This window comes from Blastococcus sp. SYSU D00868, assembly GCF_054050575.1.
The window spans coordinates 55,703-111,920 of sequence record NZ_JBJGZO010000002.1 but is presented as its reverse complement, the minus strand read 5'-3'; the positions used below and the strand labels follow the sequence as shown (position 1 = coordinate 111,920).

Here is a 56,218-nt window from a genome sequence, read left to right as displayed (position 1 = left end):
ATCTTGCGCCGGCCGGGGAGGGCGAAGCCGGGCGCGCGGAGGCCGCGGGCGGCGGCCAGCCCGTCGGACACCGCCTCGGCGCTGACGATGGCCGAGCGCGGGACGACCTGGTCGCGGAGCAGCCCGGCGATCCGGCTCAGCCGGGGCAGCCGGACGGTGAGGGTGTCGTCGGAGACGAGGATCGAGGTCATGGGGGCTCCGTGGGTTCGCACCGGGGCCGGGTGCCCCGCTCGTTCCCGACGCTAGGAGCGCGGCTCCGTCCGGTCGTCCTCCCGGCGGTCCGTTCCGAGCTCCTCCCGGAGGAGGAGCGACGGGAGGGGAACTCCTGCTCAGGAGCCGGCCGGGCTGACCAGACCGCGCTCGTAGGCGAGGACGACGGCCTGCACGCGGTCGCGCAGGCCGAGCTTCATCAGGACGTTGCTGACGTGCGTCTTGACCGTCGTCTCGCTCAGGACCAGTTCGGCGGCGATCTCGGCGTTGGACAGCCCGCGCGCGACGAGCAGGAGCACCTGGTGCTCGCGCCCGGTCAGCTGGGGGAGGGGGGCCGGTGCGGTCGTCGTGGCGGCCGGGAGGTGCCGGGCGAACCGGTCGAGCAGGCGCCGGGTGACCTGGGGGGCGACGACGGCGTCCCCGCGGTGCACCACGTGGACGGCTTCGACCAGGTCGTCGGCGGGGACGTCCTTGAGCAGGAACCCGGAGGCGCCGGCCCGCAGGGACTCCACGACGTACTCGTCCAGGTCGAAGGTGGTCAGCACGAGGACCTGGGGCGGGGAGTCGAGTTCACGCAGGCGGCGGGTGGCCTCGACGCCGTCCATCCTCGGCATGCGGATGTCCATGAGCACCACGTCGGGCTGCAGCGCCCGGACCTGCGCGAGCGCCACCTCGCCGTCGGCGGCCTCGCCGACGACCTCGATGCCGGGCTCGCCCTGCAGGATGAGGCGGAACCCGGTGCGCAGCAGCGGCTGGTCGTCCACCAGGAGGACGCGGATGGTCATGACGGGCTCCTGGTGGTCGGGAGGCTGGCCGTGAGGGTGAAACCGCCGCCGGTGCGCGGGGCTGCGGTGAGCTCGCCGCCGTACACCCGCACCCGCTCGCGCAGCGAGTGCAGTCCGTGTCCGCCGGGCGCGGGGTCGGCGGACCAGTCGGGGGCGCCGCGGCCGTCGTCGACCACGGCGAGCAGCAGACGTCCCGGGCTCCACTCGAGGCAGATCCGGGCAGCGGCGCGCCCCGCGTGCTGCCGGACGTTGCGCAGCGCCTCCTGCACGACGCGGTAGGCGGTCAACGCGACGCCCACCTCGACCTCCACGGGGGTGCCGGTGCAGGCCAGCTCGACGTCCATGCCCTCGGCCCGCGCCTCGTCCACCAACGCACCGAGGTCGGCGAGCCCCGGTTGCGGCCGGAGTTCCGCCGGGTCGTCGGCGGGCCGCAGGAGCCCCAGGATCCGGCGCATGTCCGCGATGGACTCGTGGCCGGCCCGCTCGGCCTCGACGAGCAGGCGCTCGGCCGTGTCCGGATCGCTGCGCAGCACCCGGCGAGCGGCCGCGGCGTGGACGGTCAGCGCCGTGATGCCGTGGGTGACCAGGTCCTGCATCTCCCGGGCGATGGCGGCTCGTTCGTCCACCTCCGTCGCGCGTGCGCGGGCCTGGGCCGCCTCGAAGAGGGCGCGGTTGCGCTCCTCTCGGCCGGCGTGCTCGCTGCGACGGCTGCGCACGGACCAGCCGACAGCCCAGACCGCGATCACCATGAACGTGTTGCTCACCCAGTCGGCGACGGTCGGTTCGATCGGGCCCGCGGCCAGCAGCAGCCCCACCAGCAGGTAGACGCCCATCGCAGCCGGCCCGCTCACCGACCAGGGACGGCGGACGGCCACGGTGTAGAGGACGAGCAGCGGGGTGAACGTCGCGATGGTCTGCGGATGGCCCAGCGCGAGCGGGGTCAGCGCGGCCGCGGATGCCAGGACGAGGGCGGGAACGGGCCAGCGCCCCCGGACGGCGACCGAGGCGCCGGCCACGAGCGTCAGGGCCACGGCGAGCGCGTCGGGGTCGCGGTGGTCGAACGGAACGGCGGTGGGCGTGGACCACAGCGACAGGACGCCGAAGACGGCCACGACGACGCCGAGCAGCACGTCCAGCCGCGACGCGTGCCGCCGGAGGGCGGCCGAGGTGCCGGTGGCCAGTCGCTGCACGGCCTCACGGTAGGACGGCCGGCGCGGGGGGTTCCTCCTCCTCGTGGACCGGTCCGCGACCGCTCCTCCTCCTCGCGGAGGAGCGCCGGCACGGCGATCCGGCGGTCGGCCGGGGCGCGGCCGGTAGCCTCTGCAGCCGTGACGAGCCCGGGGAGCACGGTTCCGGGACGGGACGCACAGCCGCCCGATCCCGGCGAGCCCCGGACTCCGGCCGACGAGGTCGGCCTGCCGCGGCCGCGGGGTGCCGGCGACGACCGGCCGCCGTCCGACAGCGCCGCCGTCCTGCGCGGTCTGGGCCTGGACGCCCTGGTGGAGATGCTGGAGACGTCGGGATACGGCGTCTGCGTGACCGGTGACGACCACAGCTGGGTGTACCTGAACCCCACCGGCTGCGCGCTGATCGGCCGGCCCTTCACCGACCTGCAGGGCGAGGACTACCTGCTGTCGTTCGCCGAGCACGAGCGCGCCTACCTGCTCGCGCTGGAGCAGGACCAGCGCGAGGGGGACACCGGCTTCTACGCGAACACCATCGTGCGCCCCGACGGCAGCGAGGTCGGGATCACCTGGTCGGGCTCGGTGCTGCACGCCGACGGCGAGGAGCTGGCGCCGGCGATCTTCCACCCCACCTTCGGGCTGGCGCACACCGATCAGCAGGCCGCGGTGCTCGGCGCTGCGGCCGCCCGGATCGCCGAAGGCGGGTCCGTCGGGGAGGTCCTCGGCAGCCTGGCCGAGGAGGCCGTGGCGCGGTCGCGCGCGGTGGCCTGCCTGGTGCTGGTCGAGTGCCGGGACGGGCGACTGGAGCTGCTCGCCGGTGCGGGGGTGCCCGAGGAACTCCCCGGGGTGGTGACCGACGCCGGGCTGCGGCTCGCGGACCTGCCCGGTGGTGCCCTGCTGACGGCCGGGCGGCTCATGTCGCTGTCCGACGGGCGGACCCGGCAGGCCGCCTCGGCGCCGACCGCGGGCCTCGCGCAGCTGACCGACGGACTGGCGTGGGAGGGGTCGGTCCAGGTCCCGCTGCACCGGGGCGGGGCGGTCGTCGGCTGTCTCGTGCTCCTGCTGCCGCGCACGGTGACGGCCGCGACGAAGGGCGAGCTCATCACCTGGTCCGGCCTGGGGGCGCACGCGTCGGTCGCGCTGGCCGAGGAGCGGCTGCGCGAGCAGGCCGCCGCCCACGCCGCCGAGCTCGAGCGGCACCGGCTCGGGCGGGACCTGCACGACTCGGTGAGCGCCGCACTGTTCTCGGTGCACGCGCGGGCGCAGGTGATCCAGCGGGGGTTGCGCTCCGGGACGCCGGAGGCCGTCGAGGAGGCCGCGCGGGACCTCGAGGCGTTGTCGCGGCAGGCCATCTCCCAGCTGCGCGCGATGGTCACCGGCATGCGCGTGGAGGGCTCGGACGATGACCTGCTCGACGCGCTGCGGGACCTCGCACGGGTCAGCACGACGCGGGACGGCCTGCCCGTGGACCTGCGGGCGCCCGGAGCCGTGCCCCGGGTCCCGGCACGCACGGTCGAGCACCTGGTGCGCATCGCGGGGGAGGCGCTCCACAACTGCGTGAAGCACGCCGGAGCGACGGCCGCGGCCGTGTCCCTGGACGGGGAGGGGGGCGAGCTCGTCCTCGAGGTCGCGGACGACGGCTGCGGCTTCGACCCCGCGGCGATCGAGGCGGGTGGGCACGGGCAGCGGACCATGCGGGAGCGGGCGCTCCTCTGCGGGGGCACGCTCCAGGTGGACAGCGCGCCGGGGCGGGGGACCCGCGTCGTCGTCCGCGTCCCCGTGTCCGGCCGAGCCACGACCGGAGGGGCGCCTCGGTGAGGCGCCCCTCCGTCCGCAGCCGTCAGGCCGTGGCGATGGCGTCGAGCACCTTCATCCGTGCCGCCCGCCGGGCCGGCCAGACGGCGGCGAGGACGCCGATGAGCGCGCCGACGGCGAGGAAGAGGACCAGCCGCCCGCCCGGGACCACCAGCTCGGAGATGCCCTGGTCGGACAGCGCCCGGGTGAGGCTGATCCCGAGCAGCCCGCCCAGCAGCAGCCCCAGCACCGAGCCGTACACCGAGATGAGCACCGACTCCAGCCGCACCGTCCGACGCAGCTGCCCGCGGGTCATGCCGACCGCCCGCAGCAGCCCGATCTCGCGGGTCCGCTCGAGCACCGACATCGCCAGGGTGTTGACGATCCCGAGGACGGCGATGAGCACCGAGAGCACCAGCAGGGCGTTGATGAGCATCAGGATCTGGTCGACCTGTCCCTTCTGCTCGCCGGCGAACTCGTCGCGGTCCTTCAGGGTGACCACCGGGTAGGGGTCGATGGCCGCCTCGATCGCCGACCGGACGGCCGCGGTGTCCGCGCCGCCGGCGACGTCCAGGAACAGGTACCGGTCGAGCTCGGCGCCGCCGGTGGCGACGAAGGTCTCCAGCGACACGACGGCCGGGCCCACCGCCTGGTTGGCGCTGAAGATGCCGCCGACGGTCAGCTGGGCGGTCTGGCCGGTGGGCGAGAGCATCTCCACGGCGTCACCGACGGACCAGCCGTGGCTGTCCGCGGTGGGCTCGTCGACCAGCAGGCCGGAGCCGGTCAGGTCCGCGCTGCTGCCGGCGGAGTAGTCCAACTCGAGCGTCCGGTCCAGGGTCGCGGCGTCGACCGCGGCGACCAGCGTCTCGTCCCCGCCGAGGAGGGCCTGGCCGAAGCGCATCTGGGTGACGGCGTCGACCCCCTCCACCGAACGCAGTTCCTCCGCGACCTGCGGGGTGAAGGGCTGCCCCACAGCAGTGGAGACGACGAAGTCCGCACGCAACGCCGTGCCGATCAGCTTGTCGACCGAGGCGTTCGCGGAGGCCCCGAGGATGCTGAACGCGGTGACCAGCGCCAGGCCGACCATCAACGCGGACGCGGTGGCCGCGGTCCGGCGGGGATTGCGCTGGGCATTCTCCCGGGCGAGGTGCCCGGCCGTGCCCCACAGGCGGGGGAGGACCGCGCCCACGGACCGGGCGAACGGCCGGGCCAGGACGGGGCTCAGAGCGATGGCCGCCAGGACCAGGCACAGCCCGCCGATGCCGACGAGTTGGGCGGCGGTCCCGCCCTCGGCCAGGATGCTCCCGGCCAGACCGGCGACACCGGCCAGGGTCGCTGCGACGCCCGCGATCGTGCGCTTGCGCAGGGAGCGCTCCACCGCGACCTGGTCCTCGCGCATCGCCGCGACAGGCGGGGTGGCGGCGGCTCGGCGGGCCGGCAGGTAGGCCGCGACCAGAGTGACGAGGACCCCGACCGCGTAGCTCCAGGCGACCGTGCCGGGCGACAGCACGAGGCTGCCGTCCAGGGTCAGGCCGAAGGTGGAGAACAGCGCGCGGAGCGCCGAGGCGATGCCGAAGCCGCCGAGCAGGCCCAGCGTGGACCCGACGACGCCCAGGACCAGCGCCTCTGCGAGCACCGATCGTGTGACCTGACCGCGGGCGGCCCCCAGGGCCCGCAGCAGCGCGAGCTCCCGCGTGCGCTGCGCGACCAGCATCGAGAACGTGTTCAGGATGATGAAGGAGCCCACGAACAGGGCGATGCCGGCGAACGCCGTCAGCAGGACGGTGATGAAGGACAGCCCGTCCTCCAGCGCGGCGGCCTGCTCGTCGGCCTGCTCCTGCGCGGTCGTCACGTCGTAGTCGTCGCCGACGGCGGCCGCGATCCGGTCGCGCACCTGCTCGTCGGACGCGCCGTCCGCGACGAGCACGTCGATGCCGGTGAAGTCGTCCCCGAGGCCGAGCAGGCCCTGGGCGGTGGCGAGGTCGAAGGCGGTCAGCGAGGCACCGGCCAGGCCGCCGTCCTCCCCGAAGGTGAAGACGCCGACGACCTCGGCCTCGACGCGGGGCCCGGGGGTGAGCAGGGTGACCCGGTCCCCGACTGTGTAGCCAAGCTCTTCGGCGGAGGCGCGGTCCAGGGCCACCTCGCCGCTCCGTGCGGGTGCCCGTCCGTCGACGAGCTCGCTGGGCGAGAGCTCGCGCTCGGCGAACCAGCTCACACCGACGCCGGGTGCGCCGCCGGTGTCGAGCACCTGACCGTCGCGGTCGAGGACGTAGACGCCCTCGGTCTGGACGTGGCCTTCGGCGGCGGCGACACCGTCGACGGCGCGGATCTGTTCGACCAGACCGGCGGGCAGCTGCTGGACGCCTCCGCCGGGTCCGGTGACACCGGCGTCGAAGGCGGCTGCGGGCTGCACGCTGACGTCGGCCGCCGTGCTCTCGAACAGTGCGGTGAAGGTGCGGTTGAGCGTGTCGGTGAAGATCATGGTGCCGCTGACGAAGGCGACACCCAGGACGATGGCGAGCCCGGAGAAGGCGAGCCGGAGCTTGTGGGCGAGCAGGCTGCGCCAGGTGGTGCGCCACATGTCAGTGGCCCTTCGCGGCGTCGCGGCCGGCGGCGTCGAAGGCCTTCATGCGCTCGAGGACCCGGTCGGCCGTCGGCCCGGCCATCTCGTCGACGATGCGGCCGTCGGCCAGGAACAGCACCCGGTCCGCGTAGGACGCTGCGGACGGGTCGTGGGTGACCATCACGATGGTCTGGCCCATCTCGCGCACCGAGGTGCGCAGGAAGGTGAGCACCGACGCCCCGCTGCGGGAGTCGAGGTTCCCGGTCGGCTCGTCGGCGAAGATGACGTCCGGCCGGCTCGCCAGCGCGCGGGCGCACGCGACTCGCTGTTGCTGGCCGCCGGAGAGCTCGGTCGGCCGGTGCCCGAGCCGCTCCCGGAGCCCGACGGCGTCGATCACGCCGTCCAGCCACGCCCGTTCGGGGCTGCGGCCGGCGATGTCCATCGGCAGCGTGATGTTCTCCAGCGCGGTCAGGGTGGGGAGCAGGTTGAAGGCCTGGAAGACGAAGCCGACCTTGTCGCGCCGGAGCCGGGTGAGGCCCTTGTCGTCCAGGTCGCTGATCTGCGTCTCGCCGATCCACGCCTGGCCCGACGTGAGGCTGTCCAGTCCGGCCATGCAGTGCATGAGAGTCGACTTGCCCGAGCCGGACGGTCCCATGATCGCGGTGAACTCGCCGCGGCGGAACGCGACGTCGACGGCGTCCAGGGCCACGACCCGGGTGTCGCCGTGCCCGTAGACCTTGGTCAGCGCCGTGCCTCGAGCGGCGTACGTGTGGGCGGTCGCGAGTGCGTCTGCGGCGGCGGTCGTGGCCTGTTGGACCGTTGTCACGATCCCTCCTCGGAAGTCCTGGGGTGTGCCGCCTCCACTGCGGCGCCATGGACTCTCGGGCCGCGACCGAACCCGGCCATCGGCCGCAGGGACGGACCTGCGGATAGGCCCTGGGGACGAGGAGGGACCTCGTCTCCTCCGTGAGGAGGAGAGCCGGTGGGTCCCCGTGCAGGAGTCGCCGCCCGGCGGGCATGCGGAGCATCGGCCCCATGACGACGAGCCGGTCGACGGTGCTGTCAGGAGCGGTACCGGCGCCCTGGTGGGCGCCACCGCTGGCCCTGCTCGCCGCCGCGCGCGTGGGACTCAGCGTGCACCACCCCCACGACGTCGTCGACGGACTGGTCCTGGGGGCACTCGTCGCCTCCGCGCTCGTCGTGCCGCTGCGGCGGGTGGCCACCCGCTGGGTCACCGCCGCGGCGGGTGTACCGGTGCTCCACGCACTGTTCGATGCGGCCCGGTGGCCCACGGAGTCCGAGGCGGCGCCGTCCCCCAGCCGCTCGCCCGGGGGACGCCCGCTCATCGCCGGCACCCTGACTGTCATCCGGATTCCCACCGCCCGGTCCGACATGTGAACGGATCTCCAGCCAGAGGCCGCCTCCGTCGCACCGGCGGAGGGGCGCCGGGTCCGCGGGCGCGCCGCCGGTCCTGAGAGGGAAGGGAGAGTCGCCGGCGACCTGCGGTGGGATCGGCGTCAGCTGAAGCGGGCGCCGGTGATGGAGGCGCGGAAGAACTCGCCTTCGTCCTGCCGGTCGGTGCCCCACCACCAGCCCGCACGGAGGCGGGAGCCGATGGTGACGCCGTCGAAGGTGTCCTCGGCCTCGATCGTCACCCCGAACGGGTAGCGACCGAAGGGCTCGCCGCCAGGGTTGCCCCAGCGCTGCATGAGCACCCCGAGCAGCCGCCCGTCCGCACCGACGTGGAACTGGGCGCTCTCCTCGTGTTCGTCGATCCTCCAGGTGACGACGGCGTGGTCCTGGTCGGCGCCCGGAGTCCAGGTGGCGGACCGGAAGGTGGTCGGGGCCAGGGCCATCTCGCCTGCGAGGCGACCGGCCGCGCTGCGGGTGACGTCAGGACCGGTCGCGGTCATGACAGGGACCAGCCCGGCGAGCCGCCAGTTCATCTGTCCGGTTCCGGAGCTGTACCGGTCGAAGCCGGTGACGGGAACGCCGAGCAGGCGGGCCGTCGCGGCCCAGACGAAGCCGTGGGGAGGTGCGAGCACCTGCTGGGCGGTGAAGGGACGCCAGGCTCCGAGCCGGATCTGCCCGTGCATGGTGAGGACCACCGACGGCCACAGCGGCGTCCCTGGGGCGATGGCGTGCCGCAGCCATCGGCGGGCGGCCTCGGGGAGGTCTGCCACGCTCGCGGGATCGAAGGCCGCGACAGGCCCACCTCGGCCGGCGAGCCGATTCCACTCGGCCCGGACTCCGCGGGCGGACCTCGGTGCCGGGGGAGGGGTCATCGGCCGCTCCTGGCTGCGGGCCGCGGCTGCCGATGGGCGGATGCGACGGCGAGGGCGATGGCGACGGCGAGGGCGACGGCGAGGGCGATGGCGAGGGCGATGGCGAGGGCGATGGCGACGAGCACCGCCGCGTCGACGGTCAGGCCCGCCCGGGCGATCGACGCCGATGGCGGGAGCACGACGATCGACACCGGCGATACCAGCAAGCCGACCGGACGCCAGGTCGGCCGTCGGGTGGCCGGGAGTCCGGCGGTGAGCGGGACGAGCACGGCGGCGACCAGCCGGGTCCCGCCGACAGCCATCCCGGCAGCGGAGCCGGCCTTCGGATGCACGTCTGCGTACCGCAGCTCGCCGGGCTCGCCCACCTCGCGGACGCTAGCGTCGATCCTGATGAACGCGCTGGCTGCCGGCGTGCCGCAGATCGTCGTCCCGGGCGCGGGAGACCGTACGAAGCGCGCACGACTCGTGGCGACGAGGGGTGCGAGCCTGGCCGTACGGCTCGACGAGCTGACGGCAGCCGAGCTGGAGCGGCTCACGACGGACCCGGAGCTGCGGGCGACGGCCGGGGAGGTGGCCGCCGAGATCGCCACCATGCCCGACCCGCCCGAGGTCGTGGGCCATCCGGTGGCGCTGGTCGGGCGATGGCGCACAGGTCTGCTCGCGGACACTGCGTCAGACGATCCCCTCGCCCTCGACCGTGGTGCGCTCACCGGGCGAGGAAGTGCACGCCCAGCCACAGCCAGGACGCCAGGACCGCGAGCCGGCCGGCCGGACGCCGCATCAGCGCGGCCACGGCAGCGGGAGGGCGCGTCACCAGCCATGCGCCGGCAGCACACCACAGCAGCGTGGCAGCGGCGCGGACCGAGGAGACGGCGAGAGCCGGGTCCGCGATGTCGCTGAGCGTGGGGACGTCCTCGCGGAGGAGAGCAACTGCCTCGAAGACCGCGAGCGCTGCCCCGAGGAGGAGCCAGGTCCTCGGCAGCCTCCCCTCCGCCGGGGAGCCGGCGCCCGTCCGCCGGAGCAGGCCGATGCCGGTGACGAGGGTCCCCACGGTGGTCACGGCCACGAGCGAGCCGGGGTGGAGTTCACCGCAGGCGGCCACCGTCGCCGCGCAGCCCGACGCGAGGACGCCGCATCCGGCGAGGGCGACTGGGGTGGGCCCGGTGACCGCGAGATCGCGCCGGGACGATGCCATGGGTGCATGGTGGCCTCTCCGAGCGCGGCTGCGCGCGGGGTTCGCCGGCGCGGAGCCGGCGCTCGCCGGCTGCCCGGCCGCCGCCCGCGCGTGCGGGTTCTCTGGGCGGGAGCAGGCCGACTCGGACGAGCACCTCGCCCGTGGCGAGCGGCCCGTGATCCCTGACGCGGTACAGCGAGCAGGCGAGCGCCGCTGCCGGAGCCGGTCAGGTGGCGTGGGCAGGTCCCCGGCTGTGGGGGGCCGGCGCCGCGGCGTCCCGCAGCCGCATGGCCCGGGCACGGGCGAGTTGCCAGGCTCCGGGGACGGCCCAGAAGGTCCAGGCGATGTAGACGAACTGGAAGGGCAGGCGGAGCCACGGGTGCGAGGCGCCGGGGAGGCCCTCGATCCGGATCCCGGTCGCGGCGACGTAGACGTTGGCCGGGAAGACCGCGACCAGGTACGCCGCGAGGGCGAGAGCCACTTCCCGGCGCCAGCGGCTGGGCGCCGCCAGGCCGATCCCGAACAGGATCTCCAGCAGCCCGGTCCCGAAGATGACCCGCTCCCGTGCGGGCACGAACTCGGGCAGGTGCTGCACGAAGGGGTCCGGCTTCGTCAGATGACTGACCCCCGTGAACGTCATCGCGGTGGCCATGGCCACCCGAGCCGCGTCCGGCGATGGACGTCGCTCATGCCGCCGTGACGGGAACAGCCGGGCCACCACGTACGTACCGACGAGGACGACCAGCACCATCATGGCGGCACCTCCGGGCTGCTGCTCAGCCGATCGGCGACGGCGGCGGCGTGGAGCCGGCGGGTCGCAGCAGCCGCTCGATCGCGTCGTCCCACGCAACCGGCAGCTCATCGCCTCGGCACGTCCAGGTCACGAACCGCGTCGGTCCCATGTGGGGGCGCAGCTTCTCGGTGACGGCGTGGTGGGGCTGGTCCCGGTTGAACCGGGCCAGCGCCGCGCCATCCGTCCACGCGGACAGCGTCCAGAAGGTCTTGGCGAACGGCTGGGCGCGCAGGCTGTAGCCCACGACTCCCTGCGTCCTCTCGAGTTGCCGCACGACGGAGAGGGTCATCCCCAGGAACCGGGGGACCTGCGCCCGCGACCGCAGGGGGAGCCGGCTGGCCATCACCAGGTACTCGCGGTCGGGTTCCGGGGCGAGCCGGGAACGCCAGGGAACGGTGGGCATCTCACACCTCCGATCGGGGGGCAGGGGCGTGCAGGGGCTGGCTCAGGCGCTCGTATCTCGGACGCAGCGCCAGCCGGTACAGCAGCCGGAGCAGCAGCGGCTGAGCGGCCAGCATCTCCGCGCGCTCCGCCGGAGTGGCGTGGTCGAGCACCCACGGGCCGGCGAACACGACAGCGCGCGCGCCGACGACCTTCCAGGCGGCCTTGCCCAGGGCCGTGAACTCCTCGGCCGTGAACTCCCGTCGATACCGCGGGAAGGCGACAGCCTCCTCGTGCGGGAGGTGCAGGGCGAGGATGTCCTGGAGTGCCCCGACAGAACGGACGGCCTCCTCCCGGTCGCGCTCCCATCTGCCGCCCCCGGCGGCCGCAGGGAGGCCCTGCAGGCTCTGCCCGGTGGAGGTCAGGCGATCGACGAGGACCCGGTGTTCCCCCCGGAGTTCGCCGTCGGCGTCGGCGAAGGTCGGATCCCGCTCCACGAGGGCGGGGTAGATGACCGCCTCCTCGGCGGTGTGGTGGTCGTGGATGGCGCCCTCGTACCGGGCGTACCACGAGGCCAGCCCCGTCAGGCGGTCCGCGTCGGCCGGGTCGGCCGAGACCACGAGGGCGTGGAGCCGCTCGGCGTCCGTCCGCATGGCGCGGTGCTCCAGGAAGCTGGGACGCAGATCCGGGCGGGTGTCGACGGTCATGGCAGTCCCCACTCCTCCCCTTCTGACGAGATGTGGCACGTCGGGGAGTGCCGCGCGGCCACCCTGGCAGCGACGCCGCACTCCAGGAACCGACTTAGGACTCTGATCAGGCTCGGGCCGGCTGCACTCCCATCGGCCGGCAACCCGGGCCGCCGGCGCCGCTGGCACGCCGGCGGACGACGCTGGACGACGAGCACGGCCGGTCACGGCGCACTCACGAGGCGGGCGTGTGTCCAGAGGCGAGCGGGGAGCGGGCACCACACCCGGTGGAGACCAGCCGCCTGGTGCGCGTGAGCCGATGGAACGTCCTCGAGGCGGCTCGGGCGCGCCGACGCCACGACCACACTGACCGTCCGCCCAGCAAATGACGCCGCCCCGGGGCTCTGACCTGCAAAGACACGGGGCGGTGCGGTGTCCGAGGGGCGACACGGTACTTCCGCACACGCTTGCGCTGGGGTGATCGGGCCTGTCGGCCTGATCGGCTGTCAGGACCGGCCGACCGGCCAGGAGGCGGTGACACGGCCGGGCGCGGTCACGGCTCGGCGGAACGCACTGGCAGCAGGGGATGAGCTGTCCACGCGCCAGTCGGCCTCCTTGTCGTACTGGAACCAGACGACCACCCGTACGCCCTCGTCGACCACCAGCTGGAACAGCGCCTCGATCCAGGCGGCCTTGTCACCGCCTTCCTCCGCCGAGCCGGTCTCGGTGATGGCGAGCGGCCGGTCCGACAGGCGCCGCAGGTCGGCCAGCGAGCTCCCGAAGACCTCTCCGGGGTCGCGCCAGCCACCCCAGGGGAGGGCGTCGCCCCCGTTGTAGCCGTCCACGGCCACCCAGTCGACGGCGTCGTCACCCGGGAAGAGCGGTCCGTACGGCGCCGTGCCCGGCGCGTGGACGTTGACCGACCACACCCAGAGGACGTCGTCGGCTCCCTCCTCCTCGAACAGCCGCCGGACGTGCTGCCAGGCAGCCACCGCCTCGGCCGGTTCGTTCCCGTTGACGCCGACCGACCAGGGGTAGTGGGGGGCGTTCACCTCGTGCAGGAAACGGAGGCCGAGCCGGCCGCCCCAGTCCCGGACCTGGCGGGCGAACGTCCGGACGTAGTCGTCGTGTGCTCCGCCCACGATGCTCGCCAACGAGTAGTCGGGCTGGTCGACCCCGCCCCCCGGGGACCACGCCTCCCATGTCAGCAGTGGCAGCGCCCCGCGCGCGGCGACCGCGTCGGCACGGGCGGTGTCGAGCGGTGGTCGCCCCGCCCATGCCTGGTACCACTGGTACACCCCGACCGGCGCCCCGGCGACGTCCGAAAAGGTGTCCAACGCGGTCACGTCGTCGGCGGCGACACCGAGCGTGACGGGCCCGGCCGGACCGCGGCCAGCCGGGACGAGGACCGGGAGGAGGGCCAGTACCCCGAGGGCCGTCCACAGCAGAGCCCTGCGCACGGGTCGTTGGTACCACCGGTCCGGGGGACGGGTGGACGAGCCGATCCGCCGACTCCACCGCACAATCGATGGGCGTGTCGCCGACACCCGGCGTGTCGGGGCCGGCCAACGGGGGAGCGGGGGTGGACGGGTTGAGTGTGGGTCCGGCAGCGGTACGTCCCGAGCCGACCTCCGAGGACGCCCGTGTCCGGGCACTGGAGGACCTCGGTGTCCTGCACACGGGTCCGGAGGAACGGTTCGACCGCATCACCCGGCTGGCTCGGCGCGTCTTCGGGGTCAGCTCCGCCGCGGTGACGTTGGTCGACCGGCACGTGCAGCACGTGAAGTCGCTGGAGGGTCGGCACCTCGGCGAGGTGCCGCGTCGGGACTCCTTCTGCAACCACGCCCTGGGGACGGGCCGGACGCTGGTGGTGGAGGACGCCACGGTGGACGAGCGCTTCGCCGACAACCCCTTGGTCGCCGGCGACCCCAACATCCGCTTCTACGCCGGCCACCCGCTCGAGGCGCCGGGCGGCCACCCGGTGGGTGCCCTGTGCCTGATCGACGACCGCCCCCGCCGGTTCACCGACGACGAGCGACTCCTGCTGGAGGAGCTCGCCGACTGGGTCCAGGAGGAGATGACCCGGTCGAGGGAGCTGGAGCACGCCGCCGAGGTCCAGCGGGCCCTCCTGCCGTCGCGCTGGCCGGACCTCCCCGGCTACGACGTGGCCGGGACGTGCCTGCCGGCGCGCAGCGTCGGCGGCGACTTCATCGACTGGTACCGCACGCCGGACGGGGACCTCGCCTCCACGTTGGGGGACGTGATGGGCAAAGGCCTCCCGGCGGCGATCGTCATGGCCACCGTCCGCGGCGCGATGCGGCTGGCCGGCCGGAACGCGGAGCCGGGCCAGGCCGTCCAGGCGGCGGCGGCGACGCTCTACGAGGACCTCGACGAGACGACCAGCCTGGTCACCCTGTGCCATTCGCGGCTGTCGCCCGGTACGGGGGTCCTCCGCTTCGCCGATGCCGGCCACGGCCTGATGCTGCTGGTGCGGGCGGGCGGCTCCGTGGTCCGGCCTCCACGGGGCGGCCTGCCGCTGGGGGTCCTGCCCGGCCAGGCCTGGCGGGAGGACCAGATCGAGCTGGCCGAGGGGGATACGGTCGTGGCCTTCAGCGACGGGCTCCTGGACCTCTGCGGCGGCACGCCCGACGCCGCGCTGGACCAGGTGACCCGGAGCGTCGTCGAGTCGGCGTCGTCCGGGGACGTCGTCCGGCGGTTCACGGCCCTGGCGCGGATGCGCCCGGTTCTCGACGACGACGTGGCGCTCCTCGTCGTCCGGAGGACCGCGTGAGCCGGCACCGGCCCCCCGACAGCCTCCGCGCCAGGAGCCGGCGGGGGCTCATCCGGGTACTCGTGGTCCTCACGCTCGTGACCGGCGTCAACTACGTGGCCTGGCGCTGGCTGTTCTCGGTGAACTGGGACAACTGGTGGATCGCGGTCCCGCTCGTGCTGGCCGAGACCTACAGCCTCGTCGACGCCTTCCTCTTCGGCGCCACCATGTGGCGCATCCGCGAGCGCGGGGAACCGCTGTCCCCACCCGACGTCACCGTGGACGTCTTCATCACCACGTACAACGAGCCGGTGGACATGGTCATGGCCACCGCGCGCGCGGCCGCCGCCATCCGGTACCCGCACTCGACCTGGGTCCTCGACGACGGGGACCGCGCCGAGATGCGCAGCGCGGCATCCGCGGCCGGCATCGGGTACATCACGCGCAGCGCCGACTGGGCGGACCGGCCGCGCCACGCCAAGGCGGGCAACCTCAACAACGCCCTCTTCGCCACCGAGGGGGAGTTCCTGCTCATCCTCGACGCCGATCAGGTCCCCGACCCGGCGATCCTCGACCGCACGCTGGGCTACTTCCGGGACCCCAGGGTCGCCCTCGTCCAGACCCCGCAGTGGTTCGTCAACGTGGACGACTCGGACCCGCTGGGCAGCCAGGCCCCGCTGTTCTACGGACCGATCCAGCAGGGCAAGGACGGCTGGAACGCGGCCTTCTTCTGCGGCTCCAACGCGGTGCTCCGGCGAGAGGCCCTGATGCAGCTCGGGGTCGTGGGCTACGTGCGCGAGGTGGAGACCGCGGTCCGTGAGGCCCTCGGTGCCGCGGTCGCCGTGATCGCCAGGGCCCGTCAGGAGGCCCGGCACCACCCAGCGGCCGTCGCGGCGCTGGACCAGGTGTCGGCGGCTGTCCGCGACGCGCGGTCGGAGCTGCGGGCCGGGCAGCCCGTCGCCGAGGTCACCTACCGGTTCCAGCAGCGTGTCGACTCCGCCAGTCAGGACGTCGTCGCCGCCGACCTCGGGGCCCTGCAGGCGGATCTCGCCGCGATCGAGAGCCTGCCGATAGAGACGGACGAGCAGCTCCGCGCAGTGGTCGTCGACGAGGCGGCGCTCCGGCAGCTCGCGGTGCGGGAGTGGTCGCCACTGGGTGCCCTGGAGTCGGTACGGGCGCTGGTCCGGGCGGTGGACGTGGACCTCGTCGACGAGGCCCAGCCGGTGATGCCGATGGCGACCATCTCGGTGACCGAGGACATGGCCACGGCCATGCGGTTGCACGCGTTGGGCTGGCGGACCGTGTACCACCACGAGGTGCTCGCCCGGGGGCTGGCGCCGGAGGACCTCGGCACCATGCTGCACCAGCGGCTGCGCTGGTCGCAGGGGACGCTGCAGGTGATGCTCAAGGAGAACCCGCTCGTGCAGCGGGGGCTCACGCTCGGCCAGCGGCTCATGTACTTCGCCACGATGTGGAGCTACCTCTCCGGCTTCGCCGCCGTGGTCTACATCGCGGCGCCGGTGCTCTACCTGTTCTTCGGCATCCGGCCGGTACAGAGCTTCGGTGGTGACTTCGCCGTCCGGCTCGTCCCCTACCTGCTGACGACCCAACTGCTGTTCCTCGTCGTCGGCTACGGCATCCGGACGTGGCGCGGGCAGCAGTACAGCCTCGCGCTCTTCCCCCTCTGGATCCGGGCGTGCACGACGGCGGTGGGCAACGTCTTCTTCGGCCGCAGCCTCGGCTTCGTCGTCACGCCGAAGACCCGTCAGGACAGCGGGGGGTTCCCGTGGCGGCTCATCCGGGCACAGCTCGTGGCGATCGTGCTCCTGGTGGCCGCCCTGGTCGTCGGGCTGGTGCGGCTGGCGCTGGGGCTGGCCCCGACGGCACAGGGCACCTGGATCAACGTGGTGTGGGTCCTCTACGACCTGGTCGTCCTGAGCGTGATCATCCAGGCGGGGCGCTACCGGGGCCCGGTGCGACAGGAGGAGGCAGCGTGATCGAGGTGGACGTGCAGGGGGACGGGAAGTCGGCCGTGCTCAGACCCCGAGGTCGTCTGACGCTGGTCACGGCGCCCCACCTGCGCGCCGCGGTCACCGAGGCGGTCGAGGGTGGTCAGGTGCGGCTCGTCGTCGACCTGAGCGCCTGCGAGTTCATCGACTCCTCCGGCCTGGGGGCGATCATCGGCGGCCTCAAGCAGGCGCGTCAGGCCGGCGGCGACCTCCGGATCGCCTCTGCGGGGGACCAGGTGACCACCGTCCTGCAGCTGACCAACCTCGACCGGGTCCTCCGCCCGCACGACACCGTGGCGGAGGCCCTGGGTGACGGGTGAGGGAGGCATCTCCCTGGTCGCGTCGACCGAGCCGGGCTCCGTCGAGCACGTGCACGCACTGCTCGAGCGCCTGTGGGTCGAGCACGGCGACGTCCTGCCCGAGGACCGCATGCGCTTCGAGATCGCGGTCACCGAGGTCGCGGGCAACATCATCCGGCACGCCACGGACGGCGCACCCATCGACTTCGAGCTCCAGGTCAGCGTTCGACCCGGCAGTCTCCAGGCCGAGTTCCGCGACAGCGGGAAGGTGGCCGACGTGGACCTGGACGCAGCACAGCTACCCCCGAACCTGGCCGAGTCCGGACGCGGACTGGCACTCGCGCTGGCGGCGGTGCACGAGCTCGCCTACCGGCGCGAGGGATCGACCAACCACTGGCGGATCGTGCGGCGACGCGGGGAGACGTGACCCTGCGGATCGACAGACCTGGCCGTCCGGTTCGCACGGATGTGGTGGGGCGGAACTCCAGAAGCGGAGACGGTCGCCGCGTGGAGCTCCGAACGAGACCGGAACAGCGAAACACCCGCCGGTCCGAGGACCAGCAGGTGTTCAACCTCGGTGTCCGAGGGGGGACTTGAACCCCCACGCCCGATAAAGGGCACTAGCACCTCAAGCTAGCGCGTCTGCCATTCCGCCACCCGGACGAGTGCGTGACCAGAGTACAAGACGCCCCGGGCCGTTCCACGCACCCCCGAGCCTCCCGTACCCCATGGTGTCGGCCCTGGCCTCCGCTGCGGTCCTGCCCGGGCCGGAGGTGGTCGGAACGACGTCGCCGCCGGCGCGGCGGCGATCACGATCCTGTTCCGCATCATCGGTGACGCCGCCCGCGCGCCCGGGCACCCTGCCCTGGTGGGGCCTCGACCTGCTCGCCGCGGTCGCCGGCGTGCTGGGCGGGAACGCGCTGGTCCCCCAGGTCACCACCTGACCCGCGCCCGGACCGCGGCACGCCCGGGCGCCTACGCTCGCCGCGTGGACGCCGAGCCCAACGCCCCCGCGCCCCTGACCCGCGCCCAGAACGAGGTCGCCGAGCTGCTCAGCGACCTCATCCGGATCGACACCACGAACACCGGCGACACCGCCACGGGCAAGGGCGAGCGGGCCGCGGCCGAGTGGGTCGCCGGCAAGCTGGACGAGGTCGGCATCGGCTCGCAGGTCTTCGAGTCCGAGCGCGGCCGCGCCAGCCTGGTCACCCGCATCCCCGGCACCGACCCCAGCCGCCCGCCGCTGCTGGTGCACGGCCACCTCGACGTCGTCCCCGCCGACCCGGCCGAGTGGAGCGTGCACCCCTTCTCCGGGGAGGAGCGCGACGGCTACGTCTGGGGCCGCGGCGCCGTCGACATGAAGGACATGGACGCCATGGTGCTGGCGCTGGTCCGCGACTGGGCCCGCACCGGCGTCCGCCCGCCCCGCGACATCGTGCTGGCCTACCTGGCCGACGAGGAGGCCGGTGGCACGCTCGGCGCCCGCTGGATCGTCGACGAGCACCCCGAGCTGTTCGCCGACTGCACCGAGGCGATCAGCGAGGTCGGCGGCTTCAGCATCACCGTCCGCGACGACCTGCGCCTCTACCTGGTGCAGACCGCCGAGAAGGGCCTGGCCTGGATGCGGCTGACCGCCTCCGGCCGCCCCGGGCACGGCTCCTTCGTGCACGACGACAACGCCGTCACCCGGCTCTGCCAGGCCGTCGCCCGGCTCGGCGCCACCCGGCTGCCCACGGTGCTCACCCCGCCGATGCGCGCGTTCCTCGACGCGGTCAGCGACGCCTACGGGATCGAGATCGACCCGGACGAGCCCGAGGAGGCCCTCGCCCGGCTCGGCAGCATCAGCCGGATGATCGGCGCGGCGCTGCGCAACACCGCCAACCCGACGATGCTCGACGCCGGCTACAAGACCAACGTCATCCCCGGCACCGCGCAGGCGACCGTGGACGGCCGGTTCCTGCACGGGCAGGAGGAGGAGTTCGAGCGCCAGCTGGCGAGCCTGATCGGCGAGGGGATCCAGCGCGAGTGGATCGTCCACGACCAGGCCGTGGAGACGACGTTCGACGGGCCGCTGGTGGACGCCATGGTCGCCGCCCTGCGGAGCGAGGACGACGGCGCCCGCCCCGTGCCGTTCACGATGAGCGGCGGCACCGACGCCAAGAGCTTCGAGCGCCTGGGCATCCGCTGCTTCGGCTTCTCCCCGCTGCGGCTGCCGCCGGACCTCGACTTCGCCGCGCTGTTCCACGGCATCGACGAGCGCGTGCCGGTGGAGTCCCTGCGGTTCGGCATCCGGGTGCTGGACCGGTTCCTCCGCGCGGCGTGATGGGATGCCGGGCGTGACCCACAGCACCCCCGCGCCCGGATCCGTCGCACTGATCACCGGGGGGACCGGCGGCTTCGGCCGGGCCCTCGCCACCAAGCTGCGCGAGCGGGAGGTGACCGCCGTCCTCGCCGACCTCGACAGCGAGCGCAACCGGTCCGTCGCCGCCGACCTCGGCTGCCCGTTCGTCGCCCTCGACGTCACCGACCGGGCGGCGAACGAGGCGGTCGTCGCGCAGGTGGAGGCCGAGCACGGGCGCCTGGACGCCGCCTACCTCAACGCCGGCATCTCCGCCGCCAAGAGCGACGACGCGCTCGACCTCGACGAGTTCCTGCGCGTGGTCGAGATCGACCTGTTCGGCGTCGTCTACGGCGTGCAGGCCGCGCGGCCGGCGATCGCCCGGGCCGGCGGGGGAGCGATCGTGGTGACGGCGTCGCTGGCCGGGCTGTCGCCGATGGCCACCGACCCCGGCTACAGCGTCGCCAAGGGCGGGGCGATCGCGTTCGTCCGCTCGATGGCGCCGCGGCTGGCCCGCGAGGGGACGACGATCACCGCGATCTGCCCGGGCTTCGCCGACACCGCGATCATCGACCGCATCCGGCACGAGTTCACCGCGGCGAACTTCCCGGTGCTCACGGCCGGGGAGGTCGCCGACGCCATGATCGCGGCCTGGACCGACGGGGAGCCGGGCGCGGCCTACGTCGTCCAGCCGGGGGTGGGCGTCGTGAACTACCGGTTCAAGGGCGTGCCCGCCGCCCGGACGGAGGCCGGCGAGCCCGCCGTCGTCCCGGAGGCGCTGCGGCCGCGGGACATGCGCTAGCCGGCGGGCTCGTCCTCGCGCGGCTCGCGGCAGGCGAACAGCACCGCCGGCGGCACGTTCCACGGGGAGATCCGCAGGTTCACGCGGGCGAACCGGCGGCGCAGCTCGCCGAGGATGAGCGGCGAGTACTGGATGACCAGCACCGCGCCGTCGGGCGCGACGAGGTCGGGCAGCACGTCCAGGATCCGCCGCCGCAGCCCCGGCGAGAACGAGGTGTAGGGCAGCGCGGAGACGACGACGTCGGCGCGGCGGCCGTCCAGGTGCTCGGCCAGGTTCTCCGCCGAGTCGCACACCACGTGCAGCCGCGGGTCGCGGTACCGGCCGGCGAGCAGCTCGGCCAGCGCCGGGTCGATCTCGACCGCGACCAGCTCCGCCTCGGGGCCCAGCCGCGCCAGCAGCTCGCCGGTCTGGCTGCCGGTGCCGGCGCCCAGCTCCACCACGAGCTTGGCGTTCGGCACGTCGCCGAGGTCGAGCATGTCGCGCACCGCCCACCGCGAGGTCGGCAGGATCGCGCCGACCTGGCGGGGGTTGGCGAGGAACGCGCGCAGGAACTGCAGGCGGTCGGTCAGGTGCTGGTTCACGGGGGGTCCTCCCGGGCCGGGGTCCGGGCGGTCGTTCGCCCGCACCGACCCTGGCACGACACCGGCCGTCTCTGCCAGCCGCGCCCTCGTCAGATGTGCGGGCCGGGGAGGTAGGACAGCCGCGAGCGGCGGCGCAGGATGACCTTGCGCGTGCCGTCCGCGTGCAGCTGCAGCCGGGCCAGTTCCCAGCCTCCCGTGTCCGCCTGCAGGCTCAACATCGTCGCCGCCGCGGACCGGGACGTGCCCGGTGGGATCCGCAGCGGCGCGAACTCCCAGTCCGGTGCCGCCTCCACCCGGCCGATTGTGCACGCCGTTCCCCGGCCCGTCACCAGCCGGACACCCGTCGCGCCGGGCGGCGGGGGCGGCGGCAGGATGGACGGCGACCCCTGCGGCGACCCAGCGAGGAGGAGGACGACGTGAGCGAGCTCGACGCCGGCACCGGCGCCAACGACGCCGACCGCGCGGAGCAGGAGGCCCTGCTGGAGCCGGCCGCCCCGGCCACGGCCGGCGACGCGGTGGCGCCCGGCGACGGGGTGCCCGAGGCCGACGCGCTGGAGCAGCAGCTGGCCGCCCGGCCGGGGGAGACCGGCAGCCCGCGCCGCCCGGTCGGCGACCGCGAGGCGAACGAGGCCGACGTCCTCGAGCAGGAGGCCGAGGTGCCCGTGGACGACGACGACGTCCTGACCTGACGCGCTCCTGACCTGCGGCGACATCGCCGCTGGTGCACCATCGGCAGCCGTGACCGCCGCCGTGGTGCTCGTCGTGCTGATCGCCGTCGGGCTGCCGCTGCTGGCGTGGTGGCGCAAGGACCCCGTCCTCCCCACCCCTCGCGAGCTCGGGGCGGGACCCGGGACGGGGCCGTGGTGCGCGCCCACCGGCTGACGCCCGCCGAGGCCGCGCGCCGTGGCCGCGCACCGAGCGGGCCCGGTTCCTGCTGTGGTTCGCGTTCGTCACCTGGCTGGCGGGCGTCGTCGCCTGGGCGGTGTTCCGGGTGGTCACCGGCAACGCCGGCGACGTCAACTGGTTCACCGCGGTCGCCTGGCCCGCCGTCGCGCTGTGGGGCCTGCGCCGCCGGCGGCTGATCCGCCGGGCCCTGGTCCGGAACGGCGGCGCCGACCTGCCCGCCTGACGTGGCGGGCGCCTCACCCGACCGCGGCGGCGGGGCGCCGCACGGGCGGCCCGAGACGTCATGCTGCCGCCGTGGCCGCGTGGATCGTCGTCTCGCTCGTCGTCGCCGTGCTCGCCCCGCTGGTGGGCTTCGCCGTCGGCGGCCGCCGCTTCTGGGCCACCGTCGGCACGCAGGCGCCCGCCGGGCTGCTCGAACGGCACGGCCTGGAGGCCGGCGACACGCTCGCCGTCCAGCGCGCCATGGCCCGCGGCCGCCGGGCCGAGGAGGAGCGCCTGCGGCCGGCGGTCGTCGAGTGGGCCCGCACGACGCTGCGGTCGGTGGGCGAGCAGGAGCGCGAGCACCCGCTGCGCAAGGCGGTCGCCACCGGGATGACCGTCCTCGGCGCGGTCGCGCTGGTACTGGCCGTCGTCCTGGCGGTCGCCGACGGCGGGGCGGGGGCCGGCTTCTGGCTGGTGGCCGTCCTGGCGCTGGGGCTGCTGCTCAACCTGGCCGCCCTGCCGCGGGTGCTGCGGCGGAACCTGAGCCGGGCGGTGGCAAGCAACATCTGACGGCTTCCCCTCCCGGGCGCGAGTTGGTTAGGCTTCCCTAACTCGAACGCTCGGAGGGCAACGATGACCGCCAGCCCCGGCACCGGCCCGGCTCCCCGTGGGACGGACGCGCCCGCCGACCCCGCCGAGCGGGCGCGCACGGTCGCCGCGCGCGCCGGCGCCGCCCTGTGCGTCGCCGGCCGTGAGCCCGCGCGGCCCCTGGCGCACGCGACCACCGCGGCCGGCCAGGTCCTGCTGCTCGTCCCCGCCGACGGGGAGGTGACCGCGGCGGTCCGGGACAGCCCGCAGCGCGACGTGAGCGCGCTGCTCATGGTCAGCGACCGCGCACCGGTGCCGCTGCGCGACCCGGTCCGCGGGCAGGTCTGGCTGTCGGGCTGGCTGACCCCGGTGCCGGCCCGCGACGTGCGGGCGGCGGCGCTGGCGTTCGCCGAGGTGCGCCCCGCGGGCGACCTGCTCGACGTCGGCTCGGCCAGCGCGCTGCTGCGGCTCGACCTCGCGGAGGTCGTGCTCCGCGAGGGGGAGCGGTGCACCGAGGTCCGCCCGGCGGACTACGTCGCGGCCCGGCCCGACCCGCTGCTGCCGGTCGAGACCCGGATGCTCACCCACGTCGACCGCTGCCACCCCGAGGTGCTGGCCGCCCTGGCCCGGCTGCTGCCCGCGGGCACGGTCGGCCCGGACGACGTCGTCCGCCCGCTGGCCCTGGACCGGTTCGGCTACCGGTTGCGGGTCGAGCGCCCGACCGGGCACACCGACGTCCGGGTCCCGTTCCCGCGGCCGCTGACCTGCGCCGGGCAGCTGCACGGCGCGACGACCCGCCTGCTGGCCGGCGCCTGAGGGGCGTCGCTCAGGCGTCGGCCAGGGTCTCGGCCAGCAGCCGGGCCAGCCGGGTGCGCCGCGGCCGGACGTCGACCTCCCGCACCGCCCGGGCCAGCGCCGCGCCGGAGGCGTGCACGATCGACAGGTGCGACTGCGCGCGGGTCAACGCGGTGTAGACCAGCGGCCGCGACAGCATCCCGCCGGCCTCCGGCGGCAGGACGACGACGACCCCGGGCCACTCCGACCCCTGCGCCCGGTGCACGGTGATCGCCCAGCCGTGCCGCAGGTCGCCCAGCGCCGTCCCGTTGACGGTCACCGGCCCGGAGGCGAACGCGACGTCCAGCGACCCGTCGCCGGCGCCGGTGACCACGCCGGTCTCGCCGTTGGCGAAGCCGACCGGCTCGAGGTCCAGGTGGTTGGCCGTGGCCACCACCCGGTCGCCGACGTCGAAGCCCCACACGGTGCCGTCGCCCGGGTTCAGCCTCTCCTTCAGCGCCTTGTTCAGCTCGATGGTGCCGGCCGGCCCGCGGTGCACCGGCGTCACGACCTGCACCGTCGCCGGGTCGATGCCCAGCGCGCGGGGGATGGAGTCGGTGACCAGCTGCACCACCCGGCGGGCGGCCTCGGCGCTGCCGGTCGCCGGGACGACGACCACCTCGCGGTCGGGGGAGTCCACCGGCGGCAGCTCCCCGGCGCGCACCGCGTTGGCCAGCCGCGCGATCGCCCCGCCCTCGGCCTGCCGGTACAGCGTGGTCAGCTCGGTCACCGGGACGACGCCGGAGTCGATCAGGTCGCCGAGCACGTGCCCGGGCCCGATCGAGGGCAGCTGGGCGGGGTCGCCGACCAGCAGCAGGTGGGTGCCGTCGGGGCAGGCCTCCAGCAGCGCGGCGGTGAGCTCGACGTCGAGCATCGAGGCCTCGTCCACCACGACGACGTCGGCGTCCAGCGGCCACTCCTCGTTGCGGGCGAAGCCGCCGGTCATGCCCTGCGCGCCCAGCAGCCGGTGCACGGTGACCGCCGGGTGGTCGGTGAGCTCCTCCAGCCGCTTGGCCGCGCGGCCGGTCGGCGCGGCCAGCGCCACCTCGGTGCCCTTGGCCATCAGCAGCTTCACCACCGCGGCCACGGTGCGGCTCTTGCCGGTGCCCGGCCCGCCGGTCAGCAGCGAGACGCCGGCGCCGAGCACCTGCGCGACGGCCGCCTTCTGCGCCTGGTCCAGCCCCTTGGCCACCGACCGGACGGCGGCCGGGTCGGCGATCCGCTCGGCGGTGGCGGCCAGCCGGGCGACGTTCTCGGCCACCGCCTCCTCGGCCATGCCGTACCGGGCCAGCGACAGCATCCGCAGCGCCGGGTCGGGCTCCGGCGGCTCGGCGTCGGAGTCCTCGTCCCACTCCGGCTCCGGCGGCTCGTGGTCGAGCACCTCCCCGGAGTCGACCGCTGCGACGATCGCCGCCGCCGGGTCGGCGACGCCCTCCGCCCGCAGGGACGCCACGACCAGGTCGACCGGCAGCACGGTGTGCCCGTCGCGGGTCGCCGTCCGCAGGGTGAGCGCCACGATCGCCCGGCCGCGGCGGGTGTCCTGCCGGTCGGCGCCGGGCAGCAGGGCGATGGCCAGCCGGTCGGCGTCGGCCAGCCCCACCCCGGTCAGGCCGAGCAGCGCCCACGGGTCGTCGCGCAGCCGGCGGGCGGCGTCCGGGCCGAGCGCGTCGGCGGCGCCGGCGGCGAGCTTGGCGTCCAGCCCGGCGCCGACCAGCAGCGCCACCACGTCGTAGGTGGGCGCGGCGGACAGGAAGCTGGAGAACAGCCGCTCGGCGCGCTGCTTGCCCACCCGCGGCAGCTTGAGCAGCTTGGCGGCGGTGACGTCGTCGGCCGTGGTGATGCCCGCGGCGGGCAGCTCGGCCGCCGTCCGCTTGCCCAGGCCCGGCCACAGCCCGGCGGCGCAGAACGCGGCGAAGACCCGGTCGCCCGGGGCGGGGGTCGTCACCGGCGCTCCGGATAGCCGAAGTGCGGCGCGGAGACGTCCTCCAGCGCCGTGCGGATCGCGGCCGGCAGCCGGACGGCGTCGGCGTCGAGGGAGGCCTGCAGCTGCGCGGCGGTCCGGGCGCCGACGACCGGCGCGACGACGCCGGGCCGGTCGCGCACCCACGCCAGCGCGACGGCCAGCGGCGTGGTGCCCAGGCCCTCGGCGGCGGTGATGACCGCCTCCACGATCCGGTCGGCGTCGGGGGAGCGCAGCCCGTCGATGAAGCCCTGCCACTGCGGGGAGGCGCCGCGGGACTCGGTGGGGGTGCTGTGCCGGTACTTGCCGGTGAGCAGCCCGCGGCCCAGCGGCGACCAGGCGAGGACGCCGAGCCCGAGCGCCTCCGCGGCCGGCACCACCTCGCGCTCCACGCCGCGCTGCAGCAGCGAGTACTCGACCTGGGTGCTGACCAGCGGCACCCGGCCGGGCCAGGCCCGCTGCCAGGTGGCGGCCTGGGCGGTCTGCCACCCGGTGAAGTTGCTGATCCCGACGTAGCGGGTCCGGCCGGAGGCGACGGCGGTGTCGCAGGCGGCGAGGGTCTCCTCGAGCGGGGTGAGCTCGTCCCAGGCGTGCAGCTGCCACAGGTCGACGTGGTCGAGGCCCAGCCGGTCCAGCGAGGCGTCCAGCGCGCCGAGCAGGTGCCCGCGGGAGCCGCCGCGGCCCATCGGCCCGGGCCCCGTGCGGCCCACCGCCTTCGTCGCGACCAGGACCTCCGACCGCGGGACGACGTCGGACAGCAGCCGGCCCAGGGTGCGCTCGCTCTCCCCGTCGCAGTACACGTCGGCGGTGTCGACCAGCGTGCCGCCGGCGTCGACGAACGCCGTGAGCTGCATCGCGGCCTCGTCCTCGTCGGTGTCGCGGCCCCAGGTCATGGTGCCCAGGGCCAGCCGCGACACGACCAGGCCGCTGCGGCCGAGAGCCCGTTGTTCCACGAGAGGCCAACCTACCGGCGCCCCGGCGGCGCAGCCGGGGCGCGCGGGCCTGCTGGGGACGGCGCGCCGGGCGGGCACCCTGGGACCGGCGCGGCCGCCGCCTAGGGTGGGGTCCCGTGCCTGTGGAGTCGCTCGAGCGCAGAGACCGTTCCCCGGCGACTCCGACGGTGAGGGGCTGAGCGGTGGGCTGGTTCGAGGCCGTCGTCCTGGGCCTGGTGCAGGGGCTGACCGAGTTCCTGCCGATCTCCTCCAGCGCGCACCTGCGCGTGGTGGGGGAGGCCTTCGGCTGGGACGACCCCGGTGCGGCGTTCACCGCGATCGTGCAGATCGGCACGGAGCTGGCGGTGCTGCTCTACTTCCGCAAGGACATCTGGCGGATCATCCGCGCCTGGGTGCTGTCGCTGGGCCGGCGGGAGCTGCGCGGCGACCCCGACGCCCGGATGGGCTGGCTGATCATCATCGGCAGCATCCCGATCGTCGTCCTCGGCCTGCTGTTCCAGGACGACATCGAGACCACGCTGCGCGACCTGCGGATCGTGGCCATCTCGCTGGTGGCGTTCTCCCTGGTGCTGTTCTGGGCCGACCGGGTGGGCCGCAAGCAGCGGGAGCTCAGCGACCTCACCGTCCGCTCGGGGCTCACCTTCGGCCTCGCGCAGGCGATGGCGCTGGTGCCCGGCGTCTCCCGCTCCGGCGGCACGATCACCGCCGGCCTCTTCCTGGGCTTCACCCGGGCCGCGGCGGCCCGCTACTCGTTCCTGCTGGCCATCCCGGCGGTGCTGGGCTCCGGCGGCTTCCAGACCTACGAGGCGCTGGCCGGCGACACCGAGGGCGCGCCGATCGCCTGGGGGCCGACGGTGCTGGCCACGGTGATCGCGTTCGCGGTGGGCTTCGTCGTCATCGCCTGGCTGCTGCGCTACCTGGACCGGGGCAGCTTCACCCCGTTCGTCGTCTACCGCGTCGTCCTCGGCCTGGCGCTGCTCGCGCTGGTCGGCGCCGGGGTGCTCGACCCGCTGCCCCCGGAGACGGTGCCCTGACCCCCGCCGGGATCAGCTGACCTGATCGTGGCGCGTCCTCCCTCACGGTGTGCGGTGAGGGAGGACGCCGTGCGGTGAGGGAGGACGACGCCGCGGCCCCCTAGGCTCGGGCCCCGTGACCACCGTCATCCTGCTGCGGCACGGCCGGACGACGGCCAACACCGGCGGCGTCCTCGCCGGCTGGACCCCGGGCGTGCAGCTCGACGAGACCGGGCAGGCGCAGGTCGCCGCCGTCGGGCAGCGGCTGGCGCCGGTCCCGCTCGCGGCGGTGGTCAGCAGCCCGCTGGAGCGCTGCCGGGCGACCGCGGACGCCGTCCTGGCCGGCCGCGACCTCGAGCTGCGGACCGACGACCGGCTCGGCGAGGCCCGCTACGGCGACTGGACCGGCCGCCCGCTCAAGGAGCTGGTCAAGGAGCCGCTGTGGAAGGTGGTCCAGGCCCATCCCTCGGCCGCCGTCTTCCCCGGCCCGGAGGGGGAGGGACTGGCGCAGACCCAGGCCCGGGCGGTCGCCGCCGTCCGGGAGTGGAACGCCCGGCTCGGCCCCGACGCCGTCTGGCTGGCCTGCTCGCACGGCGACGTCATCAAGGCCGTGCTCGCCGACGCCCTCGGCCTGCACCTGGACCAGTTCCAGCGGATCGTCGTGGACCCCGCGTCCATCTCGGTGGTCAGCTACACCGACACCCGGCCGTTCGTCCTGCGGCTCAACGACACCGGCGGCGACGTCGGCGCGCTCGTCCCGCCAAAGCGCAGGGGCCGCCGGCGCCGGAAGGCCGACTCCGACGCGGTCGTCGGCGGCGGCGCGGGAGCCACCGTCTGACCTGCGGCGCCCCGTCGCCGTGCCCGCGTAACCTGGGCCCGTGCCGCGCCAGGTCCACCTCTTCGAGCGCCCGTCCCGGTTCGTCGCGGGCACCGTCGGCCAGCCCGGTGACCGCACCTTCTACCTCCAGGCGTCCGACGACGCCGGCCGCGTGGTGAGCGTCGCGCTGGAGAAGACCCAGGTGCAGGTGCTCGCCGACCGCATGTCCGAGCTGCTGGACGAGGTCGCCAGCCGGCCCGGCGCGGTCATCCCGCCCGACGCCGACGTCGACGACCTCGACCCGCTCACCCCGCCGGTCGACGAGGAGTTCCGGGTCGCGGCGATGGGGCTGGCCTGGGACGGGCAGGCCCAGGCGGTCGTCGTCGAGGCGGTCGCCGCCGGCGAGGAGCCGATCGACGAGGACGCCATCCTGTCCGACAGCGACGAGGGCCCCGACGCGCTGCGGGTGACGATCACCCCCGGCGCCGCGCGGGCGTTCGTCGCCCGGGCCCGCCGCGTCGTCGCCGCCGGCCGCCCCGCCTGCCCGCTGTGCTCGCTGCCGCTGGACCCCACCGGGCACGTCTGTCCCCGGCAGAACGGCTACCGGCGCTGACCGCGCGATGAGCGAGCAGCCCACCGGCGCCGGACCGGACCTGCGCGCCCCCGACGGCCCCGCCCAGGCGCGCGCCCTCCTGCTCGAGGGGGAGATCGACGTCGAGGGCCGGATGCTCGACGCGTCCAACGTCACCCTCTTCGGCACGATCCGCACCGCCGCCCTCGCCGCCGAGTGCGTCTACAAGCCGGTGGCGGGGGAGCGGCCGCTGTGGGACTTCCCCGACGGCACCCTGGCCGGCCGCGAGGTGGCCGCCGCGCTGGTCTCCGACGCCACCGGCTGGGAGGTCGTCCCGCCGACGGTGCTGCGCGACGGCCCGTTCGGCCCCGGCATGGTCCAGCTGTGGGTGGACGGCGACGAGTCGGTCGACCTGGCCGCCTTCGTCCGCACCGACCACCCCGGGCTGCGGCGGATGGCGGTCTTCGACGCCGTGGTGAACAACGCCGACCGCAAGGGCGGGCACATCATCCCGACCCCGGCCGGCCACGTGTACGGCGTCGACCACGGCATCTGCTTCTCCGCCGACCCCAAGCTGCGCACCCTGCTGTGGCGCTGGGCGGGCAAGCCGCTGCCGGTGGCCGCCCTCGAGGTGCTCGAGCGGCTGGCCGACGACCTGCGCGGCGACCTGGGCGAGCAGCTGCACGAGCACCTGACCCGCCGCGAGGTGCGCGCCACCCAGCGGCGCGTCGCCGAGCTGCTGCGCACCCAGCTGCACCCCGAGCCCAGCGGCGAGTGGCCCGCGCTGCCCTGGCCGCCGTTCTGAGCACATCGCGGTCCTCCGGACCGCACCGCGGCCAGGTGCCGTCCCCGGCTGAGCCGAGCCCTGCCGTCGTACCGCGCCGGGAACCCTCCGGGCTCCGCAGCGCGGCACGACCACTCGCAGGGGCGGCTCCTGTCCCTAGGTTGTCCCCATGCCGCACCGTTCGCGCCTGGCGATCCTGCTGCTCGACCTCCCGCCGGAGCACCACGTCGCCGGCCTGGACTTCTGGTCGGCGGCCACCGGGCACCCGGTCGAGCCCGACGCCTCCGACGACGACTGGAACTCCCTCGGCGTCTTCGGGGACGGCTTCCACCTCGAGGTGCAGCGCACCGGCGAGGGGACGCCGCCGCGGTGGCACGTGGACGTGGAGACCGACGACATCCCGGCCGAGGTGGCGCGGCTGGAGGCCCTCGGCGCCCGGCGGCTGCGGGACATGGGCTCCTTCTGGCAGATGACCGACCCGGCCGGCCTGGTGTTCTGCGTCGTCGGCATCCAGACCGGCGACGCGTTCGACCGGCACGCGGTGACCTGGCCGTGAGCACCACCCGGGTCACCGCCCGCCTGCCCGCGCCGCCGGACGCCGTCTACCGGGCGCTCACCGAGCCCGACCTGATCGCCGGCTGGCGGTTCCCCGAGGGGATGACCAGCACGGTCGAGCGGCTCGGCGGCGGCGTGTTCCGGGTGTCGCTGGCCTACGACGACCCGCAGACCCCGGGCAAGAGCGGCGGGCACACCGACACCTACCGCGCCCGGTTCACCCGGCTGGTCCCCGGCGAGCTCGTCGTCGAGGTCGACGAGTTCGAGACCGACGACCCGGCCCTGCGCGGCGAGATGACCATGACGATCACCCTGCGCCGCGCCGGCGGCGGCACCGACCTCACCGCCGTCCACGAGGGCGTGCCCGACGGCGTCCCGCCCGAGCAGAACGAGGCCGGCTGGCGGATGGCGCTGGACCGGCTGGCCGCCCTGCTGCGCGGCTGAGGATCAGTCGCCCCGCACCAGGTCGAGCATCGCGGCGGCCTGCAGCCCGTCGCCGTGCACGGTGAGCACCTCCACCGGCAGGCGCCGCCACACCGCCAGCAGCAGGTCGCCCGCCGTCCCGGTGAGCGTGGCGATCGGCTGCGGCCGGCTGCCGGGGAACAGCACCCGCTCGGCGCCGGCGTCCAGCGCGCGCAGGACGACGGGGTGCGCGTCCGCCGGCGGACCCTCCGGCAGGGCGGCGGGCACCATCACCTCCAGCCACTCGTCGAGGCCGTCCAGCCCGACGTCGGCCGGGATCGGGCGCACCCCGCCCAGCACCTCCTCCACGTCGGCGGTGTGGACGACGGCCTCGTGCGCCTGCCGCCGCAGCACGAACCCGACGTCGCGCCGCGGCGCCCACGTCCACACCGGTGCGGCCGGGTCCGCGGCGGCCAGCGTCGTCTCCAGCTCGGCCGACCCGGCGATCAGCCAGCCGAGCAGCTCCTCGTCGGGCCGGCGCGCGGGCGCCGGGTAGCCGCCGGGGTCGCCGGCCCGGGTCCGCACCACCCACGTCCAGAAGTGCTGCACCTCGGCCAGGTGCCGCACCAGGTCGGCCAGGGCCCAGCCCGGGCAGCCCGGCACCGGCGCCGTCCAGCCGCGGGCCAGCACGGCCTCGGCGGCCGCGTCGGCGAAGCGGGCGTCGGCCCGCCGCAGCACGGCCAGGTGGTCCAGCGGCCCGGCCGGCCGGGGGCGCGGCACGGCCGGGTCCCCGCCCGGCGCTGTCAGGTCCTCGCGCAGCTCCACGGCCGCACCTCCTCCGTCGTCGGGCCGGTCCCTCCGGCGGGGGAGCGGGCCGGGGACGACCCGGGGAGAGCGTCGGCCCCCGCCTCTACGCTCGGGACGTGCTCTCCTGGCCCGCCCCCCTGCTGCCGACCCTGCCCGGGACCGGCCCGGCGCTCAAGCTCCACGACACCGCCCGCGGCGAGGTGGTCGAGACCAGCCCGGACCGGGTGGCCCGCATGTACGTCTGCGGGATCACCCCCTACGACGCCACCCACCTGGGGCACGCGGCCACCTACCTCGCGTTCGACCTGGTCAACCGCCTGTGGCGGGACGCCGGGCACGCCGTCCACTACGTGCAGAACGTCACCGACATCGACGACCCGCTGCTCGAGCGCGCCGAGCGCGACGGCGAGGACTGGGTGGTGCTCGGCATGCGGGAGACGGCGCTGTTCCGCGAGGACATGACGGCGCTGCGGGTGCTCCCGCCGGACGACTACGTGGGCGCGGTCGAGTCGGTCCCGCGGATCGTCGCGCACATCGAGGCGCTGCTCGACGCGGGCCTGGCCTACGTGCTCGACGACGGCACCGGCGACGTCTACCACGACGTGGCGCAGGCGCCGGGGTTCGGCGGGGAGTCCCGCTACGACGAGGCCACCATGCTCGGCTTCTTCGCCGAGCGCGGCGGCGACCCCGACCGGCCGGGCAAGCGCAACCGCCTCGACCCGCTGCTGTGGCGCGGGGAGCGCCCCGGCGAGCCCTCCTGGGCCGGCCCCCGCGGCACCGCCGGCCGGCCCGGCTGGCACATCGAGTGCGCCACCATCGCGCTGGAGACCATCGGCATGGGCTTCGACGTGCAGGGCGGCGGCAGCGACCTGGTCTTCCCGCACCACGAGTACTCCGCCGTCCACGCCGAGGCGCTGACCGCGACCAAGCCCTTCGCCCGGGCCTACGTGCACGCCGCGATGATCGGCCTGGACGGCGAGAAGATGAGCAAGAGCCGCGGCAACCTGGTGTTCGTCTCCAAGCTGCGCGGCGAGGGCGTCGACCCGATGGCGATCCGGCTGGCGCTGCTGTCGGGCCACTACCGCACCGACCGGGCCTGGACGCCGCAGCTGCTCACCGACGCCGAGCAGCGGCTGGCCACCTGGCGCGCCGCGACCGCGCTGCCCGCCGGGGTGGCCGCCGCGCCCGTGCTCACCGGGCTGCGCGAGCGGCTGTCCGACGACCTGGACAGCCCCGGCGCCCTCGCCGTCGTCGACGAGTGGGCGGCGCGGACCCTCGCCGCCGGCGACGACCCGGCCCTGGAGGAGGGCGCCCCGGCGATCGTCGCCGACGCCGTCGACGCGCTGCTCGGGGTCGCCCTCGACGCGGGGGGCGGGGCCCCGGCCCCGCGGGAGGGCTGATGGGCGGCTTCCGGCTCACCGGTCGTGCCGCCCGCGAGCGCGACGAGGACGCGCGGCTGGCCGCGGCCGGCGCGCGCTCGTCGGCCAGCCGCGGCCGGGCGCGGCCCGAGCCGGAGGACGCCCTGCGCACCGCGTTCGAGCGCGACCGGGACCGGATCCTGCACGCCAAGGCCTTCCGGCGGCTCAAGCACAAGACGCAGGTGTTCCTCAACCCCGACGGCGACCACTTCGTCACCCGGCTGACCCACACCCTGCAGGTGGACCAGGTCGCCCGGGCGCTGGCCCGGGCGCTGGGGCTCAACGAGACCCTCGCCGAGGCGATCGCCCTGGGCCACGACCTGGGGCACTCGCCGTTCGGGCACATCGGCGAGGACGCGCTCGAGCCCTACGTGCCCGGCGGCTGGCACCACGCCGCGCAGGGCGTGCGCATCGTGGAGGTGCTCGAGGACCTCAACCTCACCTGGGAGGTCCGCGACGGCATCCGCGCGCACAGCTGGAAGATCACCCCGCCGCCGACGACCCGCGAGGCCGAGTGCGTGCGCTACGCCGACCGCATCGGCTACCTCTCCCACGACGCGCTCGACGCCGTCCGCGCCGGGGTGCTGCGGCCCGGCGACCTGCCCGCCCGCGCCCGCGCGGTGTTCGGCGAGCCCGGCAGCGCGATGGTGGGCGCGATGATCGACGCCGTCGTCGCCGGGTCGCTGGCCGACGGCGACCGGGTGGTCATGGCGCCCGAGCCGCTGGAGGCGATGCACGAGCTGCGGGCCTTCATGTTCGAGCGGGTGTACTCGTCGGAGACCGCCGCCGGGCAGAAGCAGCTGGCGGTCGACGTGATCCGCCGGCTGGTCGACCACCACCTGGCCCACCCCGAGCTCATCCCGGCCAGCTACCGGGACGCCGACGCGGACCCGACCACCCAGGTGGTCGACCACGTCTCCGGCATGACCGACCGGTTCGCCCTCACCACCCACGACCGGCTGTTCGACGGGGACGCCACCGCCCGGATGCGGCCGCTGCTGCCCGCCGCGTGAGCGGTCAGGCCCGGCCGGCGGCGGCGAACCCCACCTCGATCCAGCGCAGCAGCGCCGCGTCGTCCGGATAGCCGGCCGGCGCGACGACGACGAAGCCGTCCGCCGTCCGCCCGCCCATCCGCAGCGGCGCGACGTGCGGCTCGGCGAGCGCCGCCGCGGCCCCGTCCCGGCCCACCCGCACCACGAGCCCGCCGGCGTTCACCCCGCAGGCCAGCCGGCCGCCGGCGCCGAACGACCGGCCGCCCACCATCCGCTTCTCCTCCACGCCGGCGCGGTCGGCCAGCAGCCGCCGGACGCGGTCCAGGGTGGCCCCCTCGACGGCCACCGATCAGCCCTCGACCGCGCCGATGTGCACCGTGCCGTCGGGGTCGACCCGCAGCCCGGGGTTGTGCGCGACCTCCCAGCGGACGCCGCCGGGGTCGGCGAAGTAGGCGTGGAAGCCGCCGAACGCCGCCGGCTGCGGCGGTTTGACCACCCGGGCGCCGGCGGCCTCGGCGTCGGCGACCACCTGCCGGACGGCGTCGGGGGAGTCGACGTTGTGCGCGAGGGTGAAGCCGCCGCCGACGACGACCTCGTCGGCGGGCACGCCCATGTCGGCGGCGAGGTCGTCGGCGCCGAACAGGGCGAGCAGCAGGCCGGCGTTGACCTGGACGAACACGACCTCACCGGGCACGTCGAGGGCCGGGGTCCAGCCCAGGCCGTCGACGTAGAAGCGGCGGGCGGCGTCCAGGTCGGGGACGGCGACGGTGAGCAGGTCCAGGCGTGGCTGCATGCCCCTCACCCTGGCAGCACCCTGCGACGAGATCTGCACACTCGTCGGCATCAGGTCCTGATGGTGACGAGTGTGCAGATCTCGACGAGCGGGCGGGGGCTCAGTTGGGGGAGGAGCCCCGGCGGCGGAGGTAGCGCTCGAACTCGCGGGCGATCGCGTCGCCGTTGGCCTGCGACAGGTCGACCTCGGTGGCGCGCTCCTCCAGCGAGCGCACGTACTCGACGACCTCGTCGTCCTCCTGGGCCATCTCGTCGACGGTCTTGACCCACTCGTCGGCCTGCTGCGGCAGCGCGCCCAGCGGCACGGTCACCTCGAGGACCTCTTCGACGCGCTGCAGCAGCGCGACGGTGGCCCGCGGGGACGGCGGCTGGGACACGTAGTGCGGCACGGCCGCCCAGAAGCTGATCGCCGGCAGCCCGGCCTGCACGCAGGCGTCCTGGAAGACGCCGAGGATGCCGGTGGGCCCCTCGTAGCGGGAGGTCTCCAGGCCCCAGCGCTCGGCCGACTCGGCGTCGTAGGCCGACCCGGTCACCGGCACCGGCCGGGTGTGCGGGGTGTCGGCCAGCAGCGCGCCGAGGGCGACGACGGTGCGCACCTCCAGCTCGCGGCACAGCTCGATGAGCTCGTCGCAGAAGCTGCGCCAGCGCATGTTGGGCTCGATTCCGCGGATCAGGACGACGTCGCGGTCCGACCCCGGCGGGCGGGCGACCGACACCCGGGTGGTGGGCCACTCGACGCGCCGGCTCACGCCGCCCACGAGGGAGACGGTGGGCCGGTTGACCTGGAAGTCGTAGTAGTCCTCGGGGTCCAGCGCGGCCAGCGGGCTGGCGTCCCAGATCAGCTCCAGGTGCTCGAGCGCCCCGGTGGCGGCGTCACCGGCGTCGTTCCAGCCCTCGAAGGCCACCACCACCACGGGGTCGGTGAGCTGGGGCAGGTCCTCGGGCGGGGACTTCGGGTCGATCACCCCTGGAAGCCTACGTCGGTCCGGCCACCGCGCCGGGAACGCGCACGCGGTCAACAGGGTTGCCGCGGGATGAGACCATGAGGGCTCGTCGCGTCGGCTCCGCGGACCGTCCGGCCTGCCGCCCTGCCCGCCACCGCCCCAGCCTGCGAGGACCGCCCGTGCCCCAGACCCCGGACCTGCGCCCGGACGCCACGGCAGAGCTCACCGCCCTGCTCCGCGAGCGGATCCTGGTGCTCGACGGCGCGATGGGCACCGCCATCCAGCGCGACCGGCCCGACGAGGCCGGCTACCGGGGCGCGCGGTTCGCGGACTGGCCGACCGAGCTGCAGGGCAACAACGACCTGCTGGTGCTGACCCAGCCGCAGATCGTCGCCGGCATCCACCGCGAGTACCTCGACGCCGGCGCCGACCTGATCGAGACGAACACCTTCAACGCCAACGCCGTCTCGCTGCGCGACTACGGGATGTCCGACCTCGCGTACGAGCTCAACCTGGAGGCCGCCCGGCTCGCGCGCCGCGAGGCCGACGCCGCGACCGCGCGCACCCCGGACCGGCCGCGGTACGTGGCCGGCGCGCTGGGCCCGGCCAGCCGGACGGCGTCGATCTCCCCGGACGTCAACGACCCCGGCGCCCGCAACGTCAGCTTCGACGAGCTGGCGCAGGCCTACCTGACCCAGGCCGACGGCCTGGTGGACGGCGGCGCCGACGTGCTGCTGGTCGAGACGATCTTCGACACGCTCAACGCCAAGGCGGCCGTCTTCGCGCTGGAGACGCTGTTCGAGCAGCGCGGCCGGCGCTGGCCGGTGATGATCTCCGGCACGATCACCGACGCCTCCGGGCGGACGCTGTCCGGGCAGGTCACCGAGGCGTTCTGGCACTCCGTCCGGCACGCGCGGCCGCTGGCCGTCGGGCTCAACTGCGCGCTCGGCGCCGCGGAGATGCGGCCCTACCTGGCCGAGCTGGCCCGGCTGGCCGACACCTTCGTCTCCTGCTATCCCAACGCCGGGCTGCCCAACGCCTTCGGCGAGTACGACGAGGCGCCGGCCGACACCGCCGGCGTGCTCGCCGAGTTCGCCGCCGCCGGCCTGGTCAACGTCGTCGGCGGCTGCTGCGGCACCACCCCCGAGCACATCGCGGCGGTCGGCGCCGCCGTCGCGGGCGCCGCGCCCCGCACCCCGGCCGCCGCCCGGCCGGCGCTGCGGCTGTCCGGCCTGGAGCCGCTGACCGTCGACGCGGACTCGCTGTTCGTCAACGTGGGGGAGCGGACCAACATCACCGGCTCGGCCCGCTTCCGCCGGCTGATCCGCGACGGCGACTACGCCGCGGCACTGGCCGTCGCCCGCCAGCAGGTCGAGGCCGGCGCGCAGGTCATCGACGTCAACATGGACGAGGGGATGATCGACGGGGTCGCGGCGATGGACCGCTTCCTCAAGCTGGTCGCCGCCGAGCCCGACATCTGCCGGGTGCCGGTGATGGTGGACTCCTCCAAGTGGGAGGTCATCGAGGCCGGCCTCAAGTGCGTGCAGGGCAAGTCGATCGTCAACTCCATCTCGCTGAAGAACGGCGAGGAGGAGTTCGTCGCCCAGGCCCGGCTGTGCCGCAAGCACGGCGCCGCCGTCGTCGTGATGGCCTTCGACGAGGAGGGGCAGGCCGACAGCCTGCAGCGCCGCCAGGAGATCTGCCGGCGGGCCTACGACCTCCTCGTCGGGCAGGTCGGCTTCCCGGCCGAGGACGTCATCTTCGACCCGAACGTCTTCGCGATCGCCACCGGCATCGAGGAGCACGCCACGTACGGGGTGGACTTCATCGAGGCCACCCGCTGGATCAAGGAGAACCTGCCCGGCGCGCTCGTCTCCGGCGGCGTCTCCAACGTCTCGTTCTCCTTCCGCGGCAACAACCGTGTCCGGGAGGCCATCCACGCCGTCTTCCTGTTCCACGCCATCCGTGCCGGCATGGACATGGGCATCGTCAACGCCGGGGCGCTGGAGGTCTACGACGAGGTCCCGGAGCTGCTCCGGGAGCGGATCGAGGACGTCGTCCTGAACCGGCGGCCCGACGCCACCGAGCGGCTGCTGGAGATCGCCGGCGACTTCGCCGGCACCGGGGAGGCCGTGGAGGCCGCCACCGAGGAGTGGCGGTCGCTGCCGGCCGGCGAGCGGATCACCCACGCCCTGGTGAAGGGGATCGACGAGTTCGTCGAGGCCGACACCGAGGAGCTGCGCGCGGAGATCGCCGCCCGCGGCGGCCGGCCGATCGAGGTCATCGAGGGCCCGCTGATGAGCGGCATGAACGTCGTCGGCGACCTGTTCGGCGCCGGCAAGATGTTCCTGCCGCAGGTGGTCAAGTCCGCCCGGGTGATGAAGAAGGCCGTCGCCTACCTCATCCCCTACATCGAGGCGGAGAAGCAGCCCGGGGACGCCGAGCGCAGCAACGGCAAGGTCGTGATGGCCACCGTGAAGGGCGACGTCCACGACATCGGCAAGAACATCGTCGGCGTCGTCCTGCAGTGCAACAACTACGACGTCGTCGACCTGGGCGTGATGGTGCCCGGCCAGAAGATCCTGGACGCCGCCAAGGCCGAGGGCGCTGACGTCATCGGCCTGTCCGGGCTGATCACGCCGTCGCTGGACGAGATGGTGAACCTGGCGACGGAGATGGAGCGGCAGGGCTTCGACATCCCGCTGCTCATCGGCGGGGCGACGACGTCGCGGGCCCACACCGCGGTCAAGGTGGCCCCGGCCTACCACGGCCCCGTGCTGTGGGTGAAGGACGCCTCCCGGTCGGTGCCGGTGGTGGCCGCCCTGCTGTCCGACGAGCAGCGCCCGGGCCTGCTGGCCGGCGTGGAGGCCGAGTACGCGCAGCTGCGCGAGCGGCACGCCGCCCGGACCGACACCCGCGCTCTGCTGTCCCTGGACGCCGCCCGCGCCGCCGCGCCCGCGCTGGACTGGGGCTCCTACACCCCGCCGCGGCCGCGGATGCTGCTGCAGCAGGCCCGGGACGTGTGCACCGGCCCCGACTGCGACCACGCCCACGGCCTGGCCACCCAGTTCGTCCGCACGTTGGCGGACTACCCGCTGGCCGAGCTGCGCGAGTACGTCGACTGGCAGCCGTTCTTCAACGCCTGGGAGATGCGCGGCCGGTTCCCCGACATCCTGCACAACCCGGCGACCGGCGAGGCGGCGCGGCGGCTGTACGCCGACGCCCAGGCGATGCTCGACCGGATCGTCGGGGAGCGGTGGCTGCGGGCCAGCGGCGTCTTCGGCCTCTTCCCCGCCAACCGGGTCGGCGGGGAGGACATCGCGGTGTACACCGACGAGACCCGCCGCGCCGTCCGCACCACGCTGCACCAGCTGCGGCAGCAGACCGAGGGCCGCGACGGCGCCGCCCGCAAGTCGCTGGCCGACTTCGTCGCGCCGGCCGAGAGCGGCCTGCGCGACTACGTCGGCGCCTTCGCCGTGACCGCCGGGCTGGGCGCGGCGGAGCGGGTCGCGGCGTTCAAGGCGGAGAACGACGACTACAGCGCGATCCTGCTGGAGTCGCTGGCCGACCGGCTGGCCGAGGCCTTCGCCGAGCGGCTGCACGAGCGGGTGCGCCGCGAGTTCTGGGGCTACGCCGCCGACGAGCGCCTCGGCAACGACGAGCTGATCGCCGAGCGGTACCGCGGGATCCGGCCGGCGCCGGGCTACCCCGCCTGCCCGGAGCACACCGAGAAGCAGACCATCTGGGAGCTGCTCGACGTCGAGGCCGCCACGGGCATCACCCTGACCGAGAGCATGGCGATGTGGCCCGGTGCCGCCGTCAGCGGCCTGTACTTCTCCCACCCGGAGTCGCGCTACTTCGTGCTGGGCCGGCTGGGCCGCGACCAGGTCGAGGACTACGCGCACCGCAAGGGCTGGACGCTGGCCGAGGCCGAGCGCTGGCTGTCGCCGAACCTGGGGTACCGGCCCGACGACGAGTGACCCGCCGGCTCAGGCGGGCACCGTCTCCCGGCCGCGGCAGACGACGGTGCGCAGCCGCAGCAGGGCGGTGACGTCGGCGGTGGCGTCGCCGTCGACGACCAGCAGGTCGGCCTGCAGCCCGGGGGCCAGCCGCCCGGTCCGGTCGCCGAGCCCGCAGGCCCGCGCCGCGGCACCGGTGGCGGCGGCGAGCGCCGCCGTCACCGGCAGGCCGCACCCGACCAGCTCGGCCACGCCGTGCGGCAGGACGCCGTGCGGCTTGGCCGGGCCGATCCCGGCGTCGGTGCCGGCGATCAGGGCCACCCCGGCCGCCGCGAGCGCCGACACGTTGGCGAGCTGGGCGTCGTAGTCCATGCCGACCGCGGCCATGCGCTCCTGGACGTGCGGGGGCGGCACCATCCCGGGGACCCGGCCGAGGGTCGGGCACACCGGGGTGCCGTCGGCGACCAGCCGGGCGACGAGCTCCGGTGGGCGGCGCACCCCCGCGGGGGTCAGGCAGCTGGCGTGCTCGATCCCGTCGGCCTCCGCGTCGACCACCCGCTGCACCGCGGTCAGCGGGTGCGCGTGCACGGTCACGGGCAGGCCGTGCCGGTGCGCCTCGTCGACCACCGCGCGCAGCTCCGCAGGCTCGAACTGGCAGGCCTGCGGGTCGCTGGCGAACGAGAGCAGGCCGCCGCTGGCCATGACCTTGACGACGTCGGCGCCGTGCCCGGCCCGGTCGCGCACGGCCCGGCGCAGCGCCGCCTCGCCGCGGGCGGCGCCCCCCATGGACGCGCAGTGCCCGCCGGGTGAGGTGAGAGGCGGCCCGGACCCGACGACGGTCGGGCCGTCCGGCCGGTCGCGGTGGCGGTCGAGGACGGCGAAGCGGTGGTCGCCGAGGTCGCGGACCGCGGTGACCCCGGCGGCCAGGTGCGCGGCCAGCGCCGCCCCGATGACCGCGTCGAGCTCTGCGGGGGAGCGGCCGGGGACGACGTCCAGGGCCTGCGGGCCGCCGTCGGCGCAGAGGTGGACGTGGGTGTCGACGAGCCCGGGCAGCAGCGTCGTCCCGGGCAGGTGGTGGACCTCGACCCCCGCGGGCGCGGGAGCCGACGCGGGCTCGACGCCGACGATCCGCTCGCCGTCGACGAGCACCAGGGCGCCGCCGGGGAGCACGCGGTCGCCGTCGAAGGCGTGGTCAGCCCGGTATCCGCGCATGCCGGCTCCCGAGGGGAGCGGACGGGTGGGAGGAGGCTACCGCCGCCGCGGGCCCCGGCACGGCGTCGTCAGACGCGGGCCTGGCACTCCAGGCAGGCCGGGGCCTGGAACTGCTGGGTGTGCCCCGGCGGGAAGGGGACCTCGGGGTGCACCTCGTCCAGCTCGGCGCCGCAGCAGGCCCGCGCGCCGGGCGCACCGGCGTCGCTGCGCGGGACGGCGTGCGGCGTCCGCCGCTGCACCGGACGTCCGTGACTGCCCCGCCCGGGCGCGGCGTCGACGTGGATGCCCGTCACGTACTCGACCGTCATGCGCGGCAGCGTGCCACGTGACCCACCTCACAGTCACCGGTCCGCGCCACGGCGTGACGTGCTCCGCGGGTCACCGCGCCCGCGGCTGCACCAGCTGGCTGACCGTGACGAACGCGACGACGCCGTCGAGGTCGCTCAGCGTCGCCGTGGACACGCCCCGGCCGAGCGCCGGGTGGAACCGCGTCTCCCCGGTCAGGGCCAGCCACTCGCCGGTCGACTGCCGCAGCACGTGCGCGTTCACGTCCGGGTTGATGGTGGTCGCGGTGCCGGCGTCCATCGAGACGTTGATGTTGTTCGCGTAGTCGAAGGCCAGCGCCATCCGCGACGCCGGGCGGACCGGCTCCCCGGCCACCACCGGCACCTCCAGCCGGACCCACACGCCGCGGGCGGCGCCGTCCCGGGTGGGCGCGTAGCGCATGTCGACGGCCTGCAGGAAGCCGGTGGGGCCGGTCGAGGTCTCGCGCAGGCTGACCGCCTCCTCGGGCGCGACCAGCGGCGCGGCGGCGTCGACCGGGGCGCCGCCCGGGTGGCCGTCGAGGCCGGTCAGGTCGGCGTCGCGCAGCCGCAGCGCCGACGCGCGGGCGCACAGGGCGCCGTCGGCGACGAGCTCGAGCTCGACCAGCTGGAGCTTCCTGCCCTCGCGGACGACGGTGCGCGTCACCGACAGCGGCCGGCCCAGCGTAAGCGGGCGGACGAGGTCGGCGGTCAGCCGGCTCAGCGTCATCGGCACGAGCGTCGGGACGTCGTCGAGGCAGTGCGCAAGCAGCGCCAGGGTGGAGCCGCCGTTGGCGTGCCGGGGGTCCCAGGCGCCCTGGGACAGCTCCGTGGCGACGAAGGAGTCGCCGTCGCGGACGAACAAGGCGCGGTCGGGCATGCCGGCCACCGTCTCACAGCGGCCCCGGCCCGCCGCCGTACCGTGGACGGCGATGCACACGCGAGCCGCCCGGTGACCACGCCGACCCAGGAGACGACCCAGGAGCACCCCACCGGGCAGGACCGGGCGCCCGACGCCGTCCTGTTCGACATGGACGGCACGCTCGTCGAGACCGAGGAGTACTGGGGCGAGGCGCTGTTCGACCTCGCCCGCCGCCGCGGCGGCGAGCTCAGCGCCGCCGCCCGCGCGGCGACGGTCGGCACCAGCATGCGCACGGCGCTGGGCGTGCTCTACGCCGACCTCGGCCTGACCGCCGACGAGGCGCTGTTGCGCGCCGACGCCGCCTTGGTCGAGGACCGGGTGGCCGACCTGATGGCCGCCGGGGTGCACTGGCGGCCGGGCGCCCGCGAGTTGCTGGCCGCCGTCCGTGCCGCGGGCCTGCCGACGGCGCTGGTGACGACGACGCCGCGGCGGCTGACCGACCTGGTGCTCGTCTCGATGGCTCGCTCGTTCGCCGGCCGGGTGCCGTTCGACGTGACCGTCTGCGGGGACGAGGTGCCCGCCCGCAAGCCCGACCCCGCGCCGTACCTGCAGGCCGCGGACGCGCTGGGGGTCGACGTCCGCCGCTGCGTGGTGGTGGAGGACTCGGTGGTCGGCGTGACGGCGGGGCTGGCGTCGGGCGCCGCGGTGCTCGGGGTGCCGGCGATGCAGGCGATCGACCCGGCGCCGGGCCTGGTGCTGCGCGCGACGCTGGCCGGCCTCGGCCCCGCCGACCTGGCCGCGCTGCTGGCCGGCCGCGAGGTCGCCGAGCGCTGACGGTCAGCCGCCGGCGGTCAGCCGCCGGCGACCGGCAGGACGATGCTGAGCTTCTCGAACGGCTCGCCCGGCTGGTACACGTCGTTGAACAGCACCGACCCCGCCTCGGTCAGCCGGACGTCGGACCCCAGCCACACCTCGGCCCCGTCGGGCGCCGGGCCGGGCTGCACGGTCAGCGTGACCAGCGGGACCCGGTCGGCCCCCGCCCGGGCGTACGGGTCCTCGATCGACAGCTCCGCCCGGTCGCCGCGGACGGTGATCAGCGGCGCGGCCACCCGCACGAAGAGCATCCCGCCGTGCCCGCGGAACCGGACGTCGCCGCGGAAGGCCCAGGTGCGCTCGGCGTCCCCGCCCTCCCCGCCGTGCGCGGCGTCCCCGGGCTCCTCGGCGGCGTCGCGGTACGGGAAGAGGATGGTGTCCTCGCCCAGCGGGGTCGCGCCGTCGTGGATCGAGCCCTGGCCGTCGGGCATCCGGCGGACGTAGGCGACGAACGACCGCTTGATGCCCCAGAGCAGGCCGAAGGGGATGTCGTCCGGCCCGGCCGGCTGCTCGCTCATGGCCCCGGATCCTGCCACCCCGCCCGGCCCGGCCCGGCCGCTCAGCCGAAGGCGTTCGCCGCCAGCCAGGCGTCGAGCAGCTCGCGGTCGCCGAACACCTCGGCGGCGGTCCCGTCCACGTCGCGCCGGCGGTAGACCAGCAGCACGAGCTCGGTCAGCGGCCCGCGGACGGCGACCGCGGACTTCTCGTGCGCCCGCCGCCACGAGGGGACAGCGCCGGTCAGGTCGACCACCCACTCGGCGTCCAGCCCGGCCGGGGCGTCGGTGGCGTGCAGGTGGACGGTGCGCCCGGGCCCGAGCAGCGCCCGCCGGTGCGGGAAGAGTTCGACCACCGCGGGCAGGCAGCCCAGCTCCAGCCACTCGTCCAGCGTGTCGGCGGCGGCGTCGGGGTCGAGGGCGTAGGGGAGGCCCGCGGCGAGCGTCGCGTCGGCGCGGTGCACCGCGGTCTCGTGCGCGAAGCGGCGGGCGAAGAAGCTCGCCGTGCCGGGACCCAGCGGCGTCCACACGGCGGCGTCGGGCCCGGCCTCGCGCAGGGCGGCGGCCAGGGCCGCGCTGGCCTCGGCGAGCGCGGCGTCCAGCTCGGCGGGGGACTGCTCGGCGTCGCGGACCACGTCGCGGAAGAACGCGTCGTCCGGCGGCTCGGTCGCGCGGGTGGCGACGACCTCGGCGGCCCAGCGCTGCCCGCCGGCCAGGTGCCGGGCCAGCGCGCCGATCGTCCAGCCCGGGCAGGTGGGCACCGGCGCGGCCGGGTCGGCGGACCGGACGACGGCGCGCAGCAGGTCGGTCTGCTCGGTGAGGACGCCGGTCAGCCGGTCGTGGTCGAGGGGCACGGTGCGGCAGCCTCCCAGACGCCGGCCGGGCTAGTCCCGCTCCACCACCGGCAGGGTGGCCCAGCCGGCCGCGGCGGCGGCCTCGGCGGGGAACGGCGGGGGAGTGCCGCCGAACGAGGGGCACAGCGCCTGGTGGTCGCACCAGTCGCACAGCCGGGTGCGGTTGGGCCGGAAGTCCTGGGTCGACACCGCCCGCTCGATCGCCGCCCAGATCGCCTGCAGGGTCCGCTCGAAGCGGACCAGCTCGCCCTCGTCGGGGGCGTAGGTGAGCGCGTCGCCGTCGCCGAGGTACAGCAGCTTGAGCTGGCTGGCCACGACGCCGCGGGTGCGCCACAGGACCAGCGCGTAGAACTTCATCTGGAACAGCGCCTTGCCCTCGAAGGCCTCGCGCGGCATCGACCCGGTCTTGTAGTCGACGACCCGCAGCGCCCCGTTGCGCGCCACGTCGAGCCGGTCGACGAAGCCGCGCAGCAGCAGCCCGTCGGGCAGGGTCACCTCGACCAGCTGCTCGCGGCCCTCGGGCTGGATGCGGGTCGGGTCCTCCAGCGAGAAGTAGACGTCGACCAGCTTCCCGGCCGAGGCCAGCCACTGCTCCAGCGACGGGGCGGGCTCGCCGGACTCCGGCGCCTGGAACAGCTCGGTGACCGACGGGTCGGCCGACAGCTCCTCCCAGGCCGGGGCGAGCAGCTCCCGCGCGGCCTCGGGGGTCCGCTCCGCGGGCGGGAGGTCGTACAGCTTCTCCAGGACCGCGTGCACCAGCGTGCCGCGCACCGCGGCGAGGCTCTTGCGCTCGGGCAGCCGGTCGATGGTGCGGAAGCGGTACAGCAGCGGGCAGGTCTTGAAGTCGGCCGCGCGGCTCGGCGACAGCGAGGGCCGCCGGGGGGCCGCGTCGGCGGGAGCGCCCGGCGCCTCGACGGAGGCGGGGGAGACCGGGTCGGTGTGGAGCGCCGTCATGGCATCGAGGCTAGGTCGGCCCACCGACAGTTCCGAGCGCCCGCGCCGGACGGTGGACGGCGGAGGGCTCCCGCGCCTCCTCCGTACCCTCGGCGCCCGTGGACCCGCAGCAGGAGCAGCCCCCCGCGACCGACGCACCGCCCGCCGAACCGGTGCCCGGCGCCTTCGCCGTCGGCGACCGGGTGCAGCTGACCGACCCGAAGGGCCGGCACCACACCGTCGTCCTCGAGGCGGGGAAGCTCTTCCACACCCACCGCGGCGCGATCGCCCACGACGACCTCATCGGCGCCCCGGAGGGCTCGGTCGTGCACTCCACGGCCAACACCGGCTACCTGGCGCTGCGCCCGCTGCTCGCCGACTTCGTGCTGTCCATGCCGCGCGGCGCCCAGGTCATCTACCCCAAGGACGCCGCCCAGATCGTCGCCTTCGGCGACGTGGGGCCCGGCATGCGCGTGCTGGAGGCCGGCGCCGGGTCCGGGGCGCTGACCTGCTCGCTGCTGCGGGCGGTCGGCGACGGCGGCTCGGTGACCAGCTACGAGCGCCGGGAGGACTTCGCCGACGTCGCCCGCGGCAACGTCGGCGCGTTCTTCGGCGAGGTGCCGGCGACGTGGCGGCTGCGCGTCGGCGACCTGGCCGACCACCCCGCCGACGAGGTCGTCGACCGCGTCGTCCTCGACATGCTCGAGCCCTGGGCGGTGCTGCCCACCGTGGCCGCCGCGCTGCGCCCCGGCGGCGTGCTGGTGGGCTACGTGGCCACGGTGACGCAGCTGTCGACCTACGTGGAGGCGCTGCGCGAGCAGGGCGTGTGGACCGAGCCGTACGCCTGGGAGTCGCTGATCCGGCCCTGGCACGCGATCGGGCTCGCCGTCCGCCCCGAGCACCGGATGGTCGCCCACACGGCGTTCCTGGTGACCGCCCGGCGGCTGGCCGAGGGCACCGTCGCGCCGGTCCGCCAGCGCCGCGCGCAGAAGTACTGACACCCCGGCCACCCGCTGCCCGCGGCGGGGCCGGTATCACCTCGGCGGCAGTGTCGCGAGCCGGCAGCACCGTCGTCCCCCGCGTGTATAGATTTGCCTCCTGGCTCCCCCGAGGTGTGCGGAGGTGCGCGATGGGCCTGGGTCCCGATGAGTTCCGAGCGCGGCGTGAACGGGATGTGACCGCGCTGCTCAGCCAGATCTCCTACCTCGAGGAGGAGATCGGTCTCCTGCGCCGGAAGGTGGCCGAGAGCCCCCGGACCGTGCGCGTCCTGGAGGAGCGGATCGCCGAGGCGGAGGGCCGTGCGGCCTTCCTGTCCGAGCGCAATGACAAGCTCGCCGGCACGCTCCGCGAGGCCCGCGAGCAGCTGGTCGCCCTCAAGGAGGAGGTCGAGCGGCTGGGCCAGCCGCCCTCCGGCTACGGCGTCTACCTCACCCGGCACGAGGACGGCACGGTCGACGTCTTCACCGGCGGCCGCAAGCTGCGCGTGTCGGTGTCACCGACGGTCGAGCTGGACACGCTGCGGCACGGCCAGGAGGTCATGCTCAACGAGGCGATGAACGTCATCGAGGCCCGCGGCTTCGAGCGCACCGGCGACATCGTCCTGCTGAAGGAGCTCCTCGAGCCCGTGGAGGGCGAGGTGCGGCGCGCCCTGGTGATCGGGCACACCGACGAGGAGCGGGTGGTCTTCCTCGCCGACACGCTGACCGACCAGCAGCTGCGCAGCGGCGACTCGCTGCTGCTGGAGACCCGGTCGGGCTACGTGTACGAGAAGATCCCCAAGAGCGAGGTCGAGGAGCTCGTGCTCGAGGAGGTCCCCGACATCGACTACGGCGACATCGGCGGCCTGGCCCGGCAGATCGAGCAGATCCGCGACGCCGTCGAGCTGCCGTTCCTGCACGCCGACCTGTTCCGCGAGTTCGAGCTGCGCCCGCCCAAGGGCATCCTGCTGTACGGCCCGCCCGGCTGCGGCAAGACGCTCATCGCCAAGGCGGTGGCCAACTCGCTGGCCAAGAAGGTCGCCTCGGCCCAGGGGGACGAGAGCGCCAACTCCGGGCGCTCCTACTTCCTCAACATCAAGGGCCCCGAGCTGCTCAACAAGTACGTCGGGGAGACCGAGCGGCACATCCGGCTGGTCTTCCAGCGGGCGCGGGAGAAGGCGAGCGAGGGCACCCCGGTCATCGTGTTCTTCGACGAGATGGACTCGATCTTCCGCACCCGCGGGTCGGGGGTGTCCTCCGACGTGGAGAGCACGATCGTGCCCCAGTTGCTCAGCGAGATCGACGGCGTCGAGGGCCTGGAGAACGTCATCGTCATCGGCGCCTCCAACCGCGAGGACATGATCGACCCGGCGATCCTGCGGCCGGGCCGGCTCGACGTGAAGATCAAGATCGAGCGCCCGGACGCCGAGGCCGCGCGCGACATCTTCAGCAAGTACCTGACGACGACGCTGCCGCTGCACCCCGACGACCTCGCCGAGCACGGCGGCAGCCGCGAGGCGACGATCAGCGGGATGATCCAGCGGACCGTCGAGCGGATGTACACCGAGACCGAGGAGAACCGCTTCCTCGAGGTGACCTACGCCAACGGCGACAAGGAGGTCCTGTACTTCAAGGACTTCAACTCCGGGGCGATGCTGCAGAACATCGTCGACCGCGCCAAGAAGATGGCGATCAAGGAGCGGCTGGAGACCGGCGCCGGCGGGCTGCGCGTCGGCCACCTCATGCAGGCGTGCCTCGACGAGTTCAAGGAGAACGAGGACCTGCCCAACACGACCAACCCCGACGACTGGGCGCGGATCTCGGGCAAGAAGGGCGAGCGGATCGTCTACATCCGCACGCTGATCAGCGGCAAGGGCAGCGAGTCCGGCCGCGCCATCGACACCGCCACCAACACCGGCCAGTACCTGTAGCGCGCCCGGTCGCGGCGCGGCAGCCCCCGGGCCGCCCGTGCCGCGACCGTGGGCGCCGGTGCGGGTCGGAGGGAGGCCGGCGGACGTGGCTGCGGTGCGCGGTGGGGGCGCCCGGCGCGGCGCCGCGCGGGCGGGCGCGGCGCTGTGCGTGCTCGCGCTGCTCGCGGCCTGCACGGGCACGGCCGCGGGGGAGGCGTTGCCCGCCGACCTCGGCCCGGCCAAGCCCACCGTGCCGGTGGCCGGCCCCGGGGGCGCGGACCCCGCGGCCCCGCCGGTGGTCGGCACCTGCTGGGCGCTGGAGGCGGGGCAGGAGGACACGCCCCTGGACCCGCCGCCGGCGGTCTCCTGCGGCAGCGAGCACAGCGCCGAGACGGCGGTCGTCGGGGACACCGGGCTCGGCGCCGGCGACGAGCGGCCGTCGGAGGAGGAGCTGTCCGGCGACGGCGCGCTGGCGACCGCGGTCGACGAGCTGTGCGACCTCGACGACGTGGTGGGCTACCTCGGCGGGACCGACCCGGAGGACCCGCACGCCTTCTACGCCGTCTTCCTGCCCGACGAGGAGCAGTGGGCGGCCGGGGCGCGCTGGATGCGCTGCGACGTCTTCTACGGCTACGTCAGCCCGCAGTCCGCGCCGGGGGTGATGGCCCGCGCGCTGTCCGGCCCGGACGCCGCCGCCTACCGGGTGTGCTTCGCCGGGACGCCGACCGACTACGGCGTCGTCCCCTGCTCGGAGGAACATCAGGCCGAGCCCACCGGCTACCGGCTGGCCGACCTCCCGGTGGACGCCCCCTACCCGGACGAGCCGACGCGCGCCGGGCTGGCCGCCAGCTGCGCGGGGTCGGTGCAGGACTACCTCGGCGGGCCGCCGCCGCTGGGCTACACCCCGGACGTGTGGATCGACACCGCCGGGGAGTGGCCGGACCGCCCGGACGCGCGGTGCGTGCTGGTGCCCGCCGGCGGCGGGTCCACCACCGGCAGCGTCCGGCCCTGAGGCCGCCCGGCGGGGTCCGGCGACCGCCTGCGACCGGCTGCGGCGGGCCGGAGCCGGCGCGGCCTAGGGTTGGTCCATGAGCGTGCGGCGGGTCATGGGCACCGAGGTCGAGTACGGCATCTCGGTGCCCGGGGCGCCCTCGGCGAACCCGACGACGCTGTCGAGCCAGGTGGTCAACGCCTGGTCGGTGGCGGAGGCGCCCTCGCCGCGGCGGGCCCGCTGGGACTTCGAGGAGGAGTCGCCGCTGCGCGACGCCCGCGGCTTCGACCTGTCCCCGGCCCAGGCGCTCGACCACACCGACCTCGACGAGGACGCCGGGATGGCCAACGTCATCCTCACCAACGGCGCCCGGCTGTACGTCGACCACGCGCACCCGGAGTACTCGACGCCGGAGGTGACCAACCCCCGCGACGTCGTCCTGTGGGACAAGGCGGGGGAGCGGGTGATGGCCGAGGCGGCGCGGCGGGCCGCCCGCGTCCCGGGCACCCAGCCCATCCAGCTGTACAAGAACAACACCGACGGCAAGGGCGCCTCCTACGGCGCGCACGAGAACTACCTGATGGACCGCCGCACGCCGTTCGTCGAGATCATCCGCGGGCTCATCCCGTTCTTCGTCACCCGCCAGGTGTTCGCCGGCTCCGGGCGGGTGGGCATCGGGACCGAGGGGCGCACCCAGGGCTTCCAGCTCTCCCAGCGCGCCGACTTCTTCGAGGTCGAGGTCGGCCTGGAGACGACGCTCAAGCGGCCGATCATCAACACCCGCGACGAGCCGCACGCCAACCCCGACGAGTACCGCCGGCTGCACGTGATCATCGGCGACGCCAACCTGGCGGAGCTGTCGACCTACCTGAAGGTGGGGACGACGTCGCTCGTGCTGGCGATGATCGAGGCTCGGGCGCTGACCCGGGACCTCACGCTCGAGGAGCCGGTGGCCGCGCTGCAGGCGGTCAGCCACGACCCGTCGCTGAGCCACAAGCTGCGGCTGCGCAGCGGCCAGCAGATGACGGCCGTGGAGGTGCAGCGGGCCTACCTGGAGCAGGCGCAGCGGTTCGTCGACCAGCGCGGGGAGGGCGACGAGCAGACCGCCGACGTGCTGCGGCAGTGGGCCGAGGTGCTGGACACGCTCGCCGACGACCCGATGCGGCTGGCCGACCGGCTGGACTGGCCGGCCAAGCTGCGGCTGCTGGAGGGCTACCGCTCCCGGGACGGGCTGTCCTGGGGGGACTCGCGGCTGCACCTGGTCGACCTGCAGTACAGCGACGTCCGGCCGGAGAAGGGGCTCTACCACCGGCTGGTGGCCCGCGGCTCGATGCGGCGGCTGCTCACCGACGACGAGGTGGCGCGGGCCGTGGTCACCCCGCCGTCGGACACCCGGGCCTTCTTCCGCGGCGAGTGCCTGCGGCGCTACCCGGGGCAGATCGCCGCGGCCTCGTGGGACTCGGTGGTCTTCGACCTCGGCCGGGAGAACCTGGTGCGGATCCCGACGATGGAGCCGCTGCGCGGCACCCGCGACCACGTCGGCGCGTTGTTCGAGTCGACGTCGACCGCGCAGCAGTTGGTCGACACCATCACCGGCGGGTGATGTCCGAGCGCCGCTCGGATGTCACACCCGACGGGTAGCGTTCTGCGCACCAGGCACTTCGACTCTGTTCGGGAGGTCGGCATGGCCACGAGGGACACCGGCGGGCAGCAGCGGGCGACGCGGTCGCGCGAGGAGACCGAGGAGGTCGAGGCGTCGGTCGACACGGACGTCGCCGACCGCCAGAAGGAACTGTCGGAGGACGTGGACTCCATCCTCGACGAGATCGACGAGGTGCTCGAGGAGAACGCCGAGGAGTTCGTGCGTAGCTACGTGCAAAAGGGGGGCCAGTGACCAAGATCATCTTGGTTCGGGGCTTCCCCCGTGGAGACGAAGTTCTGTCGTGATTGTCGGTCGCACCGACCGGTAGGCGAGTTCAGCCGGAACAAGCGGTCCAGGGACGGATTGGCCTTCTACTGTCGTGCGCACCTGGCGGAGCGCTCCGCTCGAAGCCGCGAGGCGCGTCGTACACAACCGCGCAAGCATCGTTTCGTGCCCCCGGGCACTCGCGTACCTGACGGGCACAAGTGGTGTCCTGATTGTGGGGTCGTCAAGCCCTGGGACCAGTTCCCACGCACCACCACCACCGCCACGGGGCGGGCGACATATTGCCTTCCGTGCCACAACGCAAGAGGAAAGGCGTCGAAGGACAAGGTCGGCGGCTCGAGGACCTATCACCTGTCGAGGCGATACGGGATCTCAGCGGAAGAATTCGACGTGATGCTCGCTGTACAAGGCGGACTCTGCGCGATCTGCCGAAACGCCCCTGCGGAGCACGTGGACCACTGCCACGAGACGGGTCGCGTGCGCCAGTTGTGCTGCTTCAACTGCAACGGCGGTCTGGGCCAGTTCAGGGACGACCCGCATGTGCTGCGCGCGGCCGCCGCCTACGTCGAGCGGCATCGCGACGGGCGGACACCAGCGGCAGGCCCTCCGGTGGCGGACCGGGACGTGCCGCGGCGGGTGCGCCGGTCGCGCGACCCGGTCCGCAGCGACCTGCGCCGCCGGGGCGCCGGATGCCCCCACGACGAGGTCGTGCGCACCCGGGTGGCGGCCTTGCTCGCGTCGCTGGAGCCGCCGACCGCGGGCTGAGATTGCAGGTCGGCTGACGCCCCGCCCGTCGCGTCCGGCTCCGCCATGCGGGCCGACGCGCCGCCGGTAGGGTCGGACGGGCGCGCCGGTCGGCGCGCGGACCAGCGATCGGCAGCCCCTCGTCGAGGGTGCGAGAGAGGTGGACGGGTTGAGCCAGTGGCCGACCGAACGGACGGGGTTCCCGGCCGCGTACCTGGACCGCGTGGGCTCGTCCTTCACCGACTTCCTCGCGGCGACCACGCCCGACCTGCTGCCCGGCCGCCGGCCGCTGCCGCAGCTCCCGGCCGGTGACCTCACCCCGCACGGGACGACGATCGTCGCCGTCACCTACGCCGGCGGCGTCCTCATGGGCGGCGACCGCCGCGCCACCATGGGCAACCTGATCTCCAGCCGGGACATCGAGAAGGTCTACCCGGCCGACTCCTGGTCGGTCATCGGCATCGCCGGGGCCGCGGGCATCGCGATCGAGATGGTCCGGCTCTACCAGGTCGAGCTCGAGCACTACGAGAAGATCGAGGGCCTGACCCTCTCCCTGGACGGCAAGGCGAACCGGCTGGCGGGCATGATCCGCGGCAACCTCGGCGCCGCGCTGCAGGGGCTGGCCGTCGTCCCGCTGTTCGCCGGCTACGACCTCGACGCCGCCCCCGGCGTCAGCCCGGGCCGGATCTTCAGCTACGACGTCACCGGCGGGAACTACGAGGAGCGCGGCTACGCCGCCGTCGGCTCCGGCTCGCTGTTCGCCAAGAGCTCGCTCAAGAAGACCTGGCGCGCCGACCTCGCCGCCGACGCGGCCACCCGGGTCGTCGTCGAGGCGCTCTACGACGCCGCGGACGACGACTCGGCCACCGGCGGCCCCGACCCGGTCCGGCGGCTCTACCCGATCGTCTACCGGGTGGACGCCGAGGGCGCGGTCCGGCTGACCGACGACGAGGTCGCCGCCGTCGCCGACACGATCGTCACCGAGCGCACCGCCTCCGACCGCGACGCGACGGGAGCCTGAGCGCCATGACCATGCCGTACTACGCGTCGCCCGAGCAGCTGATGCGCGACCGCTCGGAGTACGCCCGCAAGGGCATCTCCCGCGGCCGCAGCGTCGCCGTCCTCACCTACGTCGACGGCGTCCTGTTCATCGCCGAGAACCCCAGCGCGACCCTGCACAAGGTCAGCGAGCTCTACGACCGGATCGGGTTCGCCGCGGTCGGCCGGTACTCGGAGTTCGAGAGCCTGCGGGTGGCCGGCGTCCGGCTGGCCGACGTCCGCGGCTACTCCTACAACCGGCGCGACGTCACCGGCCGGGTCATCGCCAACGCCTACGCGCAGACCCTCGGCACCGTCTTCACCGAGCAGATGAAGCCGTTCGAGGTGGAGCTGTGCGTCGCCGAGGTCGGCGACAGCCCCGAGTCCGACCAGCTCTACCGGCTCACCTTCGACGGCTCGATCGTCGACGAGGCCGACTTCGTGGTCATGGGCGGCCAGGCCGACGCGGTCGCCGGGCACCTGCGGGAGCACTTCACCCCCGGCATGGGCCTGGCCGAGGCCCTGGCCGTCGGCGTGCGGGCGCTGTCGGCGGTCAGCCCCGCGGTCAACCAGAACGGCGGCGACGGCGAGCTGCTCCCGGCCACCCAGCTGGAGGTCGCCGTCCTCGACCGCCGGCGGCCCAAGCGGGCCTTCCGCCGCGTCGTGGGCAGCGCGCTGCGCTCGCTGCTCGGCGACGACAGCGCCGGCCCGGCCGCGGCGGAGGGGACGACGGCGGCGCACGCCCCCAGCGTCCCGGCCCCCGGCACCCCGGCCGGCCTCGGCGACCCCGCCGCCCCCGACACCGCCGGCGGCACCGAGGGCGGCGGCGAGGGAGCGGGCCCGCAGCCCGGCCCGGGCGACGGCTCGGGCGGCAGCCCCTCGGACACCGGCGCCGCCTGAGCGCCGATCGGCCGGTCCCGCGCGGCACCAGCGCGCGGGACCGGCCGATGTCGCCTCCGACGCCTAGGCTCGGACCGTGGACCGACGGATCTTCGGGATCGAGACCGAGTACGGCGTCACGTGCACCTTCCGTGGCCAGCGGCGGCTGTCCCCGGACGAGGTCGCCCGCTACCTGTTCCGCCGCGTGGTGTCCTGGGGGCGCAGCTCCAACGTCTTCCTCCGCAACGGCTCGCGCCTCTACCTCGACGTGGGCAGCCACCCCGAGTACGCCACCGCCGAGTGCGACGACCTGTCCGAGCTGGTCGTTCACGACAAGGCCGGCGAGCGGATCCTCGAGGGCCTGCTGGTCGACGCCGAGCAGCGGCTGGCCGAGGAGGGCGTCACCGGCGACATCTACCTGTTCAAGAACAACACCGACTCGGCCGGCAACAGCTACGGCTGCCACGAGAACTACCTGGTCGGCCGGCACGGCGAGTTCAGCCGGCTGGCCGACGTGCTGATCCCGTTCCTGGTGAGCCGGCAGATCGTCGTCGGCGCCGGCAAGGTGCTGCAGACCCCCCGCGGGGCGATCTACTGCATCAGCCAGCGCGCCGAGCACATCTGGGAGGGCGTCTCCAGCGCCACCACGCGCTCCCGGCCGATCATCAACACCCGCGACGAGCCGCACGCCGACGCCGAGCGGTACCGCCGGCTGCACGTGATCGTCGGCGACTCGAACATGAACGAGACGACGACGCTGCTCAAGGTCGCCGCCACCGACCTGGTGCTGCGGATGATCGAGGCCGGCGTCCCGATCCGGGACATGGCGCTGGAGAACCCGATCCGCGCCATCCGCGAGATCAGCCACGACATGACCGGCCGGCGCAAGGTCCGGCTGGCCAACGGCCGCGAGATGTCGGCGCTGGAGATCCAGGCCGAGTACCACGCCCGCGCCACCGAGTTCGTCGACCGCGAGGGCTTCGGCCCGGTGCACCGCCAGATGCTCGAGCTGTGGGGCCGGGTGCTCAAGGCGGTCGACGGCGGGGACCTGTCCCTCATCGAGCGGGAGATCGACTGGGCGACGAAGTTCCAGCTCATCGAGCGCTACCGGGCCAAGAACGACCTGCCGCTGTCGCACCCGCGGATCGCCCAGATGGACCTCGCCTACCACGACATCAGCCGGCGGCGGGGCCTGTACTACCTGCTCGAGCGCAACGGCCAGGTCGACCGCGTGGCCCACGAGCCGCGGGTCTTCGAGGCCAAGAACGTGCCCCCGCAGACCACCCGGGCCAAGCTGCGCGGCGAGTTCATCCGCAAGGCGCAGGAGAAGCGCCGCGACTTCACCGTCGACTGGGTGCACCTCAAGCTCAACGACCAGGCTCAGCGCACCGTGCTGTGCAAGGACCCGTTCAAGTCCGTCGACGAGCGCGTGGACAAGCTCATCGCCTCGATGTGATCTCGTGGGAGGCGCCCTCAGCCCGTCGCCGCGTCTGCCTCGGGTGTCACGGGGAGGGGGACGCGCAGGGCGGCGTACCGGCCGGCGGCCGCGGCGGCGAGGAAGTAGGGCCGCTCCTGGTCGTAGCCGCGGCCCATCGTCGACAGCGGCACGGGGGAGAGGCCCAGCGCCTGCTCCAGCCCGTCGACGTCCATCCAGACGACCGGGTTGCGCTCGGGCTGCCCCGCCAGGTCCTCCTCGACCTGCCGGCCCAGCTCCGACCCCAGGCCGCGCGGCGCCACCAGGGTCACCCCGCCCAGCGCGACGCGGCCGAACGCGGTCAGCGAGTGGTGGGAGACGCCGCGGTGCCGCGGCCGCGGGTCGGCGTCGGAGATCCGCAGCGCGCCCACCGCCTGCCCGCCCAGCACCGCCACCGCGTTGCACGCCTCCCCGGCGGCCACCCCGGAGAAGCCCCACGGGGTGCCGGTGCCCAGGTTGCCCGGCCCCTGGCTGACGATCGCCACGTCGGCGCGCAGCACGTGCCGGGCGGCCAGCAGCCCGGTGTGCACGGTCACCGCCTCGAGGTCGCCGCCGAAGGCCTGTCCGACGGTCACCACGCCGGCCAGCGACGCCCGCAGCGCCGACAGGGTCCGCGAGAACCCGGCCGGCAGCGCGCCGCCGTCGGTCATCACGTACGCCACCCGCAGGTCCGGGTCGGTGGCCAGCACCCCGATGAGCACCGCGGGCAGCGCCGAGTGCAGGTCGGCGACGACGACCGGCATGCCGTCCAGGTCGTCGGCCTCGGCGATGGCCGCGTGGTGCTCGGTGTCCTGCTCGTCGACGCCCTGCACGCTGACCTGCAGCGGCGTGTACCGGGCCTTGACCAGGTGCCCCGGCCCGGTCGGGTCGGGCGGCAGCCGGTCGGGGACGGCGACGACCAGCGCGTACCCGCCGGTGCCCAGCCGCTGCGCCCACGCGGTCGTGTTGAGCAGCACGTCGTCGCCCACCTCGGGGCGGCCCACGATCGACGGGTGGGCCAGCGAGCGGACGCCGCCGTCCCCGGGCACCTCCACGGTCAGCTCCACGGCGTCGCGCCACGAGCGGCCCACGGCGGTCACGGTGCCGCGTCGCCAGCGGATGCGGCTCGCGGTCGTCTGGTCGTCCCCCACGGCCAGCAGGCTAGCCACGGTGATCACCGGTCGCTCACCGGCACACCTGCCGCCGCCGAGCGCCCGGCCCGGGACTGACTAGCCTTACCGCGTGGCGGCGAAGCGGGCGGAACGACTGGTGAACCTGGTCATCGCCCTCCTCGGCACCCGGCAGTACGTCAGCGCGGCGAAGATCCGGGCCACCGTGCCCGGCTACGAGGCCGATGACGGCACCGACCGAACCGACGAGGCCTTCAAGCGGATGTTCGAGCGGGACAAGGCCGACCTGCGCGAGATGGGCGTCCCGCTGGAGACGGGCCGGACCAGCGCGTTCGACACCGAGGACGGCTACCGGATCGCCCGCGCCGACTACGAGCTGCCCGAGCTCACCCTCACCGGCGAGGAGGCCGCCGCCGTCGGGCTGGCGCTGCGCCTGTGGGAGTCCGCGCAGCTCGCCGGCGCCGCGCAGAGCGCCCTGGTCAAGCTCAA

At 74.8% G+C, this 56,218-nt stretch carries 60 protein-coding genes, 1 tRNA gene and 1 pseudogene (2 of these 62 cut by a window edge); 34 read left to right on the top strand and 28 right to left on the bottom strand.

The genetic code is table 11. The features are described 5' to 3' along the window. The 3 genes from ACI79F_RS02310 to ACI79F_RS02300 form a co-directional block, all read right to left on the bottom strand. Positions 1-191, bottom strand: the 5' portion of a protein-coding gene (locus tag ACI79F_RS02310; protein WP_456543504.1) for a hypothetical protein. Its footprint begins 157 nt before the window's first position; only the first 191 of its 348 coding nucleotides appear in the window; its start codon is at positions 189-191; the stop codon falls past the left edge of the window. A gap of 138 nt (positions 192-329) precedes the next feature. Further along, positions 330-995, bottom strand: a complete 666-nt coding sequence (locus tag ACI79F_RS02305; RefSeq protein ID WP_456543505.1) for a response regulator — start codon at positions 993-995, stop codon at positions 330-332. Continuing rightward, on the bottom strand, positions 992-2,185 hold the full coding sequence (locus tag ACI79F_RS02300; RefSeq protein ID WP_456543506.1) for a sensor histidine kinase: 1,194 nt from the start codon (positions 2,183-2,185) through the stop codon (positions 992-994). The genes ACI79F_RS02305 and ACI79F_RS02300 overlap by 4 nt, the downstream gene beginning before the upstream one ends. A gap of 138 nt (positions 2,186-2,323) precedes the next feature. On the opposite strand from ACI79F_RS02300, the gene ACI79F_RS02295 reads away from it, so the two are divergent. Continuing rightward, positions 2,324-3,997, top strand: a complete 1,674-nt coding sequence (locus ACI79F_RS02295) for a histidine kinase (protein ID WP_456543507.1) — start codon at positions 2,324-2,326, stop codon at positions 3,995-3,997. 22 nt (positions 3,998-4,019) lie between these two features. Here ACI79F_RS02295 and ACI79F_RS02290 read toward each other — a convergent pair whose 3' ends face one another. Continuing rightward, on the bottom strand, positions 4,020-6,554 hold the full coding sequence (locus tag ACI79F_RS02290) for an ABC transporter permease (RefSeq protein ID WP_456543508.1): 2,535 nt from the start codon (positions 6,552-6,554) through the stop codon (positions 4,020-4,022). Position 6,555: 1 nt separating this feature from the next. Beyond that, a complete protein-coding gene (locus ACI79F_RS02285) occupies positions 6,556-7,362 on the bottom strand; it encodes an ABC transporter ATP-binding protein (protein WP_456543509.1) in 807 nt (268 codons plus the stop codon). Between the two features lie 209 nt (positions 7,363-7,571). On the opposite strand from ACI79F_RS02285, the gene ACI79F_RS02280 reads away from it, so the two are divergent. Next, a complete protein-coding gene (locus ACI79F_RS02280; RefSeq protein ID WP_456543510.1) occupies positions 7,572-7,934 on the top strand; it encodes a hypothetical protein in 363 nt (120 codons plus the stop codon). Positions 7,935-8,053: 119 nt separating this feature from the next. On the opposite strand, the gene ACI79F_RS02275 is transcribed toward ACI79F_RS02280, so the two are convergent. Next, positions 8,054-8,821: a DUF6544 family protein gene (locus ACI79F_RS02275; protein WP_456543511.1), complete on the bottom strand. Its 768-nt coding sequence runs from the start codon at positions 8,819-8,821 to the stop codon at positions 8,054-8,056. After that, entirely contained in the window at positions 8,818-9,186 is a 369-nt protein-coding gene (locus ACI79F_RS02270) for a hypothetical protein (RefSeq protein WP_456543512.1), read from the bottom strand. The genes ACI79F_RS02275 and ACI79F_RS02270 overlap by 4 nt, the downstream gene beginning before the upstream one ends. A gap of 25 nt (positions 9,187-9,211) precedes the next feature. On the opposite strand from ACI79F_RS02270, the pseudogene ACI79F_RS02265 reads away from it, so the two are divergent. Beyond that, positions 9,212-9,442, top strand: a pseudogene (locus ACI79F_RS02265) (nucleotide disphospho-sugar-binding domain-containing protein); the annotation flags it as partial. An 85-nt stretch (positions 9,443-9,527) separates the two neighbouring features. Here the strand turns inward: ACI79F_RS02265 and ACI79F_RS02260 are convergent. From ACI79F_RS02260 to ACI79F_RS02240, 5 genes are all read right to left on the bottom strand, one after another. After that, on the bottom strand, positions 9,528-9,881 hold the full coding sequence (locus ACI79F_RS02260) for a DUF6186 family protein (RefSeq protein WP_456543618.1): 354 nt from the start codon (positions 9,879-9,881) through the stop codon (positions 9,528-9,530). A gap of 340 nt (positions 9,882-10,221) precedes the next feature. Then, on the bottom strand, positions 10,222-10,635 hold the full coding sequence (locus ACI79F_RS02255) for a DoxX family protein (protein WP_456578869.1): 414 nt from the start codon (positions 10,633-10,635) through the stop codon (positions 10,222-10,224). Between the two features lie 136 nt (positions 10,636-10,771). Beyond that, positions 10,772-11,191 carry a hypothetical protein gene (locus tag ACI79F_RS02250; RefSeq protein WP_456543514.1) on the bottom strand — a complete coding sequence of 140 codons (420 nt, stop codon included), beginning with the start codon at positions 11,189-11,191 and terminating at the stop codon, positions 10,772-10,774. Position 11,192: 1 nt separating this feature from the next. Next, complete coding sequence (locus ACI79F_RS02245; RefSeq protein WP_456543515.1) at positions 11,193-11,876, bottom strand: hemerythrin domain-containing protein; 684 nt, start codon at positions 11,874-11,876, stop codon at positions 11,193-11,195. A 485-nt stretch (positions 11,877-12,361) separates the two neighbouring features. Continuing rightward, positions 12,362-13,315: a glycoside hydrolase family 26 protein gene (locus ACI79F_RS02240; RefSeq protein ID WP_456543516.1), complete on the bottom strand. Its 954-nt coding sequence runs from the start codon at positions 13,313-13,315 to the stop codon at positions 12,362-12,364. A gap of 68 nt (positions 13,316-13,383) precedes the next feature. Between ACI79F_RS02240 and ACI79F_RS02235 the strand changes: the two genes are divergently transcribed. From ACI79F_RS02235 to ACI79F_RS02220, 4 genes are all read left to right on the top strand, one after another. Further along, positions 13,384-14,646 carry a PP2C family protein-serine/threonine phosphatase gene (locus tag ACI79F_RS02235; RefSeq protein ID WP_456543517.1) on the top strand — a complete coding sequence of 421 codons (1,263 nt, stop codon included), beginning with the start codon at positions 13,384-13,386 and terminating at the stop codon, positions 14,644-14,646. Between the two features lie 62 nt (positions 14,647-14,708). After that, a complete protein-coding gene (locus ACI79F_RS02230; protein WP_456543518.1) occupies positions 14,709-16,622 on the top strand; it encodes a glycosyltransferase family 2 protein in 1,914 nt (637 codons plus the stop codon). Continuing rightward, a complete protein-coding gene (locus ACI79F_RS02225; protein ID WP_456543519.1) occupies positions 16,619-16,954 on the top strand; it encodes an STAS domain-containing protein in 336 nt (111 codons plus the stop codon). The genes ACI79F_RS02230 and ACI79F_RS02225 overlap by 4 nt, the downstream gene beginning before the upstream one ends. After that, positions 16,944-17,360: an ATP-binding protein gene (locus ACI79F_RS02220; RefSeq protein ID WP_456543520.1), complete on the top strand. Its 417-nt coding sequence runs from the start codon at positions 16,944-16,946 to the stop codon at positions 17,358-17,360. The genes ACI79F_RS02225 and ACI79F_RS02220 overlap by 11 nt, the downstream gene beginning before the upstream one ends. 151 nt (positions 17,361-17,511) lie before the next feature. On the opposite strand, the gene ACI79F_RS02215 is transcribed toward ACI79F_RS02220, so the two are convergent. Continuing rightward, a tRNA-Leu gene (locus ACI79F_RS02215) sits at positions 17,512-17,596 on the bottom strand. 325 nt (positions 17,597-17,921) lie between these two features. On the opposite strand from ACI79F_RS02215, the gene ACI79F_RS02210 reads away from it, so the two are divergent. Together ACI79F_RS02210 and ACI79F_RS02205 are read left to right on the top strand one after the other, a co-directional pair. After that, a complete protein-coding gene (locus tag ACI79F_RS02210; RefSeq protein WP_456543521.1) occupies positions 17,922-19,256 on the top strand; it encodes a M20/M25/M40 family metallo-hydrolase in 1,335 nt (444 codons plus the stop codon). Positions 19,257-19,269: 13 nt separating this feature from the next. Continuing rightward, a complete protein-coding gene (locus ACI79F_RS02205; RefSeq protein ID WP_456578868.1) occupies positions 19,270-20,073 on the top strand; it encodes an SDR family oxidoreductase in 804 nt (267 codons plus the stop codon). Here the strand turns inward: ACI79F_RS02205 and ACI79F_RS02200 are convergent. After that, positions 20,070-20,654, bottom strand: coding sequence for a class I SAM-dependent methyltransferase (locus ACI79F_RS02200; RefSeq protein ID WP_456543523.1), 585 nt, complete (start codon positions 20,652-20,654; stop codon positions 20,070-20,072). The genes ACI79F_RS02205 and ACI79F_RS02200 overlap by 4 nt on opposite strands. 89 nt (positions 20,655-20,743) lie before the next feature. Next, positions 20,744-20,947: a DUF5703 family protein gene (locus tag ACI79F_RS02195; protein WP_456543524.1), complete on the bottom strand. Its 204-nt coding sequence runs from the start codon at positions 20,945-20,947 to the stop codon at positions 20,744-20,746. A gap of 123 nt (positions 20,948-21,070) precedes the next feature. Here ACI79F_RS02195 and ACI79F_RS02190 point away from each other — a divergent pair, with 123 nt between their 5' ends. The 5 genes from ACI79F_RS02190 (at position 21,071) to ACI79F_RS02170 (ending at position 23,165) form a co-directional block, all read left to right on the top strand. After that, positions 21,071-21,343 (top strand): hypothetical protein, encoded by a 273-nt coding sequence (locus ACI79F_RS02190; RefSeq protein ID WP_456543525.1) that lies wholly within the window; start codon positions 21,071-21,073, stop codon positions 21,341-21,343. Positions 21,344-21,392: 49 nt separating this feature from the next. Next, the gene (locus ACI79F_RS02185; RefSeq protein ID WP_456543526.1) at positions 21,393-21,536 is read left to right on the top strand and encodes a hypothetical protein; all 144 of its coding nucleotides are present in this window, start codon (positions 21,393-21,395) and stop codon (positions 21,534-21,536) included. A 109-nt stretch (positions 21,537-21,645) separates the two neighbouring features. Then, positions 21,646-21,783, top strand: coding sequence for a hypothetical protein (locus ACI79F_RS02180; protein ID WP_456543527.1), 138 nt, complete (start codon positions 21,646-21,648; stop codon positions 21,781-21,783). Between the two features lie 71 nt (positions 21,784-21,854). Next, positions 21,855-22,331: a hypothetical protein gene (locus tag ACI79F_RS02175; RefSeq protein WP_456543528.1), complete on the top strand. Its 477-nt coding sequence runs from the start codon at positions 21,855-21,857 to the stop codon at positions 22,329-22,331. 63 nt (positions 22,332-22,394) lie between these two features. Beyond that, complete coding sequence (locus tag ACI79F_RS02170) at positions 22,395-23,165, top strand: DUF2470 domain-containing protein (protein ID WP_456543529.1); 771 nt, start codon at positions 22,395-22,397, stop codon at positions 23,163-23,165. Positions 23,166-23,175: 10 nt separating this feature from the next. On the opposite strand, the gene ACI79F_RS02165 is transcribed toward ACI79F_RS02170, so the two are convergent. Together ACI79F_RS02165 and ACI79F_RS02160 are read right to left on the bottom strand one after the other, a co-directional pair. Continuing rightward, positions 23,176-25,128, bottom strand: coding sequence for an AAA family ATPase (locus tag ACI79F_RS02165; RefSeq protein WP_456543530.1), 1,953 nt, complete (start codon positions 25,126-25,128; stop codon positions 23,176-23,178). Continuing rightward, positions 25,125-26,096 (bottom strand): aldo/keto reductase, encoded by a 972-nt coding sequence (locus ACI79F_RS02160; RefSeq protein ID WP_456543531.1) that lies wholly within the window; start codon positions 26,094-26,096, stop codon positions 25,125-25,127. The genes ACI79F_RS02165 and ACI79F_RS02160 overlap by 4 nt, the downstream gene beginning before the upstream one ends. A gap of 182 nt (positions 26,097-26,278) precedes the next feature. Here ACI79F_RS02160 and ACI79F_RS02155 point away from each other — a divergent pair, with 182 nt between their 5' ends. The 6 genes from ACI79F_RS02155 to ACI79F_RS02130 all read left to right on the top strand — a co-directional run bounded on the left by ACI79F_RS02155 (position 26,279) and on the right by ACI79F_RS02130 (position 30,280). Then, positions 26,279-27,130, top strand: coding sequence for an undecaprenyl-diphosphate phosphatase (locus tag ACI79F_RS02155; RefSeq protein ID WP_456543532.1), 852 nt, complete (start codon positions 26,279-26,281; stop codon positions 27,128-27,130). Between the two features lie 115 nt (positions 27,131-27,245). Then, the gene (locus tag ACI79F_RS02150; protein ID WP_456543533.1) at positions 27,246-27,947 is read left to right on the top strand and encodes a histidine phosphatase family protein; all 702 of its coding nucleotides are present in this window, start codon (positions 27,246-27,248) and stop codon (positions 27,945-27,947) included. 40 nt (positions 27,948-27,987) lie between these two features. Beyond that, on the top strand, positions 27,988-28,539 hold the full coding sequence (locus ACI79F_RS02145) for a DUF3090 family protein (protein ID WP_456543534.1): 552 nt from the start codon (positions 27,988-27,990) through the stop codon (positions 28,537-28,539). Positions 28,540-28,546: 7 nt separating this feature from the next. Then, positions 28,547-29,302: an SCO1664 family protein gene (locus ACI79F_RS02140; RefSeq protein ID WP_456543535.1), complete on the top strand. Its 756-nt coding sequence runs from the start codon at positions 28,547-28,549 to the stop codon at positions 29,300-29,302. Positions 29,303-29,450: 148 nt separating this feature from the next. Continuing rightward, entirely contained in the window at positions 29,451-29,837 is a 387-nt protein-coding gene (locus tag ACI79F_RS02135) for a VOC family protein (RefSeq protein ID WP_456543536.1), read from the top strand. Continuing rightward, positions 29,834-30,280: an SRPBCC domain-containing protein gene (locus ACI79F_RS02130; RefSeq protein WP_456543537.1), complete on the top strand. Its 447-nt coding sequence runs from the start codon at positions 29,834-29,836 to the stop codon at positions 30,278-30,280. The genes ACI79F_RS02135 and ACI79F_RS02130 overlap by 4 nt, the downstream gene beginning before the upstream one ends. A 3-nt stretch (positions 30,281-30,283) precedes the next feature. Here ACI79F_RS02130 and ACI79F_RS02125 read toward each other — a convergent pair whose 3' ends face one another. Beyond that, positions 30,284-31,063 (bottom strand): maleylpyruvate isomerase family mycothiol-dependent enzyme, encoded by a 780-nt coding sequence (locus ACI79F_RS02125; protein ID WP_456543538.1) that lies wholly within the window; start codon positions 31,061-31,063, stop codon positions 30,284-30,286. A 98-nt stretch (positions 31,064-31,161) separates the two neighbouring features. On the opposite strand from ACI79F_RS02125, the gene mshC reads away from it, so the two are divergent. After that, positions 31,162-32,445, top strand: a complete 1,284-nt coding sequence (gene mshC, locus ACI79F_RS02120; RefSeq protein ID WP_456578867.1) for a cysteine--1-D-myo-inosityl 2-amino-2-deoxy-alpha-D-glucopyranoside ligase — start codon at positions 31,162-31,164, stop codon at positions 32,443-32,445. Further along, positions 32,445-33,476, top strand: coding sequence for an HD domain-containing protein (locus tag ACI79F_RS02115; RefSeq protein WP_456543540.1), 1,032 nt, complete (start codon positions 32,445-32,447; stop codon positions 33,474-33,476). Before mshC ends, ACI79F_RS02115 begins: the two co-directional genes overlap by 1 nt. A gap of 4 nt (positions 33,477-33,480) precedes the next feature. Here the strand turns inward: ACI79F_RS02115 and ACI79F_RS02110 are convergent, their stop codons facing one another. The 3 genes from ACI79F_RS02110 to ACI79F_RS02100 all read right to left on the bottom strand — a co-directional run bounded on the left by ACI79F_RS02110 (position 33,481) and on the right by ACI79F_RS02100 (position 35,212). Then, positions 33,481-33,801: a TfoX/Sxy family protein gene (locus ACI79F_RS02110; RefSeq protein ID WP_456543541.1), complete on the bottom strand. Its 321-nt coding sequence runs from the start codon at positions 33,799-33,801 to the stop codon at positions 33,481-33,483. Positions 33,802-33,804: 3 nt separating this feature from the next. Continuing rightward, entirely contained in the window at positions 33,805-34,248 is a 444-nt protein-coding gene (locus ACI79F_RS02105) for a VOC family protein (protein ID WP_456543542.1), read from the bottom strand. A 100-nt stretch (positions 34,249-34,348) separates the two neighbouring features. Further along, positions 34,349-35,212, bottom strand: coding sequence for a PAC2 family protein (locus tag ACI79F_RS02100; RefSeq protein ID WP_456543543.1), 864 nt, complete (start codon positions 35,210-35,212; stop codon positions 34,349-34,351). A gap of 158 nt (positions 35,213-35,370) precedes the next feature. Here ACI79F_RS02100 and metH point away from each other — a divergent pair, with 158 nt between their 5' ends. Further along, positions 35,371-39,171: a methionine synthase gene (metH, locus tag ACI79F_RS02095; protein ID WP_456543544.1), complete on the top strand. Its 3,801-nt coding sequence runs from the start codon at positions 35,371-35,373 to the stop codon at positions 39,169-39,171. A gap of 9 nt (positions 39,172-39,180) precedes the next feature. Here the strand turns inward: metH and ACI79F_RS02090 are convergent, their stop codons facing one another. The 3 genes from ACI79F_RS02090 to ACI79F_RS02080 form a co-directional block, all read right to left on the bottom strand. Then, on the bottom strand, positions 39,181-40,362 hold the full coding sequence (locus tag ACI79F_RS02090; RefSeq protein ID WP_456543545.1) for an amidohydrolase family protein: 1,182 nt from the start codon (positions 40,360-40,362) through the stop codon (positions 39,181-39,183). Positions 40,363-40,430: 68 nt separating this feature from the next. Then, the gene (locus ACI79F_RS02085; RefSeq protein ID WP_456543546.1) at positions 40,431-40,670 is read right to left on the bottom strand and encodes a hypothetical protein; all 240 of its coding nucleotides are present in this window, start codon (positions 40,668-40,670) and stop codon (positions 40,431-40,433) included. A gap of 70 nt (positions 40,671-40,740) precedes the next feature. Beyond that, complete coding sequence (locus tag ACI79F_RS02080) at positions 40,741-41,544, bottom strand: thioesterase family protein (RefSeq protein ID WP_456543547.1); 804 nt, start codon at positions 41,542-41,544, stop codon at positions 40,741-40,743. Between the two features lie 72 nt (positions 41,545-41,616). Here ACI79F_RS02080 and ACI79F_RS02075 point away from each other — a divergent pair, with 72 nt between their 5' ends. After that, positions 41,617-42,360 carry an HAD family hydrolase gene (locus ACI79F_RS02075; protein WP_456543548.1) on the top strand — a complete coding sequence of 248 codons (744 nt, stop codon included), beginning with the start codon at positions 41,617-41,619 and terminating at the stop codon, positions 42,358-42,360. Between the two features lie 17 nt (positions 42,361-42,377). Here the strand turns inward: ACI79F_RS02075 and ACI79F_RS02070 are convergent, their stop codons facing one another. From ACI79F_RS02070 to ACI79F_RS02060, 3 genes are read right to left on the bottom strand one after another with little or no spacing between them, the layout of a single operon-like run. Continuing rightward, on the bottom strand, positions 42,378-42,917 hold the full coding sequence (locus ACI79F_RS02070) for an HtaA domain-containing protein (RefSeq protein WP_456543549.1): 540 nt from the start codon (positions 42,915-42,917) through the stop codon (positions 42,378-42,380). A 41-nt stretch (positions 42,918-42,958) separates the two neighbouring features. Beyond that, a complete protein-coding gene (locus tag ACI79F_RS02065) occupies positions 42,959-43,747 on the bottom strand; it encodes a maleylpyruvate isomerase family mycothiol-dependent enzyme (RefSeq protein WP_456543550.1) in 789 nt (262 codons plus the stop codon). A gap of 30 nt (positions 43,748-43,777) precedes the next feature. Continuing rightward, the gene (locus tag ACI79F_RS02060) at positions 43,778-44,701 is read right to left on the bottom strand and encodes a RecB family exonuclease (protein ID WP_456543551.1); all 924 of its coding nucleotides are present in this window, start codon (positions 44,699-44,701) and stop codon (positions 43,778-43,780) included. Between the two features lie 98 nt (positions 44,702-44,799). Between ACI79F_RS02060 and ACI79F_RS02055 the strand changes: the two genes are divergently transcribed. From ACI79F_RS02055 to pafA, 9 genes are all read left to right on the top strand, one after another. Further along, positions 44,800-45,678, top strand: coding sequence for a tRNA (adenine-N1)-methyltransferase (locus ACI79F_RS02055; protein WP_456543552.1), 879 nt, complete (start codon positions 44,800-44,802; stop codon positions 45,676-45,678). Between the two features lie 176 nt (positions 45,679-45,854). Further along, positions 45,855-47,588, top strand: coding sequence for a proteasome ATPase (gene arc / locus ACI79F_RS02050; RefSeq protein WP_456543553.1), 1,734 nt, complete (start codon positions 45,855-45,857; stop codon positions 47,586-47,588). 85 nt (positions 47,589-47,673) lie between these two features. Then, positions 47,674-48,579 (top strand): septum formation family protein, encoded by a 906-nt coding sequence (locus ACI79F_RS02045; RefSeq protein WP_456543554.1) that lies wholly within the window; start codon positions 47,674-47,676, stop codon positions 48,577-48,579. A gap of 76 nt (positions 48,580-48,655) precedes the next feature. Then, the gene (gene dop, locus ACI79F_RS02040) at positions 48,656-50,161 is read left to right on the top strand and encodes a depupylase/deamidase Dop (RefSeq protein ID WP_456543555.1); all 1,506 of its coding nucleotides are present in this window, start codon (positions 48,656-48,658) and stop codon (positions 50,159-50,161) included. Positions 50,162-50,242: 81 nt separating this feature from the next. After that, the gene (locus ACI79F_RS02035; protein WP_456543556.1) at positions 50,243-50,452 is read left to right on the top strand and encodes a ubiquitin-like protein Pup; all 210 of its coding nucleotides are present in this window, start codon (positions 50,243-50,245) and stop codon (positions 50,450-50,452) included. A 30-nt stretch (positions 50,453-50,482) separates the two neighbouring features. Next, complete coding sequence (locus ACI79F_RS02030; protein ID WP_456578866.1) at positions 50,483-51,250, top strand: endonuclease VII domain-containing protein; 768 nt, start codon at positions 50,483-50,485, stop codon at positions 51,248-51,250. A 148-nt stretch (positions 51,251-51,398) separates the two neighbouring features. After that, the gene (gene prcB / locus ACI79F_RS02025; RefSeq protein ID WP_456543557.1) at positions 51,399-52,250 is read left to right on the top strand and encodes a proteasome subunit beta; all 852 of its coding nucleotides are present in this window, start codon (positions 51,399-51,401) and stop codon (positions 52,248-52,250) included. Between the two features lie 5 nt (positions 52,251-52,255). Further along, on the top strand, positions 52,256-53,167 hold the full coding sequence (prcA, locus tag ACI79F_RS02020) for a proteasome subunit alpha (RefSeq protein WP_456543558.1): 912 nt from the start codon (positions 52,256-52,258) through the stop codon (positions 53,165-53,167). Between the two features lie 76 nt (positions 53,168-53,243). Then, entirely contained in the window at positions 53,244-54,602 is a 1,359-nt protein-coding gene (pafA, locus tag ACI79F_RS02015) for a Pup--protein ligase (RefSeq protein ID WP_456543559.1), read from the top strand. Positions 54,603-54,619: 17 nt separating this feature from the next. On the opposite strand, the gene ACI79F_RS02010 is transcribed toward pafA, so the two are convergent. Beyond that, on the bottom strand, positions 54,620-55,777 hold the full coding sequence (locus ACI79F_RS02010) for a DUF3866 family protein (protein WP_456543560.1): 1,158 nt from the start codon (positions 55,775-55,777) through the stop codon (positions 54,620-54,622). A gap of 64 nt (positions 55,778-55,841) precedes the next feature. On the opposite strand from ACI79F_RS02010, the gene ACI79F_RS02005 reads away from it, so the two are divergent. Continuing rightward, on the top strand, positions 55,842-56,218 hold the beginning of the coding sequence (locus tag ACI79F_RS02005) for a helix-turn-helix transcriptional regulator (RefSeq protein WP_456543561.1). Its footprint extends 601 nt past the window's final position; the window shows 377 of its 978 coding nt (coding positions 1-377); it begins with the start codon at positions 55,842-55,844; the stop codon falls past the right edge of the window.

Bases quoted from the DNA above. Each gene is read 5' to 3' on its own strand.
- ACI79F_RS02305 (WP_456543505.1), bottom strand. From the start codon at position 995: ATGACCATCCGCGTCCTCCTGGTGGACGACCAGCCGCTGCTGCGCACC.
- ACI79F_RS02290 (WP_456543508.1), bottom strand. From the start codon at position 6,554: ATGTGGCGCACCACCTGGCGCAGCCTGCTCGCCCACAAGCTCCGGCTC.
- ACI79F_RS02280 (WP_456543510.1), top strand. From the start codon at position 7,572: ATGACGACGAGCCGGTCGACGGTGCTGTCAGGAGCGGTACCGGCGCCC.
- ACI79F_RS02275 (WP_456543511.1), bottom strand. From the start codon at position 8,821: ATGACCCCTCCCCCGGCACCGAGGTCCGCCCGCGGAGTCCGGGCCGAG.
- ACI79F_RS02255 (WP_456578869.1), bottom strand. From the start codon at position 10,635: ATGACGTTCACGGGGGTCAGTCATCTGACGAAGCCGGACCCCTTCGTG.
- ACI79F_RS02250 (WP_456543514.1), bottom strand. From the start codon at position 11,191: ATGCCCACCGTTCCCTGGCGTTCCCGGCTCGCCCCGGAACCCGACCGC.
- ACI79F_RS02245 (WP_456543515.1), bottom strand. From the start codon at position 11,876: ATGACCGTCGACACCCGCCCGGATCTGCGTCCCAGCTTCCTGGAGCAC.
- ACI79F_RS02235 (WP_456543517.1), top strand. From the start codon at position 13,384: ATGGGCGTGTCGCCGACACCCGGCGTGTCGGGGCCGGCCAACGGGGGA.
- ACI79F_RS02170 (WP_456543529.1), top strand. From the start codon at position 22,395: ATGACCGCCAGCCCCGGCACCGGCCCGGCTCCCCGTGGGACGGACGCG.
- ACI79F_RS02140 (WP_456543535.1), top strand. From the start codon at position 28,547: ATGAGCGAGCAGCCCACCGGCGCCGGACCGGACCTGCGCGCCCCCGAC.
- ACI79F_RS02135 (WP_456543536.1), top strand. From the start codon at position 29,451: ATGCCGCACCGTTCGCGCCTGGCGATCCTGCTGCTCGACCTCCCGCCG.
- ACI79F_RS02115 (WP_456543540.1), top strand. From the start codon at position 32,445: ATGGGCGGCTTCCGGCTCACCGGTCGTGCCGCCCGCGAGCGCGACGAG.
- ACI79F_RS02105 (WP_456543542.1), bottom strand. From the start codon at position 34,248: ATGCAGCCACGCCTGGACCTGCTCACCGTCGCCGTCCCCGACCTGGAC.
- ACI79F_RS02090 (WP_456543545.1), bottom strand. From the start codon at position 40,362: ATGCGCGGATACCGGGCTGACCACGCCTTCGACGGCGACCGCGTGCTC.
- ACI79F_RS02085 (WP_456543546.1), bottom strand. From the start codon at position 40,670: ATGACGGTCGAGTACGTGACGGGCATCCACGTCGACGCCGCGCCCGGG.
- ACI79F_RS02080 (WP_456543547.1), bottom strand. From the start codon at position 41,544: ATGCCCGACCGCGCCTTGTTCGTCCGCGACGGCGACTCCTTCGTCGCC.
- ACI79F_RS02070 (WP_456543549.1), bottom strand. From the start codon at position 42,917: ATGAGCGAGCAGCCGGCCGGGCCGGACGACATCCCCTTCGGCCTGCTC.
- ACI79F_RS02060 (WP_456543551.1), bottom strand. From the start codon at position 44,701: ATGACGGCGCTCCACACCGACCCGGTCTCCCCCGCCTCCGTCGAGGCG.
- dop (WP_456543555.1), top strand. From the start codon at position 48,656: ATGAGCGTGCGGCGGGTCATGGGCACCGAGGTCGAGTACGGCATCTCG.
- ACI79F_RS02035 (WP_456543556.1), top strand. From the start codon at position 50,243: ATGGCCACGAGGGACACCGGCGGGCAGCAGCGGGCGACGCGGTCGCGC.
- prcA (WP_456543558.1), top strand. From the start codon at position 52,256: ATGACCATGCCGTACTACGCGTCGCCCGAGCAGCTGATGCGCGACCGC.